General features: G+C 71.6%; 51 protein-coding genes and 1 pseudogene (2 of these 52 running past the window's edge). 22 read left to right on the forward strand and 30 right to left on the reverse strand.

The annotated features are described in order from the left end of the window. From obgE to LY13_RS04665, 4 genes are all read right to left on the reverse strand, one after another. Positions 1-1,180: the 5' portion of a GTPase ObgE gene (gene obgE / locus LY13_RS04650; RefSeq protein WP_253826905.1), read on the reverse strand. The gene continues 305 nt to the left of window position 1, outside the view; the window shows 1,180 of its 1,485 coding nt (coding positions 1-1,180); it begins with the start codon at positions 1,178-1,180; its stop codon lies off the left edge, out of view. Between the two features lie 190 nt (positions 1,181-1,370). Beyond that, positions 1,371-1,628 (reverse strand): 50S ribosomal protein L27, encoded by a 258-nt coding sequence (gene rpmA / locus LY13_RS04655; protein ID WP_253826906.1) that lies wholly within the window; start codon positions 1,626-1,628, stop codon positions 1,371-1,373. A 35-nt stretch (positions 1,629-1,663) separates the two neighbouring features. Continuing rightward, positions 1,664-1,978, reverse strand: coding sequence for a 50S ribosomal protein L21 (gene rplU / locus LY13_RS04660; protein WP_183656051.1), 315 nt, complete (start codon positions 1,976-1,978; stop codon positions 1,664-1,666). A 153-nt stretch (positions 1,979-2,131) separates the two neighbouring features. After that, positions 2,132-5,872, reverse strand: coding sequence for an Rne/Rng family ribonuclease (locus LY13_RS04665; protein WP_253826907.1), 3,741 nt, complete (start codon positions 5,870-5,872; stop codon positions 2,132-2,134). A 603-nt stretch (positions 5,873-6,475) separates the two neighbouring features. Between LY13_RS04665 and LY13_RS04670 the strand changes: the two genes are divergently transcribed. Next, positions 6,476-8,023, forward strand: a complete 1,548-nt coding sequence (locus tag LY13_RS04670) for a S8 family peptidase (RefSeq protein ID WP_253826908.1) — start codon at positions 6,476-6,478, stop codon at positions 8,021-8,023. A gap of 3 nt (positions 8,024-8,026) precedes the next feature. On the opposite strand, the gene bioB is transcribed toward LY13_RS04670, so the two are convergent. Continuing rightward, positions 8,027-9,094 (reverse strand): biotin synthase BioB, encoded by a 1,068-nt coding sequence (gene bioB / locus LY13_RS04675; RefSeq protein ID WP_253826909.1) that lies wholly within the window; start codon positions 9,092-9,094, stop codon positions 8,027-8,029. Positions 9,095-9,196: 102 nt separating this feature from the next. Between bioB and LY13_RS04680 the strand changes: the two genes are divergently transcribed. Continuing rightward, complete coding sequence (locus tag LY13_RS04680) at positions 9,197-9,757, forward strand: TetR/AcrR family transcriptional regulator C-terminal domain-containing protein (protein WP_253826910.1); 561 nt, start codon at positions 9,197-9,199, stop codon at positions 9,755-9,757. Positions 9,758-9,781: 24 nt separating this feature from the next. On the opposite strand, the gene LY13_RS04685 is transcribed toward LY13_RS04680, so the two are convergent. The 10 genes from LY13_RS04685 to LY13_RS04730 all read right to left on the reverse strand — a co-directional run bounded on the left by LY13_RS04685 (position 9,782) and on the right by LY13_RS04730 (position 19,293). Then, a complete protein-coding gene (locus LY13_RS04685; protein WP_253826911.1) occupies positions 9,782-10,639 on the reverse strand; it encodes an ABC transporter permease in 858 nt (285 codons plus the stop codon). 5 nt (positions 10,640-10,644) lie between these two features. Next, positions 10,645-11,478 carry an ABC transporter permease gene (locus LY13_RS04690; protein WP_253826912.1) on the reverse strand — a complete coding sequence of 278 codons (834 nt, stop codon included), beginning with the start codon at positions 11,476-11,478 and terminating at the stop codon, positions 10,645-10,647. A 1-nt stretch (position 11,479) separates the two neighbouring features. Next, positions 11,480-12,448 carry an ABC transporter ATP-binding protein gene (locus LY13_RS04695; RefSeq protein ID WP_253826913.1) on the reverse strand — a complete coding sequence of 323 codons (969 nt, stop codon included), beginning with the start codon at positions 12,446-12,448 and terminating at the stop codon, positions 11,480-11,482. 158 nt (positions 12,449-12,606) lie between these two features. Continuing rightward, positions 12,607-13,017: a nucleoside-diphosphate kinase gene (ndk, locus tag LY13_RS04700; protein WP_253826914.1), complete on the reverse strand. Its 411-nt coding sequence runs from the start codon at positions 13,015-13,017 to the stop codon at positions 12,607-12,609. A 94-nt stretch (positions 13,018-13,111) separates the two neighbouring features. Continuing rightward, the gene (locus LY13_RS04705; RefSeq protein WP_253826915.1) at positions 13,112-14,695 is read right to left on the reverse strand and encodes an alkaline phosphatase D family protein; all 1,584 of its coding nucleotides are present in this window, start codon (positions 14,693-14,695) and stop codon (positions 13,112-13,114) included. Positions 14,696-14,773: 78 nt separating this feature from the next. Further along, positions 14,774-15,214, reverse strand: a complete 441-nt coding sequence (locus LY13_RS04710) for a DUF4233 domain-containing protein (RefSeq protein WP_253826916.1) — start codon at positions 15,212-15,214, stop codon at positions 14,774-14,776. After that, positions 15,211-16,689, reverse strand: coding sequence for a bifunctional tetrahydrofolate synthase/dihydrofolate synthase (folC, locus tag LY13_RS04715; RefSeq protein WP_308216270.1), 1,479 nt, complete (start codon positions 16,687-16,689; stop codon positions 15,211-15,213). The genes LY13_RS04710 and folC overlap by 4 nt, the downstream gene beginning before the upstream one ends. Before the next feature lie 141 nt (positions 16,690-16,830). Beyond that, positions 16,831-17,673, reverse strand: coding sequence for a diaminopimelate epimerase (gene dapF / locus LY13_RS04720; protein WP_253826917.1), 843 nt, complete (start codon positions 17,671-17,673; stop codon positions 16,831-16,833). Between the two features lie 10 nt (positions 17,674-17,683). Continuing rightward, complete coding sequence (miaA, locus tag LY13_RS04725; protein WP_253826918.1) at positions 17,684-18,592, reverse strand: tRNA (adenosine(37)-N6)-dimethylallyltransferase MiaA; 909 nt, start codon at positions 18,590-18,592, stop codon at positions 17,684-17,686. Further along, entirely contained in the window at positions 18,589-19,293 is a 705-nt protein-coding gene (locus tag LY13_RS04730) for a class III extradiol ring-cleavage dioxygenase family protein (protein ID WP_253826919.1), read from the reverse strand. Before LY13_RS04730 ends, miaA begins: the two co-directional genes overlap by 4 nt. Before the next feature lie 212 nt (positions 19,294-19,505). On the opposite strand from LY13_RS04730, the gene LY13_RS04735 reads away from it, so the two are divergent. After that, positions 19,506-20,816 (forward strand): DUF349 domain-containing protein, encoded by a 1,311-nt coding sequence (locus tag LY13_RS04735; RefSeq protein ID WP_253826920.1) that lies wholly within the window; start codon positions 19,506-19,508, stop codon positions 20,814-20,816. 76 nt (positions 20,817-20,892) lie between these two features. On the opposite strand, the gene LY13_RS04740 is transcribed toward LY13_RS04735, so the two are convergent. Then, positions 20,893-21,366: an Rv2732c family membrane protein gene (locus LY13_RS04740; RefSeq protein ID WP_253826921.1), complete on the reverse strand. Its 474-nt coding sequence runs from the start codon at positions 21,364-21,366 to the stop codon at positions 20,893-20,895. Continuing rightward, positions 21,363-22,847 (reverse strand): tRNA (N6-isopentenyl adenosine(37)-C2)-methylthiotransferase MiaB, encoded by a 1,485-nt coding sequence (miaB, locus tag LY13_RS04745; RefSeq protein ID WP_253826922.1) that lies wholly within the window; start codon positions 22,845-22,847, stop codon positions 21,363-21,365. The genes LY13_RS04740 and miaB overlap by 4 nt, the downstream gene beginning before the upstream one ends. A gap of 267 nt (positions 22,848-23,114) precedes the next feature. On the opposite strand from miaB, the gene LY13_RS04750 reads away from it, so the two are divergent. The 4 genes from LY13_RS04750 (at position 23,115) to LY13_RS04765 (ending at position 26,419) form a co-directional block, all read left to right on the forward strand. Next, positions 23,115-23,843 carry an amino acid ABC transporter ATP-binding protein gene (locus LY13_RS04750; RefSeq protein WP_253827249.1) on the forward strand — a complete coding sequence of 243 codons (729 nt, stop codon included), beginning with the start codon at positions 23,115-23,117 and terminating at the stop codon, positions 23,841-23,843. Between the two features lie 92 nt (positions 23,844-23,935). Beyond that, on the forward strand, positions 23,936-24,793 hold the full coding sequence (locus tag LY13_RS04755) for a glutamate ABC transporter substrate-binding protein (protein ID WP_253826923.1): 858 nt from the start codon (positions 23,936-23,938) through the stop codon (positions 24,791-24,793). Positions 24,794-24,878: 85 nt separating this feature from the next. Further along, positions 24,879-25,547, forward strand: a complete 669-nt coding sequence (locus LY13_RS04760) for an amino acid ABC transporter permease (protein WP_253826924.1) — start codon at positions 24,879-24,881, stop codon at positions 25,545-25,547. After that, positions 25,544-26,419, forward strand: a complete 876-nt coding sequence (locus LY13_RS04765; RefSeq protein WP_253826925.1) for an amino acid ABC transporter permease — start codon at positions 25,544-25,546, stop codon at positions 26,417-26,419. The genes LY13_RS04760 and LY13_RS04765 overlap by 4 nt, the downstream gene beginning before the upstream one ends. Positions 26,420-26,652: 233 nt before the next feature. On the opposite strand, the gene LY13_RS04770 is transcribed toward LY13_RS04765, so the two are convergent. The 3 genes and pseudogenes from LY13_RS04770 to LY13_RS04780 form a co-directional block, all read right to left on the reverse strand. Continuing rightward, positions 26,653-27,225 (reverse strand): regulatory protein RecX, encoded by a 573-nt coding sequence (locus LY13_RS04770; RefSeq protein WP_253826926.1) that lies wholly within the window; start codon positions 27,223-27,225, stop codon positions 26,653-26,655. Positions 27,226-27,326: 101 nt separating this feature from the next. Further along, a pseudogene (recA, locus tag LY13_RS04775) lies at positions 27,327-28,382 on the reverse strand (recombinase RecA); the annotation flags it as partial. A 307-nt stretch (positions 28,383-28,689) separates the two neighbouring features. Further along, the gene (locus LY13_RS04780) at positions 28,690-28,884 is read right to left on the reverse strand and encodes a DUF3046 domain-containing protein (protein ID WP_253826928.1); all 195 of its coding nucleotides are present in this window, start codon (positions 28,882-28,884) and stop codon (positions 28,690-28,692) included. Between the two features lie 247 nt (positions 28,885-29,131). Here LY13_RS04780 and LY13_RS04785 point away from each other — a divergent pair, with 247 nt between their 5' ends. The 3 genes from LY13_RS04785 to LY13_RS04795 all read left to right on the forward strand — a co-directional run bounded on the left by LY13_RS04785 (position 29,132) and on the right by LY13_RS04795 (position 35,429). Continuing rightward, entirely contained in the window at positions 29,132-33,808 is a 4,677-nt protein-coding gene (locus LY13_RS04785) for an ATP-dependent helicase (protein WP_253826929.1), read from the forward strand. Positions 33,809-33,914: 106 nt separating this feature from the next. Continuing rightward, positions 33,915-34,415, forward strand: coding sequence for a peptide deformylase (def, locus tag LY13_RS04790; RefSeq protein ID WP_253826930.1), 501 nt, complete (start codon positions 33,915-33,917; stop codon positions 34,413-34,415). A gap of 243 nt (positions 34,416-34,658) precedes the next feature. Continuing rightward, the gene (locus LY13_RS04795; RefSeq protein ID WP_253826931.1) at positions 34,659-35,429 is read left to right on the forward strand and encodes a VldE C-terminal domain-containing protein; all 771 of its coding nucleotides are present in this window, start codon (positions 34,659-34,661) and stop codon (positions 35,427-35,429) included. Positions 35,430-35,500: 71 nt separating this feature from the next. On the opposite strand, the gene LY13_RS04800 is transcribed toward LY13_RS04795, so the two are convergent. From LY13_RS04800 to LY13_RS04815, 4 genes are all read right to left on the reverse strand, one after another. Beyond that, a complete protein-coding gene (locus tag LY13_RS04800) occupies positions 35,501-36,619 on the reverse strand; it encodes an ACT domain-containing protein (RefSeq protein WP_253826932.1) in 1,119 nt (372 codons plus the stop codon). Between the two features lie 291 nt (positions 36,620-36,910). Further along, positions 36,911-37,666, reverse strand: a complete 756-nt coding sequence (locus LY13_RS04805; RefSeq protein WP_253826933.1) for a VOC family protein — start codon at positions 37,664-37,666, stop codon at positions 36,911-36,913. A gap of 70 nt (positions 37,667-37,736) precedes the next feature. Further along, positions 37,737-38,531 carry a maleylpyruvate isomerase N-terminal domain-containing protein gene (locus LY13_RS04810; RefSeq protein WP_253826934.1) on the reverse strand — a complete coding sequence of 265 codons (795 nt, stop codon included), beginning with the start codon at positions 38,529-38,531 and terminating at the stop codon, positions 37,737-37,739. Further along, on the reverse strand, positions 38,507-39,031 hold the full coding sequence (locus tag LY13_RS04815; RefSeq protein WP_253826935.1) for an SAV_6107 family HEPN domain-containing protein: 525 nt from the start codon (positions 39,029-39,031) through the stop codon (positions 38,507-38,509). The genes LY13_RS04810 and LY13_RS04815 overlap by 25 nt, the downstream gene beginning before the upstream one ends. 217 nt (positions 39,032-39,248) lie before the next feature. Between LY13_RS04815 and LY13_RS04820 the strand changes: the two genes are divergently transcribed. The 3 genes from LY13_RS04820 (at position 39,249) to LY13_RS04830 (ending at position 41,686) form a co-directional block, all read left to right on the forward strand. Then, the gene (locus tag LY13_RS04820; protein ID WP_253826936.1) at positions 39,249-39,770 is read left to right on the forward strand and encodes a YbaK/EbsC family protein; all 522 of its coding nucleotides are present in this window, start codon (positions 39,249-39,251) and stop codon (positions 39,768-39,770) included. Then, positions 39,767-40,330: a GNAT family N-acetyltransferase gene (locus LY13_RS04825; RefSeq protein WP_253826937.1), complete on the forward strand. Its 564-nt coding sequence runs from the start codon at positions 39,767-39,769 to the stop codon at positions 40,328-40,330. The genes LY13_RS04820 and LY13_RS04825 overlap by 4 nt, the downstream gene beginning before the upstream one ends. Before the next feature lie 129 nt (positions 40,331-40,459). Then, entirely contained in the window at positions 40,460-41,686 is a 1,227-nt protein-coding gene (locus tag LY13_RS04830) for an MFS transporter (RefSeq protein ID WP_253826938.1), read from the forward strand. On the opposite strand, the gene LY13_RS04835 is transcribed toward LY13_RS04830, so the two are convergent. After that, on the reverse strand, positions 41,604-42,515 hold the full coding sequence (locus LY13_RS04835) for a DMT family transporter (protein ID WP_253826939.1): 912 nt from the start codon (positions 42,513-42,515) through the stop codon (positions 41,604-41,606). The genes LY13_RS04830 and LY13_RS04835 overlap by 83 nt on opposite strands. Before the next feature lie 505 nt (positions 42,516-43,020). Continuing rightward, entirely contained in the window at positions 43,021-43,428 is a 408-nt protein-coding gene (locus LY13_RS04840) for a hypothetical protein (protein ID WP_253826940.1), read from the reverse strand. Positions 43,429-43,592: 164 nt separating this feature from the next. Between LY13_RS04840 and LY13_RS04845 the strand changes: the two genes are divergently transcribed. Next, on the forward strand, positions 43,593-44,783 hold the full coding sequence (locus tag LY13_RS04845) for a helix-turn-helix domain-containing protein (protein WP_253826941.1): 1,191 nt from the start codon (positions 43,593-43,595) through the stop codon (positions 44,781-44,783). A 79-nt stretch (positions 44,784-44,862) separates the two neighbouring features. Here the strand turns inward: LY13_RS04845 and LY13_RS04850 are convergent, their stop codons facing one another. After that, positions 44,863-46,518: a DUF885 domain-containing protein gene (locus tag LY13_RS04850; protein WP_253826942.1), complete on the reverse strand. Its 1,656-nt coding sequence runs from the start codon at positions 46,516-46,518 to the stop codon at positions 44,863-44,865. Positions 46,519-46,677: 159 nt separating this feature from the next. Between LY13_RS04850 and LY13_RS04855 the strand changes: the two genes are divergently transcribed. From LY13_RS04855 to LY13_RS04870, 4 genes are all read left to right on the forward strand, one after another. Further along, a complete protein-coding gene (locus tag LY13_RS04855) occupies positions 46,678-47,763 on the forward strand; it encodes a polyprenyl synthetase family protein (protein WP_253826943.1) in 1,086 nt (361 codons plus the stop codon). Between the two features lie 85 nt (positions 47,764-47,848). Beyond that, on the forward strand, positions 47,849-49,363 hold the full coding sequence (crtI, locus tag LY13_RS04860; protein ID WP_253826945.1) for a phytoene desaturase family protein: 1,515 nt from the start codon (positions 47,849-47,851) through the stop codon (positions 49,361-49,363). Further along, positions 49,360-50,256, forward strand: a complete 897-nt coding sequence (locus LY13_RS04865) for a phytoene/squalene synthase family protein (protein ID WP_253826947.1) — start codon at positions 49,360-49,362, stop codon at positions 50,254-50,256. The genes crtI and LY13_RS04865 overlap by 4 nt, the downstream gene beginning before the upstream one ends. Continuing rightward, positions 50,253-51,032 carry an LLM class F420-dependent oxidoreductase gene (locus tag LY13_RS04870; RefSeq protein WP_253826950.1) on the forward strand — a complete coding sequence of 260 codons (780 nt, stop codon included), beginning with the start codon at positions 50,253-50,255 and terminating at the stop codon, positions 51,030-51,032. Before LY13_RS04865 ends, LY13_RS04870 begins: the two co-directional genes overlap by 4 nt. 99 nt (positions 51,033-51,131) lie before the next feature. Here LY13_RS04870 and LY13_RS04875 read toward each other — a convergent pair whose 3' ends face one another. After that, positions 51,132-51,926, reverse strand: coding sequence for a class I SAM-dependent methyltransferase (locus LY13_RS04875; RefSeq protein WP_253826951.1), 795 nt, complete (start codon positions 51,924-51,926; stop codon positions 51,132-51,134). Between the two features lie 88 nt (positions 51,927-52,014). Between LY13_RS04875 and LY13_RS04880 the strand changes: the two genes are divergently transcribed. Then, entirely contained in the window at positions 52,015-53,025 is a 1,011-nt protein-coding gene (locus LY13_RS04880; RefSeq protein ID WP_253826956.1) for a helix-turn-helix transcriptional regulator, read from the forward strand. Here the strand turns inward: LY13_RS04880 and LY13_RS04885 are convergent. Then, positions 52,980-54,173 (reverse strand): MFS transporter, encoded by a 1,194-nt coding sequence (locus LY13_RS04885; RefSeq protein ID WP_253826957.1) that lies wholly within the window; start codon positions 54,171-54,173, stop codon positions 52,980-52,982. The two genes, LY13_RS04880 and LY13_RS04885, sit on opposite strands and share 46 nt — an antisense overlap. A 23-nt stretch (positions 54,174-54,196) precedes the next feature. Here LY13_RS04885 and LY13_RS04890 point away from each other — a divergent pair, with 23 nt between their 5' ends. Continuing rightward, entirely contained in the window at positions 54,197-54,745 is a 549-nt protein-coding gene (locus LY13_RS04890; protein WP_253826959.1) for a CGNR zinc finger domain-containing protein, read from the forward strand. Positions 54,746-54,791: 46 nt separating this feature from the next. Here LY13_RS04890 and LY13_RS04895 read toward each other — a convergent pair whose 3' ends face one another. Then, positions 54,792-55,160, reverse strand: coding sequence for an Rv2175c family DNA-binding protein (locus LY13_RS04895; RefSeq protein ID WP_253826961.1), 369 nt, complete (start codon positions 55,158-55,160; stop codon positions 54,792-54,794). Between the two features lie 107 nt (positions 55,161-55,267). On the opposite strand from LY13_RS04895, the gene pknB reads away from it, so the two are divergent. Both pknB and LY13_RS04905 read left to right on the forward strand, forming a co-directional pair. Next, positions 55,268-57,283, forward strand: a complete 2,016-nt coding sequence (gene pknB / locus LY13_RS04900; protein ID WP_253826963.1) for a Stk1 family PASTA domain-containing Ser/Thr kinase — start codon at positions 55,268-55,270, stop codon at positions 57,281-57,283. Positions 57,284-57,472: 189 nt separating this feature from the next. Further along, positions 57,473-57,671, forward strand: partial view of a wax ester/triacylglycerol synthase family O-acyltransferase gene (locus tag LY13_RS04905; protein ID WP_253826964.1) — the 5' end (the start) only. The gene runs 1,121 nt beyond the window's last position; the window shows 199 of its 1,320 coding nt (coding positions 1-199); its start codon is at positions 57,473-57,475; its stop codon lies beyond the right edge, outside the window.

The following is a 57,671-nucleotide window of genomic DNA, read 5'->3' on the forward strand; positions in this document are numbered from 1 at the left end:
CGTCGTTGGCGAAGTTGGTCTGCTTGATCCAGCGTTCCGGCCTCGGGCCGCGCACGATGAACCCACCGGGCTCGGCGGGGTCGGCTTCGACGGTGAATCCGCTGTCGTCGACGGCCTGCGGTGCGAGGACGACCTTCGTCGGCTCCGCGGGAGGGCGCTCGGCGCGGGTGCGCTCGACGATCTCGCCGAGCGCGAAACTCAGCTCCCGCAGCCCCTGGCGCGACACCGTCGACACCTCGAACACGCGCAGCCCGCGTTCCTCGAGATCCGGGCGAACGAACTCCGCGAGCTCGGCCGCGTCGGGCACGTCCACCTTGTTCAGCACGACCAGCCGCGGCCGGTCGGCGAGACTGTCCCCCAGAGCGGGGGTGTAGCGCGCGAGCTCGTCCTCCAGCGCGTCGATGTCCGACACCGGATCACGACCGGCCTCGTACGTCGCACAGTCGATGACGTGCACGAACACGGCGCAGCGTTCGACGTGCCGCAGGAAGTCGAGGCCGAGACCCTTACCGCCGCTGGCGCCGGGGATCAGCCCGGGCACGTCGGCCATCGTGAACACCGTGTCGCCCGCGGTGACGACGCCGAGGTTCGGCACGAGGGTCGTGAACGGGTAGTCGGCGATCTTGGGTTTGGCCGCGGACAGCACCGAGATCAGCGACGACTTGCCCGCCGATGGGAACCCGAGGAGTCCGACGTCGGCCATCGACCGCAGTTCGAGCACCAGGTCGCGCGACTCGCCGTCCTCGCCGAGGAGGGCGAAGCCCGGCGCCTTGCGGGCCCGCGACGCCAGCGCGGCGTTGCCGAGACCGCCGCGGCCGCCCTTGGCGGCGACGAACGTCGTCCCGGCCCCCACGAGGTCGGCCAGCACCTCGCCGTCCTCGGTGAGCACGACCGTGCCCTCCGGGACGCGCAGTTCGAGTGTCTCTCCCGCGGCACCGTTGCGGTGGCTGCCCTGGCCCTGCTTGCCGTTGCCCGCGCGTGCGTGCGGCCGGAAGTGGAAGTCCAGCAGCGTGTGCACCCCCGGGTCGACGACGAGCAGCACGTCGCCACCCGTGCCGCCGTTACCCCCGTCGGGCCCGCCGAGCGGCTTGAACTTCTCCCGGTGCACGGAAGCACAGCCGTTCCCACCCGAGCCGGCGGTCAGGTGGATCACCGCCCGGTCGACGAATCGGGTTGTCATGGCTCTGCCTTTCGAAATACGGACACTGTCGAGGTACCTGCGGGCACTCCCAGTGTGCGGCGCTGCGAAGTGCGGCGCTGCGCTGTCGGGGTGCGGTGCCGCGACCGCGTACTACGCAAACGAGGGGCGGGACCGGAAATGTTCCGGCCCCGCCCCTCGTCGGAGTTCCTCGTGGTGCTGGACGGGCCGTTCAGCCCTCGCCCGGAACCACGTTGACCATCTTGCGGCCGCGCTTCTCGCCGAACTCGACCGAGCCAGGGGCCAGGGCGAACAGCGTGTCGTCACCGCCGCGGCCGACGTTGTCACCCGGGTGGAACTTGGTACCGCGCTGCCGGATCAGGATCTCGCCGGCCTTCACGACCTGGCCACCGAACCGCTTCACACCGAGGTACTTCGGGTTCGAATCCCGACCGTTCTTGGAGCTGGAAGCGCCCTTCTTGGTTGACATCTGAGCTCAGTCTCCTCTGGGAAAAGGCGAAAGCCTTACTTGCTGATTCCGGTGACCTCGACGCGGGTCAGCTTCTGCCGGTGACCCTGGCGCTTGTGGTAGCCGGTCTTGTTCTTGAACTTGTGGATCCGGATCTTCGGACCCTTGGTCTGCTCGACGACCTTGCCGGTGACCGAGACCTTCGCCAGCGCGTCGGCGTCCGACGTGACCTTGCCGCCGTCAACGTGAAGCACGGCGGGGAAGGTGTGCTCGGTGCCCGGCTCGCCCTCGAGCTTCTCGACCTCGACGACGTCACCAACGGCGACCTTGTACTGCTTGCCGCCGGTCTGGACGACTGCATACGCCGACACGGAAGTCTCCTGCATTGCTCGACTGTGGGTGGGGGCTCACGCGATGGGAACCGCCCGTGGCGATCCGGCCTTCGCGTGTAGCGGCCCGCTCCAACAGCAGGCCGCTGTCCAGCTTACGTGGCGCCCGGTGACGCTGGGACACCGGGGTCACGATCAGCTGCTCTCGTCATCGACGGGTGGCCCCGCGGGCCGGCCCGCCGACCGGCGCGGACGCCGGGTACTGCTCCGCACCGCGGAGACGGTCGCGACCGAGGTCGCGTCATGCTCCGCCGTGCCCGGGACACTCGCGTCGGAGGTCCCGTTGCTCTGGGTCCCCGGCTCGGCCGGGGAGGACGACGAGGTCATCGTACCCGTCATCACCGTCTGCACCTCGACACCACTCCCCGAGGTGTCCGCGGCCGGCCCGGTGGGCCTGCCCGCGGCGCGCCGGGCGGAGCGGCGACCACGACGTGCACCACCGGCGGTGTCGCCGACGCCCGCCGTGTCCCCGGCGGATTCGTGCGACGCGGTGTCACCGGTCGCCGTGGCCCCGGGACCGGTCCCAGGGCCACCCACGGAGGCGGTGGCCGCTCCCCGTGCGGTGGCCGTCGTCTCCTCGGCCGTCGCGTCCTCGGTGGCCGTCACTGTCGGCGCTGCGGGTTCCGGGGTGACGGGTTCCGAGGCCGCCCCGGTCTCGGAGGTCGCCCCGGTCTCGGAGGTCGTCGCGCCGTCGTGAGCGTCGGCAACGGACTCGGCCTGCACGGCCTCGGCCTGCGGGCGCTCGACATGCGCAGCATCGATGCCGTCGTCTGCCTGCACGGCCGCTCCCTGCGCAGGGGCGGCCACCGCGGACTCGGTCTGCGGCGCCGACCCGGCGTCGGCGGAGTCCGGCACCGTGGCCGCGGACTCGGCGGCCTCCGGCTCCTGCACCGGCTCCTTGGGCGCTCCCCGGTCACGGCGGCTCTTGCGGTCACGGCTGCGCTTGCCTGTCTTGCCCGACGTCTCCCTGCCGTTCGACTCCGTCGCAGTCGACGCATCCGTCGCGGCCGGGGCGTCGGCCGCGCCGGTGTCACCGGCGGCCACGGCCTGCTCGGCGGCGCCGGCCTCCGTGGAGTCCTCGTGCTTGGCCGTCTTCGACGCGTTGGCCACCGCCTGGACGGCCGTCACCACGGATTCCCGCTGCTCCGGCGTCCGGCCCTGGTCGTTCTGCTGCTTCGACTTCTCGGCCTGGTCCGACTGGTCGCCGCCCTTGCCACGGCCACGCTTGCGGCCGCCGCCGTTGCCACCACCGTTGCCGTGCTGGTGGCCGCCGGTGTTCGGCTCGGACGAGACGAGGACGCCGCGGCCCTTGCAGTGTTCGCACGTCGACGAGTACGCCTCGAGCAGCCCGGTGCCGACGCGCTTGCGCGTCATCTGCACCAGCCCGAGCGACGTCACCTCGGCGACCTGGTGCCGCGTGCGGTCACGGCCGAGGCACTCGGTGAGCCTGCGCAGCACGAGGTCCCGGTTCGACTCCAGCACCATGTCGATGAAGTCGATGACGATGATGCCGCCGATGTCGCGGAGGCGGAGCTGGCGGACGATCTCCTCCGCCGACTCCAGGTTGTTCCGCGTGACCGTCTCCTCGAGGTTTCCGCCCGACCCGGTGAACTTGCCGGTGTTGACGTCGATGACGGTCATCGCCTCGGTGCGGTCGATCACCAGGTAACCGCCGGAGGGCAGCCACACCTTGCGGTCGAGCGCCTTGGTGATCTGTTCGTCGATCCGGTGGTCGGCGAACACGTTGCCGTTGCCGACGTAGCGCTTGACGCGCTCCATGAGGTCCGGCGCCACGTGCTCGACGTAGGAGCTGATCGTCTCCCAGGCCGTCTGGCCCTGCACCTCGAGCTTGACGAAGTCCTCGGTGAACTGGTCCCGGACGACCTTGACCAGCAGATCCGGCTCTTCGTAGAGCAGCGTGGGAGCGCCGGACTTCTTGCCCGACGACGAGGAGGCCGAGTCGGACTTCTCCTTGATGACCTCCCACTGCGCCTGCAGCCTGCGGACGTCGCGGTCCAGCTCCTCCTCGCTGATGCCCTCGGAGGCGGTGCGGATGATCACGCCCGCGTCCTCAGGGACGATCCGCTTGAGGATGTCCTTGAGCCTGCGCCGTTCGGTCTCCGGCAGCTTGCGCGAGATACCCGTCGCGCCGCCCGAGGGCACGTACACCAGGAACCGGCCCGGCAGCGAGATCTGCGTGGTCAGCCGGGCACCCTTGTGCCCGACCGGATCCTTCGTGACCTGCACCAGGACCTGGTCACCACTGGAGAGCGCCTGTTCGATCTTGCGTGCCTTGCCTTCGAGACCGGCCGCGTCCCAGTCGACCTCGCCCGCGTACAGCACGGCGTTGCGACCACGGCCGATGTCGATGAACGCCGCCTCCATGGAGGGCAGCACGTTCTGCACCCGGCCCAGGTAGACGTTGCCGACGATCGAGCCACTGCCCTGCGAGGTGACGAAGTGCTCGACGAGCACACCGTCCTCGAGCACGCCGATCTGCGTCGAGTCGCCGTGCTCCCGCACGACCATCGTGCGCTCGACCGATTCGCGCCGGGCGAGGAACTCGGACTCGGACAGGATCGGGGCGCGGCGACGACCCGCCTCGCGGCCGTCCCGGCGGCGCTGGCGCTTGGCCTCGAGCCGCGTGGACCCGCGGACGCTGCGCACGCCGTCGCCGCCCTTGTCCTTGTCGCCCTTCTCGTTCTTGTCGCCCTTGTCGCTCTTGTCCTGCTTGCCGTCGCGGACGTGCACGACGGTGTTGGGCGGGTCGTCCTGCGACTGGCCGTCGCCGTCGTCTCCGCTGCCACTCTTGCGGCGACGACGGCGCCTGCGACGCTTGCTGCCCGACTCGGACTGGCCGGACTCGCCGTCGGCGTCGTCGGCACCGCTGTCGTTCTGTTCCTCGGAGCTCGAGGACTCCTCGCCCGCCTGCGCGTCGCTCGCCGACGACTCGCCGCCCGCCGAGTCGTCACGCTCACCCGAGCTGTCGCTCTGCTGGTCGTCGCCGTTCTCGTCGCCGCCCTTGCCACGGCCACGACCGCGGCGGCCCCGACGACGGCGACGCCGGCCACCGTCACCGGACTGGTCGTCACCCCCGTCGTCGGAGGCAGCGTCCTCGGAAGTCGAGGCGTCGGAGGACGAGGCGTCGCTGGTGTCCTGCTCGGCCGTGTCGGCGGCCGCGGCCTTCTCGCCCTTCGTCGAGGCGGGCTCGGCCTGCTCCGCGTCACCTGCGGTCTCGCCCGCCTGCGCCGTGTCGACCGTCGGCTCCGGCGGCAGGAAGACCGGGGACGGCGCCGCGAACAGCGGCGTGTGCGGGGCCGCGGCGATCTCGCCTCCGGCGGCCGTCGGAGCGGTGTCCTGCGCCGCCGTGTTCTCGGTGGCCGTGTCCTGGGTGGCCGTGTCCTGGGTGGCCGTGTCCTGGGTGGCCGTGTCCTGGGTGGCCGACGCGTTCGGGGTCGGCTCCTGCGTGGCGGCCTCCGGTGCCGCCTTCGCCGGCGCGGCCTCCTGCGCCTGCGCGCTGTCCGCCGCCGGGCCCTTCGTCTCAGCCTGCGGCGACGTGTCCTGCGGCGACGTGTCCTGCGCCGCCGTGGCCGCCTCGGAGGCCGGTGTCGCGGCCGTCTCGGCGTCGCCCTCCTCGGCGAGCACACCCGCCGTCTCGGCGACCTTCATCGCGACGTCGCGATGCACGCTGGACTGCGGGCTCCGGGCGGTTTCGCCGAGGTCGGCGAGCATCCCGAGCACTTCCCGGCTGCTGGAGCCGAGCAGTTTCGCCAGCGCGTGAACCCGCACCCGATTGGGCAGGTCCGCCAGTGCACGTGCGGTGGGTGTGGCGGCGGCCCCGCCGGTGTTCTCGGCGGGTGTGTCCGCGTTCGACATATGTCTCCTCCGCCCCCGGGCGCGCCTGGGTCCGTCCGGCCGAGGTGTCTCACCTCGCTGCCGGCACCGGGCCACAGGACGCGGCCGCACAGGGGCCGTTCCTTGTTTACCGCCGTGGTGGGCTCACCACCGGCGGGAATCCTGTTGTCACTGGTGCCACCCGGGCGCCGGATCTTCCGACGTGCCCGATGTGGCGGGTCCCGCGGTGACGCGGCCGCCCTGTTCGCGACCTCTCGGTGCCTCCCGAGCCGTCGACGTCGACACAGCGTTCCGGCGTCCGGCCCGGTGTCCACGTCGTCCCAGCCGCCAGGCACATGGCGCGTGCCCGCGGCGACGACTCGGATCCGGAACCGGCACGTCACCGGGCCACCGTCCCTGCGTGCGCCGTACTGATCCGGCGACGACGGCTCGATGGCCGCGTCCAGTATCCCACACGTCGGGGCGGGCACTGCGCGGCGCGGCCTCCCGGACGTCTCCGGCGCCGGTCACCCGGGTGGTGCGCGATACTTGGCATGCCCGGCCACCCTGGCTACGGTGCGTCATGGGGTAGTCGCAGATCACAGCCGCGGTTGCGATCGCCCCTCCGACATCGACGGAGGTCCAGTGCTCGGCCGGAGGAGCCTGCCGCTCGTGTGCGCCGCACTCGCCGTCGCCGCACAGCTGACGGTCACGACACCGGCTCACGCCACACACGGTGAGACCTGTCACACCGAATCCCGGGCGTGGCGGTACGTCGTGGTGTTCGACCCCGGCACGGCGAAGGCCGCGGCCCGAGACGTCGTCGATTCCGCCTGCGGAACCCTCACCGGCTACTTTCCCGAGATCGCGATCGCCGTCGCGACGTCGGCCGACCCCGGATTCGGCCACACTCTGGGACTCGACCGCGCGTTCAGTGCCGAGCGGGCCCGGCAGCTGCGCCGGGGCCCGGCCACGACGACGAGCGACCATGCGCCCCGCCACCGCGGTGCCGGAAGCGGACAGGAGACGGCGGGAGGGGGCGCCGCCGGCGGTGACCCCGCAGGCGCCACCGGAAACCCGGACCGGCGGCGAGGCACGGACGGGGACGGCACCCGCGCACCCGACCGGACCCGGGAACAGTGGAACCTGCGCATGGCCGACGCTCCCGACACCGGCACGGACCTCACCCGCTCGGCGCGGGCCGACCTGGCGGACATCACCGTGGGTGTCCTCGACTCCGGCATCGACGACACGCATCCGGACCTCGCTGGCGCCGTCGACCCGGCCACCTCGGCGGGCTGCGTACGCGGCGTCCCGGACCGGCGGCGATCGGCGTGGTCGGCGGGCGAGTCGGCGCACGGAACCCACGTCGCGGGAATCATCGGGGCGGCCGACGACGGTCACGGCGTCACCGGTACCGCGCCCGGCGTGCGGCTCGCCTCGCTGCGCGTCGTGGACGACGACGGCTACGTCACCCCGGAGGCCGCGGTGTGCGGGTACGTGTGGGCGGCGCGGCACGGCATGACGGTGGCCAACAGCAGTGTCACCGTCGCACCGTCGGGCGTGTCGTGCGCAGCGAACCGTGGCCGGCGGGTCGTGCACGAGGCCGTGTCCCGGGCGGTCGAGTTCGCCGAGCGGTCGGGAACGCTCACGGTCGCGGCGGCCACCAACGACGGCTTCGACCTCGACCCGCTTCCCCGCAGCGAGCTCAGCGGCGGGGCCGGCGCCGAGGACCTCACCCGGTCCTGCGTCGCCGTGCCCGCGGGGCTCAGGGAGACCGTCACGGTCGCCGCCGTCGACCACCACGGCGCCGCGACGGACTACAGCTCCCACGGCGAGGGCGTGATCGACCTCGCCGCGCCGGGCGGCACGGAGGGCCACTGCGTGTTGTCGACCGTCCCCGGTGGTCACGGTCGACTGTGCGGCACCTCGATGGCGGCACCGCACGTCGCCGGGGCGGCCGCGCTCCTGGCCGCCGCCCGCTCCGAGGATCCCTCCCCCGGAACGTTGCGGCGGATGCTGCGCGCGCAGGCCAGGCCGATCCCCTGTTCCGGCACCACCCGTGACGGCGGCGCCTGCGCCGGCCCGCGCGGGGACGAGGCGCACTACGGCAGCGGCATGGTCAACATCGGCGCCGCCTACACGGCCCACGCGGTGCACCGGCTGCTGGTCCGGCTCGAGGGTGCGCACTGATCCCTACGCGTTCGGCAGGACTCCGGTACCTGCGCCACGCCGGCGGATCGCGGGCCCGGCCTCCTCCGCGTGTGCGCGCTGGGCGAGCTCGTTCGCCGATCCCTGGACCACGAAACCGTTGTCGGTGATCATCCGCAGGTCGGCCTCCGCCCGCTCACCCTCGGACGTGAGGTAGTCGCCGAGGAAGATCGAGTTGGCGACCTGCAGGGCCACGGCCTGCAGGGAACGCAGGTGCATCTCGCGGCCACCGGCGATGCGGATATCCCGGTCGGGGCAGACCAGCCGGGCCATCGCCAGGATCTTCAGGCAACGCGCGGGCGTGAGCTGCCAGGTGCCCGCCATCGGGGTGCCCTCGAACGGCATCAGGAAGTTCACCGGGATCGAGTCCGACCCCAGCTCTTTCAGTGCGAACAGGGCCTCGACGAGTTGCTCGTCGGTCTCCCCGAGCCCGGCGATGAGACCCGAGCACGGCGACAACCCCGCACCCGCCGCCTTCCGCACGGTGTCCACGCGGTCCGCGTAGGTGTGGGTCTGGACGATGGCGTCGTGGTGACTCTCCGCGGTGTTGATGTTGTGGTTGTAGGCGTCGACACCCGCGTCCGCCAGTCGCTGCGCCTGCCCGTCCTGCAGCAGACCGAGACACGCGCACACTTCCACCTCCGGGTGGTGCCGCCTCAGCTCGTCGACGGTCTCCGCGACCCGATCGACGTCGCGCCGTGACGGCCCCCGACCCGAGGCGACCAGGCACACCCGGCTCGCACCGGCCCGGATTCCGGCGCCGGCCTGTTCGAGGGCCTCGTCGGTCGAGAGCCACGAGTACTTCAGGATCGGCGCGTCGGAACCGAGCGCCTGCGAGCAGTAGTTGCAGTTCTCCTGACACATCCCCGACTTCAGGTTGACCAGATAGTTGACCTTCACCGTGTTGCCGAAGTACCGGCGCCGCAGCCTGCCCACGGCCGCGACGACGTCCATCAGCTCGGAGTCCCCGGCACGCAGGACGGCCAGCGCGTCGTCGCCCCCGGCAGGGCTCCCCGCCAGGACTGCGGCCGCGAGGTTCCGGAAGTCGGTCATGCACCCTCCACACAACGAAACCGAACGGTGTTCAGCTGAACAGTGTTCAGGTTAGGGTGGTGCAGAATGTTCGGTCAACGGGAAGGTGCGAGAGGAGCAGGCATGCGGCATCGTCGGGCCGACGTCGTGGCGCGCGCGATCACCGTGCTCGACGAGTACGGCCTGGAGTCGTTGACGATGCGCAGACTGGCGACGGAGCTCGGGGTGCAGCCGAGCGCCCTGTACCACCACGTGCCCGACAAGCAGACGCTGCTGGCCGCCGTGGCCGACGAGATCCTGGCGAGGGGCAGGCGGCCGGAACGGGCCCACCGCTGGGACGACCGCGTGGTCGAGATCTGCGCCGAACTGCGCGATGCCATGCTCGCCTACCGCGACGGCGCGGAGGTCGTCGTCACCGCACACACCTTCGGACTCGGCGCGGACGGCCCCGCGGAACGCCTCCGCACGGCGCTGCGGGACGGCGGACTGCCCGACGAGCTGGTCGAGACGGGGGCACGCGCGTTGCTGCACCTGGTGTTCGGGCACGCCGCCGAGGAACAGACGGCGTTGCAGGCCGCGAGCGCGGGCGCGATCGACCGCGCACCCGGCGAGCAGCCGGGGCTCGACCGGTCGCTCGGTCTTCTGCTGGACGGCCTGCGCGCCCGCATCGCCGCCCCGGACTGACCGGGCTCCCGAAGAGGGGGACGGTCACCGCAGGAGCAGGCCCGCGAGCCGTTTCGCCGTGAAGTAGGCACCGACCGCGGCGAGCACGAGCAGGTACGCGACGTGGCCGAGCATGCTCACGTCCAGCACGCCGACGGCGAGACCCCGGGTCAGCTCGACCCCGTGGTAGAGCGGCAGGCACTGCACCGCGTACTGCAGCGGTTCCGGATACACCGACAGCGGGTAGAACGTCGTGGACAGCAGGAACATCGGCATCACGGCGAGCTGGACGAAGTCGAACTGCGCCGGCGATTTCAGGAACGTCGCGCACACCATCCCGATGGCGGCGAACGCGAACGACACCAGCAGCGCGACCGGCACGAGCAGCAGCGCCCACGGCGAGGTGGCGAGTCCGAACCCGGCCATCACGCCGAGGAACGCCACCGCGTACAGCCCGCCGCGCAGCACGGCCCAGCCGATCTCGCCGAGGGCGATGTCGAGCGGGCCGAGCGGCGTCGCGAGCATCGCGTCGTAGGTCTTGTTGTAGCGGAACTTGAAGAAGACGTTGAACGTCGAGTCGAACACGGCGCCGTTCATCGCGGAGGCGGCCAGCAGTGCCGGTGCGACGAACGCGACGTAGCTCATCGGCTCACCGCCGGGGCCGGTGACCTCCTCGACGAGTTTGCCGAAGCCGACCTGGAACGCCAGCAGGTACAACAGCGGTTCGACCACGCCGGAGACGAACACGAGCCAGGCCCGCGAGTACACCATCGCCGAGCGTTCGAGCAGCGCCCGCGCACGCCCGGTGTACAGCGGCGCGGGCAGCATCCGCAGCAGCAGACCGCGCCGTGCGGGTGCCGCTGCGGTGGCGTCAGGGGTCGTCGCCGAGGTCGTCGGGGCCATCCGCGTCACACCACCAGTCGCCGGTAGAAGTAGCGCCGCGCCAGCGCCGCGCTGACCCCGAGCAGTGCGCCGAGGAACGTCAGGTGCCCGAGCGCGGGCCACACGTCGAGTCCGCCGAGCGTCACGCCGCGTGCGAGTTCGGTGCCGTGCCACACCGGTGAGATCCAGGCGAGCCACCGCACCGCGGCGGGGATCTGCTCGATCGGGAAGAACGTGCCGGAGAACAGGATCATCGGCATGACGAGGAACCGGAAGATGGCGGCGAACCGTTCCCCTTCGTTGTACGTCGTCGCCGCGACGGCCATGATCGCCGCGCCGCACGCCACGGCCGCGAACACACCGATCGGGACGACGAGCAGCGCCCCGGCGTTCAACCAGGCGCCGAACAGCAGCGCCACGAGGGTGTACACCACGCACGCGATGCCCACTCGCAGTGCGATCCAGATGATCTGCCCGCCGAGCAGTTGTCCCGCCGTCACGGGCGTCGCCGTCACCGCGTAGTAGTCCTGTTGCCATTTGAAGCCGGACAGCACCGGATAGCTCGACTCGCCGATGGCGTTCTGCACCGCGCCCGCGACCAGCAGCGCGGGCGCCACGTAGTGCACGTACGCCAGCCCGCCCGTGGCAGGGCCCGCCTCGACCTGGGAGCCGAAGCCGAGGCCCATCGCCGCGAGGAACAGCACCGGCTGCAGGCCGGACGAGTACAGGCTCGACCGCCAGTACCGCCGGTACCACGTCCAGTGCGCCTCCACGCGCAGCCAGGCCGCGCGCCACGATCCGACCACCCGGCCGGTGGCGCGGGAACCGGTGGCGGCCCTCGTCTCTGCTCCGGCGGCCATGTCAGTCCACCAGTGTCCGGCCGGTCAGGCGCAGGAAGACGTCCTCGAGTGTGCTGCGGCGGACGAGGCTCGACACGGGGCGCACGTCGCGGCCGTGGACCTGTTCCAGCGCGCGTTCGCCGTCGCCGGTGTAGACCAGTACGCGGTCCGGCAGCTCTTCGACCCGTTCGCCGAATTCGGCGACGCGGTCCGCGACACCGCCCTGTTCGCCCGGCGGGAACCGCAGTTCCAGCACCTCCCGGGTCGAGTACCGCGCGATGAGTTCCGAGGGCGAGCCCTCGGCGACGATGCGGCCGTCGTCCATGACGACGAGGCGGTCGCACAGCTGCTCGACCTCGTCCATGTAGTGGCTGGTGATGATGAGGGTGACGCCACCGGCCTTGAGTCGGAACAGCCGGTCCCACAGCATGTGCCGCGCCTGCGGGTCGAGCCCGGTGGTCGGCTCGTCGAGCAGCAGCACGTCGGGGTCGTTCACGAGCGAGCGGGCGATCGTCAGCCGCCGCTTCATCCCGCCCGACAGTGCGTCCACCAGGTCGTCGGCCCGGTCCGAGAGCTGGGCGAACTCCATCAACTCGGTCGCCTTACGACGCACCTCGGCCCGCGACAGGCCGAAGTACCGGCCGTAGATCTGCAGGTTCTGCCGCACCGTCAGTTCGGTGTCGAGCGTGTCCTGCTGCGGCACCGACCCCAGGCGGGCGCGGATGCGCGGCCCGTCGAGGTCCGGGTCCATGCCCAGCACGCGCAGGTCGCCGTCGGACCGGGGCGAGGTCGACGCGATCATCCGCATCGTCGACGACTTGCCCGCGCCGTTCGGGCCGAGGAACCCGAACGCCTCGCCCGTTCGCACCTGTACGTCGACCCCGCGGACGGCTTCGACGTCACCGAAGCGCTTCACCAGCGCCTTGGCCTCCACCATCGGGGCCGTCACCGTCGGGGCCGCTGTTCTCGGGTCCGCCGTCTCACCGCTCATGTGGTCTCACCGCTCACCCGCCGAACATTGCCACAACCCACCGACAGGAAACGACGGATCCGGAGACAGCGGGGCACGAACGACGGTGGCGGCTTCCTCGCGGGAGGAAGCCGCCACCGTGTCTCGAATACTCGGCGTGCCTCAGCCACGCCGACAGCTCAGAGGCTGCCGAACCAGAGCTTCAGCTCGCGCTCGGCCGACTCGGGCGAGTCCGAGCCGTGCACCAGGTTGAACTGCACCTCGAGGGCGTAGTCGCCGCGGAGCGTGCCCGGCGTCGCCTTCTCGACGGGGTCGGTGCCGCCCGCCAGCTGGCGGAACGCCGCGATCGCGCGCGGCCCCTCGACGGTCATCGCCACGAGCGGACCCGAGGTGATGAAGTCGACGAGCTCGCCGAAGAACGGCTTGTCCTTGTGCTCGGCGTAGTGTTCCTCGGCCACGGAACGCTCGACGGTGCGCAGGTCCATCGCGGCGAGCGACAGTCCCTTGCGCTCGATGCGCGAGATGACCTCACCGACCAGGCCCCGCTTGACGCCATCGGGCTTGACCAGAACCAACGTGCGCTCAATCACGGGGTATTTCTCCTTCGACACAAAACGGCAGTGGAAAAAGCGTAGCGGCCTCTCCCCGCGCCTTTTCGCGAGGGCGGGAGGCCACCCGTCCGGCTCATTCCGGCTGCAGGGTCTTCGACCACAGGGAGGCGCCGGTGCCGTCGCGCAGGTCGACGGTCAGCGCGCCGCTCGGTCCGTCCACGTTGATCTCGCCGAAGTGCTGGAAGCCCTCCATCGGCGAGGCGTTCTGCCCGTCGGCGGGCGGCGAGTGGGTGAACACGGCTTCGGGGCCGAACGTCCCGTCGAGGTCGCTGGGGCCGAACGCGCCCGCGTGCAGCGGGCCGGAGACGAATTCCCAGAACGGGGCGAAGTCGGTGAAGCTCGCGCGCTGCGGGCTGTAATGGTGCGCGGCGGTGTAGTGCACGTCGGCGGTCAGCCACACGACGTTGCGGACCTGCCTTCGGGCGATCTCCGACAGCACCCACGCCAGTTCGGTCTCGCGGCCGCCCGGCGCACCGCCGACGCCGTTGGACACGCCTTCCATGTCACCGGAGTCGCCGTCGGCGACGACGAGGCCGATGGGCAGGTCCGCCTGCACGATCTTCCACGTCGCCTTGCTGCGGGCCAGTGCACGCACGAGCCACGCCGCCTGCCGCTCACCCAGCACGGAACCGTCGCGGTGGGCATCGCCGTCGTTGCGGTCCTTGTAGCTGCGCATGTCGAGCACGAACACCTCGACGTGGTCGCCGTAGGCGAAGTTGCGGTACACCCGCCCGTCCTCGGCGGCCTTGGGGTCGATCGGGTGCCACTCGTGGAACGCCTGGAACGCCCGTTGCGCCAGCACGTCGACGCGCTTCTCGGTGTACTCGGGCAGGTCCAGGATCTCGCCGGGGTACCAGTTGTTGACGACCTCGTGGTCGTCCCACTGCACGTAGCTCGCGGTGGTGGCGTAGAACTCGCGCACGCTGTCGGCGAGCAGGTTGTAGGCGAACTGGCCGCGGTACTCGTCCAGGGTTTCGGCGACCTTCGACTTGGCCTCGGTGACGAGGTTGCGGTAGACGCGGCCGTCGGGCAGCGTCACCGACTCCTCGAGCGGGCCGTCGGCGTAGACGGTGTCGCCGCTGTGCAGGAACAGATCCGGACTGCGCTCGGCCATCGCCGTGTAGGCGGGCATGCCGCCGATGTCGGCGTTGATGCCCCACCCCTGCCCCGCGACGTCGCCGGACCAGGTGATGCGGACGTCGGAGCGGCCCTTCGGGGCGGTGCGGAACCGGCCGGTGAGCGGTTCGGAGGCCACGCGGCCGTCGAGATCCTCGGCGGTGACGCGGTAGTGCACGTCGGCACCGGTGGGCAGGCCACGCACCCGCAGTTTGCCGGTACCGCCGGTCTCGGGGCTCAGCACGGGACCGCGCACGACGCGGCTGCGGCGGAACGACGGGTCGGCGGACACCTCGACCCGCATGCGTGACGGACGGTCGGCGCGCGTCCACACCATCGCCGAGTGCTTGTCGACGTCGCCGGACTGCACGCCGTGGGTGAGCACAGGACGACCGGAACGGGTGAGGCCGGCGGCCGTACCGCCGGTGAGTGTGGTGGCGGCGAGGACGCCCGCGCCGACGGCACCCGCCTTCAGCAGACTGCGGCGCTCGAAACCGTCGCTCGTCAGGGACACGTCGTGGTGGGGAGGAAGATCAGTCATGCCGCACTTCTACCGCGCGGGCGGGGCCACCGGATCAACGCGGCGTGGCCGGACGGTGAACGACTCCCGCGGCGGTGGCTACTCCGGCTGTTGCTGTTGGCCGGGCAGCGTTCCCCTGGCCATGCGCCGGGCGACGTCGCGGCGCAACCACAGCAGCCACAGCCACACCCCGAGAAAGATCAGCCCGATCACGGCGATCGACGGCAGGGCCACCACGAACGCCAACAGCACGACGTGCACGCCCAGGATCGCCCACACCGACCAGGGCTGCTTCAGCAACCCGCACAGCACGAGCAACGCGGCAACGACGGCCATGACGGTCCAGCCCTGGAAGCTCGTCACGCCGTCCCCGAGCGTGCCGACGACCGGCAGCGCCAGCGCCACGACGACGGCCTCGATGACCAGCGTGCCGGCCTGCACCCCGCGGAAACCTTTCATCGGGTCGGTCGCCGGCGCCGGAGCGTCGCCGCCCGGTCCCGCGCCCGCCGTGCCCGCGGAGGGGGTGCCGTCGTCGCTCATGCGGGCTCCTTGCCGAACAGGGTGCGGGCCTCCCCCGCGGTGACCACGGAGCCGGTGACCAGCACACCGCCGCCCGAGAGGGGTTCCTCGGGGTCGTCGGGCTGTTCGACGAGGCTGATGGCGGTCTCGATGGCGGTGTCGAGCGCGGGCTCGACCGTGACCCGCTCCTCGCCGAACACGGCCATGGCGAGTTCGGCCAGCTGTTCGGCCTGCATGGCCCGCGGCGAGGAGTTGACGGTGATGACGACCTCGTCGACGACCGGGTCGAGCGCCTCCAGGATGCCGCGGACGTCCTTGTCCTCGAGGACGCCGATGACGGCGACGAGCCTGCGGAACGCGAACTCCTCGTCGATCGTGGCGGCCAGCGCGGCGGCACCGTGCGGGTTGTGCGCCGCGTCGACGAGCACCGCGGGCGCGGCGCGGACACGTTCCAACCTGCCCGGCGTGACGATCTCGGCGAACGCCTCGCGCACCGACTCGCCGACGAGCTGCCGCTCCTTGCCCGCGCCGAAGAACGCCTCGACCGCTGCCAGTGCCAGCGCGGCGTTGTCGGCCTGGTGCTTGCCGTGCAGCGGCAGGAACACTTCCTCGTACACGCCGCCGAGACCCTGGATGGTGAGCATCTGCCCGCCGACGGCCTTGGTGCGCTCGAGCACGGTGAACTCGCTGCCCGCCCGCGCGACGGCGGCGTCGACCTGGACGGCGCGTTCCAGCAGTGGGCGTTCGGCGTCGTCCTCCTGCTCGGCGATCACGGCCACGGAGTCGGCCTTGATGATGCCCGCCTTCTCGCCCGCGATCGTCGCGCGGTCGTCGCCGAGGTACTCGGCGTGGTCGATGCCGACCGGTGTGATGGCCGCGACCTGACCGTCGGCGACGTTCGTGGCGTCCCAGGCGCCGCCCATCCCGGCCTCGAGCACGGCCACCTCGACGGGCGCATCGGCGAACGCGGCGAACGCCATACCGGTGAGCACTTCGAACTTGCTCATCGGCGGCGCGTCGGCACCGCCTGCCTGGTCGACCATCTGCACGAACGGGGCGACGTCCCGGTAGGTGTCGACGTAGCGTTCGGCGGAGATCGGCTGCCCGTCGATGCTGATCCGTTCGGTCACGAGCTGCAGGTGCGGGCTGGTGTACCGGCCGACGCGCAGGCCCATCCGCGTCATGAGCGCCTCGATCATGCGTGAGACCGAGCTCTTGCCGTTGGTGCCGGCGACGTGGATCACCGGGTACGTGCGGTGCGGGTCACCGAGCAGGTTCATCAGCGCGGAGATGCGCGTCAGCGACGGCTCGAGCTTCGTCTCCGGCCACCGCTCGTTCAGCTCGGCCTCGACGATCTGCAGCTCGCGCCGGGACTGCTGCTCGATGGCGGCCTCGTCCTCGTCACTGGGCGGCTCGGGATCGTCCGGCAACGGACCGGCGATGAAGTTGTCGCCCTCGGTGAGTTCGGGCGGAAACTCCTGCTCGTCGTCCGACACGCACACACTCCCTGCTGGTACTGCAACCGCTGCTGGTACTACAACTGACGACTCCGAGTCTACGTCCCCGCGCGTCCTGCACTCGGACCCGCGTGTCCTGCATTCAGCACCGCGTGTGCTGCACTCGGACCCGGAGCGAGATCAGGCCAGGGAGGCCCACCAGCCCGCGTCGAGTTCGCCGCGGGCGACGAACTCGGCAGGCCCGGTCAGCGTCGAACCCTCGGGGTCGACCGTCACGGTCACCCTCCCACCCGGGATGTCCACTGTGGATGTTCCGGTGTCGGTACCCGAGAGGTGCAGGGCAGCCGCGACGGCGGCCACGGTGCCGGTGCCGCAGGCGCGGGTCTCCCCCACGCCCCGTTCGTACACGCGCATCCGCAGCGCGCCGGGCTCGACCGTGTTGACGAACTCGAGGTTGACGCCACCGGGGAAGAACTCGCGGTCGAACCGAGGCTGCTCGCGCAGGTCCAGGCCCGCCACGTCGTCGTCCAGTGTGGACACCAGGTGCGGGTTGCCGACGTCGACGGCGACGCCGGACAGCTCACGCCCGTCGACCACGGCGACCGAGGCGCCGGTGATCCGCGCCGGGCCCATCGCCACGGTCACCGACAGGTCCGGGTGCACCTGCACCGGCCGGTCACCCGCGCGGGTGCCGACGGCGAACTCGCGGCGCGTCTCCAGTCCGGATTCGACGAGGTAGCGCGCGAACACGCGCACCCCGTTGCCGCACATCTCCGCCACCGAACCGTCGGCGTTGCGGTAATCCATGAACCACTCGGCGGCCGAGTCCTCGGTGCCCGCGACGTCCCCGGACAGGGCCGACGAGCGCACGACCCGCAGCACACCGTCGGCGCCGAGCCCGCGCTGCCGGTCGCACAGCGCGGCGATCCGCTCCGGCGTCAACTCCACCCCGCCGGCCGCGTCGGGCAGGATCACGAAGTCGTTCTGCGTGCCGTGCCCTTTGAGGAACTCGATTCCACCCATGCCGTCCAGATTACGGCGTCACCAGGCGCCGGACGCGGTCACCCAGCTCCGGGTCGGCACCGTCGAACCAGTGGATGCGGGTGTCGCGGCGGAACCACTTGCGCTGTTTGCGCACGAACCGTCGCGTCGCCTGCGCCGTCTCGTCCGCGGCCTGCGTGAAGTCGTCGGTTCCGGTCTCGAGCGCCGCGAGCACCTGCTGGTACCCGAGTGCCCGCGACGCGGTCCTGCCCTCCCGCAGCCCCTGCCGTTCCAGCGCGCGCACCTCGTCGACGAGCCCGTCGGCGAACATCTGCTCCACGCGCAGGTCCACGCGCACGTCGAGTTCGGCGACGTCGCGGTCGACACCGACCAGCACGGTGCCGTACCGCGGCTCGCCCGGCGTCGGCAGGTTCGCCGAGAACGGCTCGCCGGTGATCTCGATGACCTCCAGTGCACGCACGATGCGCCGCACGTTCCCCGGAAGGATCGCCGCGGCCGCGTCGGGGTCGCGTGCCGCCAGCCGCTCGTGCAACGCCTGCGCGCCGAGCCGCTGCGCCTCGTCCTCCAACGAGGCCCGCACCTCGGGGTCGGTGCCGGGGAAGCGCAGGTCGTCGACCACCGCCTGCACGTACAGGCCCGATCCGCCCACCAGCACCGGCGGCCGACCCTCGGCGAGCAGCCGCTCCACCTCGCCGCGCGCGTCACGTTGGTAGGCCGCGACCGACGCGGTCTCCGTCACGTCCAGCACGTCGAGCAGGCGGTGCGGCACTCCGCGGCGTTCCTCCACGGTCGCCTTCGCCGTGCCGATGTCCATCCCGCGGTACAGCTGCATCGCGTCGGCGTTGACGACCTCGCCGCCCAGGGACAGGGCCAGTTCCACGCCGAGCGCCGTCTTCCCCGTGGCCGTCGGGCCGACGACCGCGACCGGCCTGACGCTCATGCACCCTCCCAGTGGGCGACGTGGTAGCCCACGCCACGGGGAGCCTCCGAGTAGAGCAACTCACCGCGCCACGCGCCGCCACGGGCGAAGCCGGCGAGCACCTGCCAGGGGGCGCGGCCCGCCACCCGGAGTTCGGCGGCCAGTGCGGGGTCGATGTCGAGCAGGGCCTGCGTGTCGGCGCGGGCCAGCGCGGTGGCGACGGCCGCGTCGAAGCCCTCGGCCCGCGGGTCCTCCTCACCGGGTGGCGCGGTGTCGCGACGGGCCGAGCCGTCGCCGACCACCAGCAGACCGACCGGCTCGCCGTCGTCGAACGCGGCCAGCTTCTCACCGAGCGTCACACAGTCGGCGGGGCTCGCGTCGCCGGCGATCAGCTCCGTGCGCACCGACTCCGCACCCGCTCGCACGCGCAGCCACGCGGCGACGAGCGCGGGAAGGGGCAGGTCCTCGGGCTGCCCCGCGGCGTGCGCGCCGAGCGGCACGACCACCTCGGCGCCGAACGCGCGGAACGTACCCGCCCGGTCGGCGTCGACCGTCACGGGCGCGCTCCCGGCGTCACCCGCACCCACCGCGACCCAGCGCGACGGCAGGCGGGACGCCGCGTCGACGGCGGCGGGGCGCACCTCGTCGGCGAGCCGCGTACCCGGGACGAGCTCGGGCACCAGAAGCGGCGCAGCGGGAACCACGACGGCACACGAGATCACGCGTCCAGAGGTTACCGGCCACCCCTTCCGCGGGACGTGGTGAGGCATTCTTCCGGCAACGGAGTACCGAGAACCGCGCTGACCTGTTTGAATGCGGACAACACGACCCACCGGATCGCGCGCGATCCCAGGAAGCGACACCGACAGCACCACCCGGCCCCGCCCGCGGCGGGGCGCCCGCACCCACGGGCCTAGGTGAGAAGGAGCCGGCCATGGCCGAGCAGGACACCCCGGAGAACACGACGCACGTCCCGGCACCCAGCGAGGTGCCGCACACGCAGGCCGCATCCACGGTTCCCGCAGCGGAGCCGCATCCCGAACGCTGGGGCCGCATCGACGACGAGGGCGCGGTGTTCGTCCGCACCTCGGAGGGTGAGCGGCGGGTCGGCGTGTGGCAGGCGGGCACCGCCGAGGAAGGCCTGGTCCACTTCGCGCGGCGGTTCGACGACCTGCGCACCGAGGTGGAACTGCTCGAGACCCGCCTCTCCTCCGGCGCCGGCGACCCGAAGCAGGCACTGAGCAGCGCGACCCAGCTCAAGGACGGGCTTCCCGACGCGGCGGTCGTCGGAGACGTCGACGCGCTGGCCGCGAAGCTGGACGCCGTGATCGCCCACGCCGAGCACGCGGTCTCACAGGTCAAGGAGAAGCGGGAGCAGGCACGCGCCGAGGCCGTCGCCAGGAAGCAGGAGCTCGCCGCGGAGGCGGAACAGATCGCCGCCGAGTCGACCCAGTGGAAGTGGGCGGGCGACCGGCTCAAGGCGATCCTCGACGAGTGGAAGACGATCAAGGGCATCGACCGCAAGACCGACGACGAGCTGTGGAAACGGTTCTCGAAGGCACGCGAGGCGTTCAACCGCAGGCGGGGTTCACACTTCGCCGAGCTGGACAAGCAGCGCGCCACGGCGAAGCGGCGGAAGGAAGAGCTCATCGCCGAGGCCGAGTCGATGACCGAGTCGACCGACTGGGGCCCGACGGCCGCGCGGTACAAGCAGCTCATGGCGGACTGGAAGGCAGCGGGCCGGGCGCCGAAGGACTCGGACGACGCGTTGTGGCAGCGGTTCCGTGCCGCGCAGGACGCCTTCTTCTCGCGCAGGGCGGCGGCGTTCTCCGAGCGGGACGCCGAGTTCGCCGAGAACGCCTCCCGCAAGGAGGAGCTGCTGGCCGAGGCGGAGAAGATCGACCCGTCGGCGAATCTGGAGGCGGCTCGCTCTCAGCTGCGCCGCATCCAGGAGCAGTGGGACGAGATCGGCAAGGTGCCGCGGGAGCGCATCCGCGAGCTCGACGGCAGGCTCAAGGCGGTGCAGGATCGCGTGCGCGGCGCCGAGGAGGCGAAGTGGCGCCGGACCGACCCCGAGGCGCAGGCGCGCGTCGACCAGTTCCGGGAGAAGGTCGCGCAGTTCGAGGACCAGGCCGCCAAGGCCCGAAGCGCGGGCGACGAGAAGCGGGCAACGAAGGCCGAGCAGCAGGCGGCGCAGTGGCGCGAGTGGCTGTCGGCCGCGGAGGCCGCGATCGCCGACCGCTGAGCCGATCCGTGTCCGGTGACACGTCCCGTGTCAGGCGGGGCGCGTCACCGGCCGCGCCGGGCGGGTGGATGTCCGATCAGGTACGCGACCAGGCGAGGCGCGTCCACTGCACGGCCAGGACGACCACACAGATCCACATGAGGATCATGCCCAGGCCCGGGCCGGTGCCGGGGTGGCCGCTCACGGGTGACGACTGCTGCGACCAGATCGCCAGCAGCCCGTCCACCGACGACACCCAGCAGCCGACGGTGCAGACCCAGCTGAGCCCCCAGCGGCGGGTGACGAGCGCCGCGGCGGAACCGAGCACGCCGAACAGCGCGCTGGTCGATGCGAACAGCAGCGGGATCGCGCCGCCGTCGCCCGCGAACATGCGCCAGCCGGGTTCGCCGCCCGCCCACGGCAGCAGCAGCGCGATGAGCGCCACGAACACGACGACGGCGATCGCGAACCCGGACCGGCCGGGCTCGATGGTCTTCGCCGCCTTCGACACCGTGGCGTCGACGTCGGCTCCCAGCTCTTCGATCGCCTGGTCACGTTCCTCGTCGGTCACAGTCCGCATCCCGTCGCCGTGGTGGCCGCGACCGGTTCGGCGGGTGCGCCGAAGCTCGGCAGGCCGAGGCTGACGCCGTCGGTCTTGGGCCGCTGTCCCGCCTCTGCGTTGTCGCCCGCGCGGGTTCTGCGGTGGCTGAGCAGGTCGCCGTCGGCCACGAGGTGGTGCGGCGCGGCGTAGGTGACCGTGGTCTCGACGATGTCGCCGGGGCGCACGGCCGTGTCGATCTCGGGGCCGGTGGGCGTGAAGTGCACGAGCCTGCCGTCGCGGGCACGCCCGCTCATGCGCTGTGTCTCCGCGTCCTTGCGGCCTTCGCCGGTGGCGACGAGCAGTTCGACGCGCCTGCCGACCTGCTTGCGGTTCTCCTCCCAGGAGATCTCGTCCTGCAGGGCGACGAGGCGTTCGTAGCGCTCCTGGACGACCTCCTTGGGCAGCTGACCCTCGAGCTCGGCCGCCGGCGTGCCGGGCCGCTTCGAGTACTGGAACGTGAACGCGCTCGAGAAACGGGCCCGGCGCACCACCTCGAGTGTCTGCTCGAAGTCCTCCTCGGTCTCCCCGGGGAAGCCGACGATGATGTCGGTGGTGATCGCGGCGTCGGGCATCGCGGCGCGCACCTTGTCCAGGATGGACAGGAACCGTTCCGAGCGGTACGAGCGGCGCATCGCCTTGAGGATCCGGTCCGAGCCGGATTGCAGCGGCATGTGCAGCTGGTGGCAGACGTTGGGCGTCTCGGCCATCGCGTCGATCACGTCGTCGGTGAACGCGGCCGGGTGCGGCGAGGTGAACCGCACGCGCTCCAGCCCCTCGACCGAACCGCACGAGCGCAGCAGCTTGCCGAAGGCGTGCCGGTCGCCGAATTCGACCCCGTAGGAGTTGACGTTCTGGCCGAGCAGCGTCACCTCGAGCACGCCCTCGGCGACGAGCGCCTCGACCTCGGCCAGGATCTCGCCCGGTCTGCGGTCGCGTTCCTTGCCGCGCAGCGACGGCACGATGCAGAACGTGCACGTGTTGTTACAGCCGACGGAGATCGACACCCAGCCCGAGTAGGCCGAGTCGCGCCGGGCGGGCAGCGTGGACGGGAACGTCTCGAGTGCTTCGAGGATCTCGACCTCGGCCTCGGCGTTGTGGCGGGCGCGCTCGAGCAGCGTGGGCAGCGACCCGATGTTGTGGGTGCCGAACACGACGTCGACCCAGGGGGCGCGCTTGACGATGTCGCCGCGGTCCTTCTGGGCGAGACACCCGCCGACCGCGATCTGCATGCCGGGGTTCTCGTTCTTGCGGGCGCGCAGGTGACCGAGGTTGCCGTACAGTTTGTTGTCGGCGTTCTCCCGCACGGCACACGTGTTGAGCACGACGACATCGGCGGCGTCGCCCTCGGCCGCTGCGACGTACCCCGCGTCCTCCAGTTGTCCCGCGAGACGCTCGGAGTCGTGGACGTTCATCTGGCAGCCGAAAGTGCGGATGGAGTACGAGCGGGTCACGCCTTCCAGGGTAAACAGCCCCTCGACTCAGCGCCGAGGGCCCGGTGGCTTAGGCTCTCCGCCCAGCGACTCCGGTCACGCGCAGTAGGCAAAGCCGGGTGAAAGATTGCGATTTGACTTAAATGGCGCACCGGGATTGGCCCCATGGTGTTCAATTCCGGGGTTGCCGGACATGCTCGTCGAACCGGCAGCTCACCGTTATGGAGGCAAGATTTGAGTACCGAGGCGTCCGGCTCCGGCGACGCGGCCACGGCCACCACCCCGCCGATGATCAAGGCGGAGTCCGTGGACAAGTACTTCGGCGACCTGCACGTGCTGAAGGACATCGACCTCGAGGTCCCGCGTGGGCAGGTCGTGGTCGTGCTGGGGCCGTCCGGGTCGGGTAAATCGACCCTCTGCCGCGCCATCAACCGTCTCGAGCCGATCGACTCGGGTTCGATCGAGGTCGACGGCGAACCGCTGCCCGCCGAGGGCAAAGCCCTCGCCGCGCTGCGTGCCGACGTCGGCATGGTGTTTCAGCAGTTCAACCTGTTCGCACACAAATCGATCGTCGAGAACGTCACGCTCGGCCCGGTCAAGGTCCGCAAGGTGTCGCAGAGCGAGGCGCGCACCACCGCGATGGAACTGCTCGAACGCGTGGGCATCGCCGACCAGGCCGACAAGTACCCGGCACAGCTCTCCGGCGGTCAGCAACAGCGTGCGGCGATCGCCCGCGCACTGGCGATGAAGCCGAAGGTCATGTTGTTCGACGAGCCGACCTCCGCGCTGGACCCCGAGATGGTGCAGGAGGTGCTCGACACGATGACCTCGCTCGCCGACGAGGGCATGACGATGGTCGTCGTCACGCACGAGATGGGCTTCGCCCGGCGGGCGGCCCACCGCGTGATCTTCATGGCCGACGGCGAGGTCGTCGAGGATTCGACCCCCGAGGACTTCTTCTCCAACCCGAAGTCCGACAGGGCGAAGGACTTCCTCGGCAAGATCCTCACCCACTGATCACCTGCACGTCCCGACCCCGAGGCACCGCCGAGCGGGTCCTGTCCGGAACCCCGCCACAAGCGGGGCGAACCACATGGAAGGAACACGACATGCGTTTCAGCCGAGTACTGCGTACCGGCGCCCTGGTGGCGGCGGTCGGCCTGACGCTCGCGGCCTGCGGTCAGCCCAACAGTGAGGAGGACGCGAACAAGTCGCTCGTCCAGCGTGCCGAGGACAACGGTGCCCTCACCGTCGGCATCAAGATCGACCAGCCCGGGCTCGGCCTGAAGAAGCCCGACGGCTCGTACGAGGGCTTCGACGTCGACGTCGCGAAGTACGTCGCCAAGGAGCTGGGTGTCGAGGAGGGCGACATCGAGTTCACCGAAACCCCGTCCGCTCAGCGCGAGAACATGATCCAGAACGGCGACGTCGACATGATCGTCGCCAGTTACTCGATCACTCCCGAGCGGGACGAGGCGGTCGACTTCGCGGGCCCGTACTTCCTGGCCCACCAGGACCTGCTCGTCCGGAAGGGCGACAACTCGATCCAGAGTGCCGAGGACCTCAACAAGAACAAGAAGCTCTGCTCGGTCCGCGGCTCGACCTCGGCGCAGAACGTCAAGAACGATTTCGCGCCGAACGCGCAGCTGCAGGAGTACGGCGGCTACTCCGAGTGCCTCACCGGCCTGGAGAACAAGGCCATCGACGCGATGACCACCGACGACACCATCCTCGCGGGCTACGCGGCCCAGCAGCCCGGCAAGTTCCAGCTGGCGGGCGCCGAGCTGAGCAACGAGAACTACGGCATCGGCCTGCGTGAGGGCGACTCCGAGGGCAAGCAGGCGCTCGACGAGGCGATCCAGAAGATGATCGACTCCGGTGAGTGGAAGAAGGCCGCCGAGAAGCACTTCGGGCCTGCCGGTTACGAGGTCCCGGAGGCGCCGACCGTCGGTGAAGTGGTCGAGTAACTGACCTGAGACAGCAACCGGATCGAGCTCGGGCCCGCCTCAACCGGGTCGGCCCGGGCTCGTTCGGTGTCCGGAGGAGCACCACGTGTTCGATTTCCTGACCGAGTACGACGTACTCGGCGCCTTCTGGGTCACCGTGCAGCTCACCGTGTACTCGGCGATCGGTTCGCTGATCTGGGGGACGATCCTCGCCGGGATGCGGGTCAGCCCTGTCCCCATCATGCGGGCGTTCGGCACGGCGTACGTCAACATCGTGCGGAACATCCCGCTGACCCTGGTCATCATCGCGATGTCCCTCGGTCTGTACCAGACGCTGAACATCGCGCTGGGCGGCGGCACCATCACGACGACCAACTTCCGGCTGGCCGTTCTCGGTTTCGTGCTGTACACGTCGACGTTCGTGTGCGAGTCGCTGCGCTCGGGCATCAACACCGTCCCGGTCGGACAGGCCGAGGCGGCGCGGGCGCTGGGCCTCAATTTCGGCCAGGTCCTGCGCATGATCGTGCTGCCGCAGGCGTTCCGGTCCGTGATCGGCCCGTTGACCAGCGTGCTGATCGCCCTCACCAAGAACACGACGGTGGCCAGCACCATCGGAGTCGCCGAGGCCTCGCTTCTCATGAGTGAGATGACCGAGAACGAGAGCGACGTCATCGGGCTGGTGTTCATGGTCTTCGCGATGGGCTTCGTGATCCTGACCCTGCCCGCCGGACTTCTGCTGGGCCGGCTCGCCAAGAAAGCGGCGGTGAAACGATGAGCGCTCCCTCCGTCCTCTACGACGTACCGGGACCGAAGGCCAAGGCACGCAACGCCGTCTACACGGTGCTGTTCCTCGCCGCCCTCGCCGGCGTCGCTTGGTGGATCATTGCGACGCTGGCCGAGAAGGACCAGCTCACGTGGGAGAAATGGGGGCCGTTCTTCACCGACGGACAGGTGTGGACGACCTTCATCTTCCCGGGACTGCTGAACACTCTGCTCGCCGCAGGGCTGGCGATCGTGATCGCCCTGCCCCTCGGCTCGCTGTTCGGCATCCTCCGGCTGTCGGATCACGTGTGGGTCCGCGTGCCGGCAGGGACCGTGGTGGAGTTCTTCCGCGCCGTCCCCGTGCTGATCCTCATGGTCTTCGCCGACCAGTTCTACTCCGAGTACACCGACATCGACTCGGACTACCGGCCGCTGGTGGCCGTGGTCACGGCGCTGGTGCTGTACAACGGAGCCGTGCTCGCCGAGGTGGTGCGTGCGGGCATCCAGTCGCTGCCAGCGGGCCAGACCGAGGCGGCCAAGGCGATCGGCATGCGCAAGACGCAGACCATGACGAACGTGTTGTTGCCGCAAGCGGTCACCTCGATGCTGCCCGCGATCGTCAGCCAGCTCGTCGTGATCCTGAAGGACACCGCGCTGGGTGGTGCGGCGCTGGGCTTCGCGGATCTGTTCAACCAGATCCGGCCGATCGCGAACAACTACTTCGCGAACACGATCGCCACCATGACGATCGTCGCGCTGATCTACATCGTGCTGAACAATGTGCTCACGTTCGGCGCGGGCTGGCTGGAAAAGTGGTCTCGGCAGCGCAAGACGAGCACGGGCGCCGTGGTGAAGCCGGTCGACGACAACGGCCGCAACGTGTAGCCGGTCCGACCGGTTCGGGTTCCGACGAAGAAGGGTCGGCCGCCTCGTCGATGGCGAGGCGGCCGACCCTTTCTCATACGCCTCGAGTTCTCGTTCGCCTCGAGTCGCCGCCGAAACAAGGCACCGATCGCGAGGCCGATGGCGGAGCAGCCGATGGCGAGGCAGCCGACGGCGATGTACCGGACCGCCTGTGCTCGGGGCGGTCCGACGGGGCAGGCGTTGGCCCGCCGCGGTCAGTCCGGGGTGGCGTCGTCGAGCGGGGTCGATTCGGCTCCGGCGTTGCGGAGTTCCTCGCGGACGACGCCGTAGGACAGCCCCTGCGGGTAGCCCTTGCGCGCGAGCATGCCCAGCAGCCGGCGCGTGGCCTTCTGCTCGTCGACACCCGTCATCGTTCGCAGCTTCTTGCGGACGAGTTCCCGCGCGCGTTCCTCCTCGGCGTTCGCGTCGATCTCCCCCGTCGCCTCGGCAGCCACCTCGCTGTCGACGCCTTTCCTGCGGAGCTCGGCGACCAGCGCCCGCTTGGCCAGGCCCTGGTAGGTGTGGCGCGAACGCACCCAGGTCTCGGCGAACGCCGCGTCGTCGATCAGTCCGGCGTCGTCGAGCTTGCGCAGCAGCTCGTCGCAGACCTCGCCGTCGAAGCCCTTCCGCACCAGCGCCGACCGCAGTTCCTGCTTGGTGCGAGGCCGGGCGGCCAGCAGGTCGAAGCAGACCTCCTTGGCCTTCCGCCTCGCTTCCTCCGGCGGCAGCTCGGGCACGGGGGCACGAGCGCGCGAACGCCCCGCACCCTCCGCATCCGGTTCGTTCATCGACACGTCCCTCAGAACTCGACGGGCGCGGGCTCGGCCGCAACGGCATCCCCACCGGCCTTGGTGCCCGCCTTGGCATTCGCCTTGCCGCCGGCCTTGCCGTCCGCCTTGGCATCGGTCTGGGTGTCGGCCGGGGCATCGGCCTTCGCGCCGACCCCGAGCTTCTCCAGAAGCTTCTTCTCGATCTCGTTGGCGATATCCGGGTTGTCCTTGAGGAACTTGCGCGAGTTCTCCTTACCCTGGCCGAGCTGGTCGCCCTCGTACGTGTACCAGGCACCGGACTTGCGCAGGATGCCCTGGTCCACGCCCATGTCGATGAGCGATCCCTCACGGGAGACACCGAAGCCGTAGAGGATGTCGAACTCGGCCTGCTTGAACGGCGGGGCGACCTTGTTCTTCACGACCTTCACGCGGGTGCGGTTGCCGACCGGTTCCCCGCCGTCCTTGAGCGTCTCGATCCGGCGCACGTCGAGCCGGACCGACGCGTAGAACTTCAGCGCCTTACCACCCGTGGTGGTCTCCGGCGAGCCGAACATCACGCCGACCTTCTCGCGCAGCTGGTTGATGAAGATCGCGCTGGTGCCGGAGTTGTGCAGCGCACCGGAGATCTTCCGCAGCGCCTGGCTCATCAGCCGCGCCTGCAGGCCGACGTGGGAGTCACCCATCTCGCCCTCGATCTCGGCGCGCGGCACGAGCGCGGCGACGGAGTCGATGACCACGATGTCGAGCGCACCCGACCGGATCAGCATGTCGGCGATCTCCAGCGCCTGCTCACCGGTGTCGGGCTGCGACACCAGCAGCGCGTCGGTGTCGACACCGAGGACCTTGGCGTACTCCGGGTCGAGCGCGTGCTCCGCGTCGATGAACGCGGCGATGCCGCCGCTCTTCTGCGCGTTCGCCACGGCGTGCAGCGCCACGGTGGTCTTACCGGACGACTCGGGGCCGTACACCTCGATGACCCGGCCCCGCGGCAGACCGCCGATGCCGAGCGCGATGTCGAGCGCGATGGCCCCGGTCGGGATTACCTCGACCGGCGGACGGGTGTCCTCGCCCAGTCGCATCACCGAGCCCTTGCCGAACTGCTTGTCGATCTGGGCCAGCGCCAGGTCGAGCGCCTTGCCCTTGTCCGGTGCACCCTTGTCCGATGCTGCTGCCATGGAACCCACCTCATTGGCCTTCGCGGTTGCTGTATCCGACGTTGCTGTGTGTCCGACGTTGCCGGGTCCGACATTGCCGGGACCGACGTTGCCGTGTCCGGGTCGTGCTCGCGGCGGCACCGGGTCGGTGCACGCATGCCGGGGTCACGTGTGCCGGTCGCCGGGGGCCGACACTACGGGCGGGGTCCGACAGTCGGCGCGAGTCACGCTGAATCTGTGGACAGCCAACCCCGATGTGGACAACATCCTAGAGAACATCTGTTCGAGATCGGAAGCGACACCCCGATGCGGTAAGATCTTTCGCCCCTCACCGGCGCTCGGCGGGGACCTCGAACTCCGTGCAGACCTGCTTCCAGATCTCCTTCGCGGGCACGCCCGCCTCGAGCGCCTGCTCGACGGTCCGGCCGTCGAGACCACTCAGCACGTGGTCCTTGGCCAGCATCTCCGCCCTGGTGGCGCCGAACTCGTCGGCCATCAGCCGACGAAACACCGTGATCCGCATCGAGGCCAGCGTAGTCGCGGGCCGGCGTCGTATCGTGGGCGCCATGCCACCTGACTCCGGCCTGGGCTCCACCGCACTCACGCTGGCCGCCATCGCCACGGTGACGGCCACACTCGTCGTACTGCTCGTACAGGCCCGGCGTAACCGGCGGAAATGACCGCCGCAGGAGGTGCGGGCCCACGGGCCGGACTCCCGGCCGCACCCGGCCCGCACCCGGAATGTCGGTGACCCGCCGCATCATGGAGACGTGACCACCCGCGCACTCGACCTCTTCTCCCCCGCGACCAGGGACTGGTTCGCGGGGGCCTTCGCCGCGCCCACCTCCGCGCAGGAAGGCGCGTGGCGGGCCGCACACGCGGGTGAACACTCGCTGGTCATCGCACCCACAGGGTCGGGCAAGACGCTCGCCGCCTTCCTCTGGGCCCTCGACCGACTGGCCACCACGCCACCGCCCGAGGAGACCCGGCACCGGTGCCGGGTCCTGTACGTCTCCCCGCTCAAGGCCCTCGCCGTCGATGTCCAGCGCAACCTGCGCTCCCCGCTCACCGGCATCGCGCAGGCCTCGCAACGCCTCGACCTGCCCGCACCCGACATCACCGTCGGCATGCGCACCGGCGACACCACGCCCGCCGAACGCCGGTCCTTCCAACGCACCCCGCCCGACGTGCTGGTGACCACGCCGGAATCCCTGTTCCTGCTGCTCACGTCGTCGTCGCGGGAGTCGCTGCGGGGCGTGGAGACGGTGATCGTCGACGAGGTGCACGCCGTCACCGGCGGCAAACGCGGTGCACACCTGGCGCTGTCGCTGGAACGCCTGGACGACCTGCTGCCGACACCGGCGCAGCGCATCGGACTCTCGGCCACCGTCCGCCCCGTCGACGAGGTGAGCTCGCTGCTCGCGGGCGGCAGGCCGGTCACGGTCGTCCAGCCCGACGCGGCGAAGACCGTCGAGGTGCGCGTCGAGGTCCCGGTCGAGGACATGGCCGAACTCGACGGCCCGGCCCCGGCCGCCGAACCCGGCTCCCTCGAGGACGAGGTGCCGGCCGCGGCCCCACCGAAACCGTCGATCTGGCCGTCGGTCGAAGGGCGCGTGCTGGACCTGGTGCGCGCCCACCGGTCGACCATCGTGTTCGCCAACTCCCGGCGGCTGGCCGAACGGCTCACCGCCCGGCTCAACGAACTCGCCGCCGAACGCACCGAACTCGAACCCGGCGACGAATTCCCCGCCGAGGCCATCGGCGAATCCGGGCTCACCACCGGAGCCGAACCGACCGTGGCGAAAGCCCACCACGGCTCCATGTCCCGCCAGCAGCGCACGCGCGTGGAGGAGGAACTCAAGACCGGCAGACTGCCCTGCGTCGTGGCGACCTCGTCGCTCGAACTCGGCATCGACATGGGCGCGGTCGACCTCGTGGTGCAGATCGAGGCGCCGCCCACGGTCGCCTCCGGCCTCCAGCGCGTCGGCCGCGCAGGACACCACGTCGGCGCGGTCTCCAGCGGCGTGATGTTCCCCAAGTTCCGCGGCGACCTCGTCTCCTGCGCCGTCACCGCCGAGCGCATGGCATCCGGCGCGATCGAAGCGACCCGCTACCCGCGCAACCCGCTCGACGTACTCGCCCAGCAGATCGTGGCGATGGTGGCGCTCGAACCGCGCACCGTCGACGACGTGGCCGCCACCGTGCGCCGCGCGGCACCGTTCACCGCACTGCCGGACGACGCCCTGCACGCCGTGCTCGACATGCTCGCCGGGCGCTACCCCAGCGAGGAGTTCGGCGAGCTGCGCGCCCGCATCACCTGGGACCGCGTCACCGGCGAACTGCACGGCAGACCCGGCGCGCAGCGACTGGCCGTCACCTCGGGCGGCACCATCCCCGACCGCGGGCTCTTCACCGTGACCACGCCCGGCGAAGGCGGCGCCTCCACGGACGGCCCGGGCAGTAACTCCGTGCCCTCGGCGGGAAAACGTACCTCGGGCAGTGGCCCCGTGCCCTCGGCGGGAAAACGTACCTCGGGCAGTCGCGTCGGCGAACTCGACGAGGAAATGGTCTACGAGTCCCGCGTGGGCGACACCGTCCTGCTGGGCACGTCGTCGTGGCGGATCACCGACATCACCCACGACCGCGTCATCGTCGTCCCCGCCCCCGGCGTGCCCGCACGGATGCCGTTCTGGAAAGGCGACGCCCCGGGCAGACCGCTCGAACTCGGCAGAGCCCTCGGCGCGTTCCTCCGCGAGGTGTCCGGAGCCCGCGAGGAGACAGCCCTGCGCCGCGCGGCCGACGCGGGCCTCGACGACCGTGCGGCCTCCAACCTGCTCACCTACCTGCGCGAACAACGCGAAGCCACGCGCCACGTCCCCAACGACCGGACCCTGTTGCTCGAACGGTTCCGCGACGAGCTCGGCGACTGGCGCGTCGTCGTGCATTCCCCGTTCGGTGCGCAGGTCAACGCACCCTGGGCGCTGGCGATCACGGCGCGGCTGCGCGAAACGCGGGGCGTCGACGTCCAAGCGGCGCACTCCGACGACGGCATCGTGCTGCGCCTGCCCGACGCGCTCGACGCCGACGGCCAGGAGGTCACCCTGACCGGCGAGGACGTGCTGCTCGACCCGGACGAGGTCGACTCACTCATCGTCACCGAGGTCGGCGGATCGGCGCTGTTCGCCGCACGGTTCCGCGAGTGCGCGGCGCGGTCGCTGCTGCTGCCGCGGCGCAACCCCGGCAGGCGCAGCCCGCTGTGGCAACAACGCCAACGCGCCGCCCAGCTGCTCAGCGTGGCGGCCAAGTACGAGCGCTTCCCCGTCGTCCTGGAAGCGATGCGGGAATGCCTGCAGGACGTCTACGACGTGGACGGCCTGCGCGAGCTGATGGCCGACGTGCGCAGCCGCACGGTGAAACTCGTCGAGGTGGAGACGCCGTCGGCATCGCCGTTCGCGCGCAGTCTGCTGTTCGGCTACGTCGGCATGTTTCTCTACGAGACGGACGCCCCGCTGGCCGAACGCAGGGCGGCGGCGCTGTCGCTCGACTCCACGTTGCTGGCGGAACTGCTCGGCACCGAAGCGGTCAGGGAACTGCTCGACCCGGAGGCCGTCGCGAACGTCGAACGCGGACTCCAACGCCTCGACGAGGACCGCCACGCCCGCGGCCCCGAGGACACCGCGGACCTGTTGCGTTTCCTCGGCGACATGACGGCCGACGAGGCCGCGGAGCGCGGAGTGCGCCCCGAGTGGCTGACCGAGCTGGTCGACAGCCGCCGCGCGATCGTGGTGCGCATCGCAGGCGAGGACCGATACCTCGCGATCGAGGACGCGGGGCGGGTGCGGGACGCACTGGGAGCGGCGCTGCCCGTCGGTGTCCCCGAGACGTTCACCGAACCCGTCGACGACCCGCTCGGCGACCTCGTCACCCGCTACGCACGCACCCACGGGCCGTTCGCGGCCGGGCAACTCGCCGCACGGTTCGGCATCGGCACGGCCGTCGCCACGGGCGTCCTCGACCGGTTCACCGCCGACGGCAGGCTCGTCCGCGGTGAACTCAGCCCGCAACCCCTCGAACCCGGCGGAGTCGAGTACTGCGACGCGGCGGTGCTGCGGCGGCTCCGGCGCGCGTCGTTGGCGAAGCTGCGGGCCGAGGTCGAACCCGTCGAACCGGCGGCACTCGGCCGGTTCCTGCCCACCTGGCACGGCATCGGTGCACGGCTGCGTTCGGCTCCGACGGCCGACGACGTGCTGTCGGTGGTCGAGCAGCTGGCCGGGGCGCCGCTGCCCGCGAGCGCACTCGAATCGCTGATCCTGCCGAGCCGACTGCCCGGTTATCACCCGGCGCTGCTCGACGAGCTGACCACCGCGGGCGAGGTGGTCTGGGCGGGCTGCGGCGCGCTGTCCGGCGGGGACGGCTGGGTCGCACTCGCGCCGGCCGACGTGGCCGACCTGCTGCTACCCGAAGCGGACCACGACGTCGGCGAGACCGGCCCGGTCCACCGAGCCGTGCTGGCGGCGGTCGAACACGGCGCGCTGTTCTTCCGGCAGCTCGTCGACCGGGTGACGCCGCTGCTCGACAGCCCACCCGACGACGCCACGGTCGTGGCCGCGCTCTGGGATCTCACCTGGGCGGGTCTCATCACGGGTGACACGCTCGCGCCGCTGCGGGCACAGGTCTCCGGGGGCGGTGCGGCGCACAAGGCGCGGCGGTCCGCACCGCGGGGCCGCTACGCACGTATGCGGGCGAGCAGACCTGCGATGCCGTCGCGGACCGGGCCGCCGACCGTCGCGGGCCGGTGGGGCCCGACACCGCCGCGGGAGACCGACCCGACCCGGCGGGCGCACGCGCGCACCGAGTCGTTCCTCGAGCGCCACGGCGTGCTGACCAAGGGCGCCCTCGACACCGAACGCGTCACGGGCGGCTTCTCCGGCATCTACAAGGTGCTGCGCGGCATGGAGGACTCGGGGCAGGTCGTCCGCGGCTACGTCGTCGACGGGCTGGGCGCCGCACAGTTCGCCGCGCGCGGGGCGGTCGACCGGCTGCGCGCGGCGAGCGACACCTCGGGGACACGGGATGCCCAGGGTGCGGTCGTACTCGCGGCGAGCGACCCCGCCCAGCCCTACGGTGCGGCGCTGCCGTGGCCGCAGCCGCTCGGCAGCACGAAACACCGGCCCGCCCGTAAGGCCGGTGCCCTGGTGGTGCTGGTCGACGGTGTTCCCGCGTTGTACGTCGAACGCGGCGGCCGGTCGCTGCTGTCGTTCACCGAACACACCGAGCCGCTGCGGCAGGCTGCCGAGGCGCTCTCGACCGCGGTCCGCGAGGGCTGGCTGGGCAAACTGCAGGTGCAGCGCGCCGACGGCGAACAGGCTCTGACGTCGCAGCTCGCGGACGTGCTGCGCGAGGCCGGCTTCCGCGCTACCCCGAAGGGCCTGCGGCTACGGGCCTGACCGGCGGCGGGCGCGGTCGCCGAGAGCGGCGGCCCTAAGCTGGCCCCGACCCCGCGGCGCGGCCTGCGCCGCATCCGACCACGAGCTCGGCGGAGGACGACTGGCGATGGCCGTGCGCGAACTGCGGTATTTCGGTGACCCGGTGCTGAAGACCGTGGCCGATCCGGTGACCCGGTTCGACGACGCGGTGAAACGGCTGGTCGACGATCTGCTGGACACGGTGGACATGCCCGGTCGTGCCGGGCTGGCCGCACCGCAGATCGGGGTCGGACTGCGCGCATTCAGCTACCGCCTCGACGGCACGGTCGGCTACGTACTGAATCCCGAGATCGTCGAACTGGCCGAGACCACCCACGACATCGACGAGGGCTGCCTCTCCGTACCGGAACTGCGGTACCCGGTGCGGCGCGCCACCTACGCCGTCGTGCGTGGTGTGGACCTGCGCGAACAACCGGTCACGGTGGAGGGCGACGGAGTGACGGCGCAGTGTCTGCAACACGAGGTGGACCACCTCGACGGCATGCTCTACCTGGACCGGTTGGAGGCCGACCGGCGTCGCACCGCGCTGCGGGACATGCGTTCCCGCGACTGGTTCCGCCTCCGCTGAACCAGTCCGGAATCCGCCGGCCACACCCTCACCCGGGTCAAGCCGACACGCCCGGAGTCTCGGTCTCCCGCCCGGTGGTGCGCACCACCGGAGACCTTCCTTCACCTTTCTGACCAGCGATGATCGGAAAGGTTGTCTCGACCTGCTGTGCGCATTGCCACTCGCACGTGACGCGCCCGTTGCCGGTTCGTAACCTGTCCCCACCCCGATAGCCCACCCCGAGCAACCCCGAGGCAGGTCCCCATGGCAGGCCGACACCGCGCGGCCAATCCGCGCGCCCGGAAATCCCGAAGACCCACCCCCGGCGACATCCCGACGCCGCACCCCCGCGGAACCGAGCGATCCCGACGCTCGTGGCCGCTCCCCGTCGGACTGGGCCTGGCCGCCGCCGCTCTGCTGGGCGGCACCGTGTCGATCACGGAAGGTCTCGCCGGCTCCGACACCGACCCCGCGAACGCCGCACTCGCCATGAGTGCGCCCACCACGTCCTCGACCACATCGACGACCACGACGTCGAGGAGGTCGACCGACAAGCCCATCCCGAGCAGCACCACGGCGAAACCGACCCCCGAGCCGACACCGAAGCCGTCCACGACGACGCCGACGACGACGCGCAAGCCGTCCCCTCCGCCCCCGCCGCCGACGCCGGAGCCCGAGCCGTGCTCGACGGAACTGGAGGGCACGCAGCCGCACGTGGCGCAGGTCGGAAACCACGTGCTGACGAAGTTCGACGTCGACTCGGTCGGTGGCGTCGCCAGCCGGTCCGGGGCGAGCGACCACCCGAGCGGCCTCGCACTGGATTTCATGACGACCGGCGCCACCGGCGACCAGATCGCCGAGTACATCCTCGCCAACCAGTCCGAGTTCGGCGTGACATACGTGATCTGGGAGCAGCGGTACAACGACGGCAGCGGCTGGTCGTACATGGAGGACCGCGGCAGCGACACCGCGAACCACTACGACCACGTGCACGTGTCGTTCGAGGACTACGCGGACGTGGACGTCACCTGCTGATCCGCCACTCCGGGCGTCGACGACACCGGCCCCCTCATGACGCCGCGGTGGGCCCCGAGCCGACCGCGGCGTCAGAGTGCGATGCGGAGCGGGCCGTCCTGATCCCGGCCTGCCGGTGAGAGCCCGGCCCGCTCGGCCACACGCGCGATCTCGGCGTGAGGGGACACCTCCGGCGTCGTGGCGCCGTGCGGCGCGGGTGGTGTTCTGATCTCCCGGTACCCGTCGGACGCGGCGAGGGCGGCGATCCGCCGCAGCAGGGCGGTGCCGACGCCGTTGCATTGCCACCCGTCCTCGACGAGCAGCGTGAACTCGGCGGGCCGGCCGCGGGTGGTGATCAGCTGCCCGAGAGCGACGATCTCGCGTCCGCACACCGCCACCACACTCCTGCCGTGCGGCGGTCCGAGCAGCCCTCGGATCATGCGGCGCGGCACGGAACCCGGTTCGGTGCCGTAGCGGTGGCGCAGCGTGTCGGCCGAACAGTTCTCGTGCAGGAGCGCGACCGCGTCGGTGTCGGCGAGTGTGCCCTCGCGCAGGACGAGCGCCGCACCGTCGTCGCAGGTCGCCACCGCGGGACCGGCGAGGTTCGTGCGAACGGCCGCGAGCAACGCGAGCAGGGCTTCCGCCCTGGCGAGCTCCTGGCCGAGGAACGGTGCCCAGCGCCTGCGCGCGACGAGCGCGCGGCCGTCGCCCACCGGCAGGACCGCGCGGTGCCCGGACTCGTCACGTCCGGGGGCGGCCTCGTCGACGGGAACGACCGTGACGACGTCGGCGGGGAGGAGGTCGCGGACCGCGTCGGCGAGCTCGTCAGGGGCGTCGACGGCGCGGGTGGCGGCTACCAGGCTCGCGGTCGGTGCGTCGACGAGTTCCCGCACCTCCGCGTCGGTGACGGCGAGGCACGCGCAGTCCTCGTGGCCGAGCGCGGTGACGAGGTCGTCGCGGAGGAGGCCGGCACCGGGCCGGACGACGAGCTCGTCCAGCACGCCGCCGGGCACCGGCAGAACGTTGACCGCCAGGATGTTGCAGCCCAGGTCCGCCAACCTGATGGCGACCCTGGCCAGAGTGCCCGGACGGTCGTCCATACGGATCCGCAGGCGCCAGGTGACCGCCGCCGGATCCTCCCCGGCCGCGCCGGCTGGGGAGGCCCGGACCGTCTCCTGCCGCGCGGGCAGGGGTTTCCGACTCGTGTTCATGTCGGCCACACTTCCGCAGCGGTGTTGCCGGTCGGCGGCGCCGGTGTTTCACCTCTGTCAGCACACGGCCGGGCGGGCAACGCTCCGGAAACGCCCCGCCACCCGGCCGTGTGACAGCGACAGCCACCGCGCGGCAGAGACCCGTGTGGCAGTGACCGCGTGGCGGCGACACGTGAGGACGCCACGCACCACGGCGCCGCACGTCACCGAGATCGCGTGTCTTCGGCTCCGCCTGCGCGGCCAGGACGTCGGACGGCCGTACGCCGGCACCGGCGACACCGCCAGGTGGGGTCAGCGGCCGGGGACGAGGTCGATCACGGTGCCGTCCGGGTCGACGAGCCGCCCGGCACCGCGGCGGGTCGCACCGAGCAGGCGCAGCCGGTCCGCCTCGGCGGCGAACTCCCCCGGAGCCGCGGGCGACGACGCGGTTCCGGCCGCGGAGTTCCCGTCGCTCGCCGGGACGGCCAGTTCGAGCCGGCAACGCGGAGTCACCGGCGGACACGGATCGGCCGACAACAGTTCCAGCCACGGACCGCGGCCGTCGGCGGCGCGCAGGCTCACGAACTCCGGCTCGGTCCGCACGATCGGCCACCGGGTGGCACCGGACCAGAACTCGGCCAGCCGGTGCGGGTCCGGTGAGTCGATCACCACGGCGGCGAGGGCCCCGGTGGCGGCGTACTCGGGACGCGGTTCGAGGACGCAGAACTCGTTTCCCGCGGGGTCGGCCAGCACCTGCCACGGCACCGGGACCGCACCCGCGTACTGCCCGATGTCGACACGGGCCGCGCCGAGCCGGATCGCTCTGTCCACAATGGCGTTCTGCGTCCCCGGACCGGGGGTGTCGTCGTCGCCGGAGGCGAGGTCGAGGTGAATCCGGTTCTTGGTCGTTTTCCCCGCCGTGGCACCGACGAGGTGGATCGTCGGACCGTCCGGGAGCCGGACTCTCCACCCGCCGCCGTCGTCTCCGGCGAGGTCGCCGACGAGCAACGTGGCCCAGAACTCCGCAACCACCCGCGGCTGTTCGGCTTCGAACACCACTCCGGGCATACCGTTCACCGTGCACCTCCGTCCCGGTGGCACCCGCAGCACAGGCCGGCGCCGGGTGGTCGCAACATCATCATCGCGTCGCCAGCCGCATGAGCGCCAGCAATTGCCCGGCCGCGTCCTCGTCACCGGCCACGTCGACCGCTCCGGGCCGATTCCGGCCCCACAGCCACAGGTAGACCGCCTCGGGCCCGCCCGACACCACGGCCGCGGCGTCACGCGCCTCCGACTCGCGGCAGCGGCGCACGGCCGTCTCGTCCGGCCCCGCGGACACGAGCCAACCGCGCCCACCCGTGCACACACCGACCTCTCCCGCACGCGTTCCCCGGAGTCCGAGCCGGGGCAGCCGGTGGCCGAACCACAGCATGAGCGCCTCGTCGACCCCGTCGCGCGCCACATCGGCGGCGACCCCGGACCAGGTCATTCCTCCGGCACCTTCGACGTCGACCCGGTGGACCGTGGTGTCGTGCGCCATGCGCCTGCACCAGAAGCCGTAGGTGCGGTCCTCGGGCCACCAGGTCGCCGCGGGCCTGTCCGGACCGTGGAAGTCGAGGATCTCGCGCAGGTCCGCGTACCCCTGCCGGACGTAGCTCTCCTCGCTCTGCCCCGGAGCCGGGACACGCTGCCATTCCCGTGGTCGCTGGCCGTCGATCAGCCACGCCTGGGCCACGCGGTAGATGCTGCCGACGTGCCGCACCGTGTCCGCGACCGTCCACCCCGGACACGTCGGCACCGGCGTCTCCGGTGCGAGACCTCGCGACGCCTCGATCAGCAGTGTGACCTCGGCGCCGAACGCCTCGGCGAGCCGCCGGTGATCGACCACCGGGCCGCCACCCGCCACCGTCACCGTCTCCGCGACCGCGGCCACGGCACCGTGGCGTCGCACTGCGTCGCAGCCCCGTGTCCACCCGGCCCGGACTGCCCGCGCACGAGCACGTCGGCGATCGCGAGGAATTCGCCCGCCCGCTGCACCAGCTCGTTCGCCGACTCCTCGTCCGCACCACGGGACACGCCCGACTGGAGCGCGGCGTGCCGCGCCGAGAACGCTGCGAAGTAGGCGGCCCAGCCTGCCAGTTCCGGAGCAGCCGTCTCCAGCAGTGACCACGTGCTCTCCGGCTTGGCGCGGCCCCGGTGCGGCCTGCCCCGCGCCGTCAGCACCGCCGCCGCGGCCCGCAATGCGGACAGGTACGCACCCGTGAACCGCTCCACCAGATCGGACTCCCGTCGCGCCTCCTGGACGCCGCGGCGGGCCTGAGCCAGCAGCGGAGCGGTCGCAGGCGCGGCGGGTGGTGCCTGCGCAAACGGCAGCGCGGGCTGCGCGGCCTGCTTCCGCACCGACGGATCCTGCGGCGTCATGGCAACCGACACGGCCGCCCCCTTCCCAGTTCTGCCGCTCGTGCACTCCCCGCTCGAGCGGCGTCCGGCACGGGATGCTTCCCCCATCCACGTGCCGGACGCCCGGGGATCCCCGATGCCGAACATCTGTTCGACACCTTCACGGTAGCGCGCCATCGGCTTCCCGACAAGCGCCGCCCACGAGCGATCTGCGTCGCACCCCGGACCGCCGACGTGATCTCATGAAGTCATGAGCACCCTCGACCATCCGTCGGTCGCGAAGGTCGCGGCCGCGCTCTCCGAGGCCGACCAGGGCGCCGCTGCGCAGGGAATCCGTCTTCTCCCGGACGACGCCCGCACGGCCGAGCTGGCAGCCGCGGCGCTGGGCATCGAGGTCGGCGCGATCGCCAACAGCCTGGTGTTCCGCGCCACGCTGCCCGACGGCACCGACCGCGCGCTGCTCGCGCTGACCTCCGGGGCGCACCGGGCGAACACGACGACGCTCGCCGAGCTCGCCGGCGCCGAGAAGGTCGGCAGGGCCGATCCGGAGTTCGTCAAGGCCGCGACGGGACAGACGATCGGCGGCGTCGCCCCGGTCGGCCACCCCCAGCGCATCCTCACGTTCGTCGACACGGCCCTGGCCGCCCACGACGTCGTGTGGGCCGCGGCGGGGCATCCGAAGTCGGTCTACCCCACCACGTTCGACGGACTGCTCGCGGCGACCGGCGGCACCGCGGCGGACGTCGCGGCCGAACCGGGACAGCACCGATGACGGCGATGCCGAGCGCGCAGCGCTACGTCCGGCTCTCCGGCGAGGAGTTCCGGATGCGGCTGCGGGAGGCGCTCGACATCTACGTCGCCGCGATGAACTACCCGCCGGGTACGGCCGAGCAGCGCGCCCCGATGTGGCTCACCCACGTGCTCCGCGAGGGCTGGCGCGCGGTCGCCGCCCTCGACGACGACGATCGCCTCGTCGGCATCGCCTACGGCTACCGCGGCATGCCCGGTCAGTGGTGGCACGAACAGGTGCGCCGCGGCGTCACCGACCGCGAGGGCGAGCAGACCGCCCACGCGTGGCTGGACGACTACTTCGAGCTCACCGAGATCCACGTGCGCCCCGGCGGTCAGGGGCGCGGAACCGGCGAGGATCTGCTGCGCATGCTGCTCGACGGCGTCCCGGACGGGCGCGTCCTGCTGTCCACCCCGGAAGGCGACAGCCGCGCCTGGAAGCTCTACCGCCGGGTCGGATTCGGCGACGTCCTGCGGCAGTACCGCTTCGCGGGCGACCCGCGACCGTTCGCGGTGCTGGGCCGCACCCTCCCGCTGGACTGAACCGGCGCAGGCACCGGCCCCACCCGGGTTCGCGGAGTGGGCACCGCGAACCCGGGGCGGCGTCACCGCCGTTCGCGACACCCGGCGAGCAGTTGACCTTCACGCCACACGAAGCCCGACGCTGCGCGGGTGACCCGCACTGATTCGGCTACGGGCCGTTCCTCCGGAATCCCTCCACGCTATTTCGGCTGGCTCGGCGCCGACCTGGTGTCGAAGCTCGCCGACGCCGTCGTCATCTTCGCCGTGGGATGGACGGCGACCGCGTACGGTGCCGGCATCGCTGCTGTCGCACTGTCGGCGATCACGCTGCCCCGCACGGTCCTCACCGTGGTGGGAGGCGCCGTCAGCGATCGCTGGTCACCACGAGCAACGATGCTCTGCTCGTGTGCGGTACTGATCCCGCTGTACTCGGCCGCTGCCGCGATCACGGGTTTCGGCGGGACGCCGCTCTGGTTCCTGATCGCCCTCGGAACGGTCATGGGCTCCGTCGGTGCGTTCTACCTTCCGGCAGCCGATTCGATGCCCCGCCGGCTCGTCGATTCCGCGTCGTTGCCCCGTGCGCTCGCCGTGAGGCAGACCGGGAGTCAACTGATTCAGCTGGTGGGCGCTCCGATCAGTGGCGCGCTGCTCGGGTGGACCGGAATGGCCGGAACGGCTGTGCTGGCCGCACTCGCCTTCACCGTCGTCGCCGTCGCGCTACTGCTGATCGGCGCGCCGGCGAAGGACGTGCCTGCACCGTCGGACGGCAACGTGTTGTCCGACATGCGCGCCGGAATCCGACTGGTCGGCCGCCATCCGGTTCTCCGTCCGGGCCTGATCGTGCTGGGAGTGACGGCTGCGGCGGCCCTGCCGGTCCCGACGCTGCTCGTGCCGCTTCTGGCCCGACAGGCCGGTCTTGCCGCCGACGTCACCGGTCTGTTCGTCGGGTGCCAGGCGGTGGGATCGATCCTCGTCGCAGTACTGGTCGCACGGCTCGGCACGACCCGCCTTCCCGGTCTCGCAGCGCTGATCGGCGTGGCCGTCGCGGGTTTCGGCGTTGCGACGATCGCCGTCGCGCCAGGTGTGGTGTCACTGGCAGGCGGGGCGATGCTGGCGGGTCTCGGCCTGGGGCTCTTCGTCTCGCATCTCGCGCCACTGCTCATCAGTCGGAGTCCAGCGGGCTATGTCGGAAGGGTCCAGGCGGGCATGCTCGTGGTGCAGAGCGGTTCGCTGCTGCTCGCGAACAACGTCCTCGGCCTGCTCGCAGCCGCCGTCGGCCCGCCCGTAGCGACGCTCACGTGCGCGGCGTTGTTACTGGCCACAGCCATGATCGCGTACCGCTCGCGGTCGTTCCGGTACAGCACCATCGCGGGCTGAACACCCTCCAGCACGGTCCCAGGCTGACTGCCTGTGCGCCCCGGGGACTGCGATGGCAGTCAACGTGACCACAGTCCCCGAGGCACCGCTCGGCCGAGGAGTAGGCCGCGTACGCCAACGCCGTCGGCACGGCGCCCAGGTAACAGGCGAGGGCGAGCACGTCCCAGTGCAGCGGGATCGACAACCCCGACCACACGGCCGCGGGCAGCAGCAACACACCGCCGAGCAGACAGCCGAACCCGGTCGTCCGCACCGGATCGAGCCCGGCCACCCGGGACCGCGTGGCAAGCGTCAACGTTGCGAACCCGGCGCCGGACACCAGCGCCGCGACGAGCCCGGCCACGAACCGGCCGCGATCCGCGGCCGCCTCCGGCGACCACGTCAGCAACACCAGTCGCGTGACGGCACCGGTGACGCAGAGCGAGGTGACGACGTCCGGCAGCCGTCGCTGCCGCACCGCGGAGGCGCCGGCGACGAACACCGGCACACTACCGATCGTCGCCATCGTGGCGATGCCGACCGAGGTGGCCGCCACCGATGCGAAGTAGCACGCCTGGAACAACGCCAGGAGCGCACCGGTGACCACCACGCGGCGCGCCACGGCCGACGTGCGCGGCACACCCCGCAACCGGCCCAGCGCACCGAGCGCCGCGACGGTGAAGAGACCGCCCAGCACGAGACGGCACGCCGCCACCGACAGCGACGACAGACCGGTCGTGGCGGCGAGGACCGAACCGGCGATCCCGCCGGTGCCCCACAGCACCCCGGCCGCCAGCAGATTCACAGTGCCCGCACGAGGACGCGCGGACGTGGAAACGACAACAGACATGAACACGCTCCAGCGTCGGAACAGAGAAGGGGAACTCTTCGACGCGGGGCGCTTCGGCCTCGGGAACCGTCGGAGGCGGCGAGGTCGCTACACCGCGGTGTCGCTACGTCACGGTGTCTCTACGCCGCGGTGTCTCTGCGCCGCAAGGCTTCGTCATGACACGGCAACCTCGCTCCGACGGGAAACGGCACACGTTGGCCGCGCGGGCAGCCCTCGATCAGGGCCTTCCCGCGCGGCGTGCCTGCACGCCTACGCCCCGCGAACGGGGCGGGGCGGCGGAGTGATCGGGAACAGCCGGTGCATGCCGCGATCCTAATGAGCGCCCGGGCTCCGGGACACCGGATTCCCGCCCGTGCCGCCCTACCGTGCCGACACGCCATGTCGGTCCCTGGCACGCCGTGGCTGTTCACCGAGGTAGCACGTCACACTGCCTTCCCCGCGTCGAGCGTGTTCGTCGTGGCAGCAACGCGTTCACGACGGCGCGTGAGCGCGATTCACAGTCCGGTCAGCCGATCGGCGGCGGTTGATCCGGCTCGACCAACGCATACGCGCACCATCGGCAGTCGAAACGCACGTATGTCTCGGCACGCCGCGGGGCGATGTACTGGGCGCCGCACAACAACGTAACCATTTCGCCCCGCTGTAGCTCGACATCGGTGCGGGCAAGGTGCCGCACGCCGCCACTGACGATTTTGACGCCGGGCACGCCATCGAAGCATGGCCATTCCGGGTCGACGACATGCCCGGTCTCCACGACAACACTTCGGCACGTGAGCCGGGACAACGCGCTCGGGCGGGCGCCGTGCTCGTCGTCCGGCGCGCTCGACTCGCCGCCGTGCTCGTCGGACCCGTCAATGGGCACCGTCCAGCCGCGCTCGGTGATCCAGTACACCCGCCCGGATGCGGCCAGCATGAGCCCCCCCGGTAGCCGTCGTGTTCGGGCGTGTCGTCGTCCGGCATTTCACGTGCGTTCCCCATGCGCACGGACGTTAAAGACGATCAACAACGGCAAGTACTCACGAAGTACTCACGCTACGATGAGCCTGGACGCAGCCCCACGGAGCCGGGAGCCGACGCATGGACGATGCCCAACCCGCCGGGGTCGGTCCGCGCGTCGCCCGTGCCCGCCGTCTGGCCGGTCTCACGCAACGCCGGCTCGCCGACCGCGCGCACGTCGGACTCGGCACCATTCGCCACGTCGAGCAAGGGCGCATCCCCGCATCGGCGTCGTTCGTGGCATCCGTCGCTCGCGCCTTGGGGGTCACCCCGGCACACCTGTACGACACCCACGCAGAAGACGTCGTCGAGCAACCGAGCACGCTCGCCGCCGTCGTGACCGAACTGCGCATGGCGCTCGATGCCTACGACGACCCCCGCCCGGAAGGGCGCCCGCTCACGCTCGGCGCGATCGCGACCCGGCTCGACACGCTCGCCGGGAACTTGCGTGCGGACCGGATCACCGACATCGCATCGGCCCTGCCGCCGTTGCTGCACCACTTGTACCCGCTGGCCGACGAGCCCGGCGCCAACGGCGACGCAGCCCGAGCCGCACTCCACGACGCCTACCGACTCACCGGCAGCGTCGCCGGACAACTCCGGCAAGCCGATGTGGCAGCGCTGGCGTCCGAACGCCACATCGCACTGGCCCCGCGCACCGGCGACCCGCTCCGCGTCGCCGTCTCGGCATGGCACCGGGGCGCCCGGTACCTGCAACACGGCGACTTCCGCGCCGGGCTGCGCATGCTCGACCGCGCCCGCGACCACATCGACGACAGCCCCGCCGGACACGCCATGGCCATCCAGCTCAACCTACGATCGGCCATGCTCGCAGCCCGCGCCGGAGACGTCCGCGAGGGCGACGAGTGGGTCGGGGAAGCCCGCGCCATCGTCGGCGAGCACCAGCCGCCCCAGCGGCCGTACTACAACATCGACGCATCCGCGCTGAACGTCACCGTCCACTGGTGCGCGCTACCGGTCGAGCAATACGACGGCGCTGAAGCGGCCCGCCGGGGCGAGAGCGTCCGCGTCAGCGACCGCGCACGCCCCGAGCGGGTCGGGCACCATCACATCGACCAGGCTCGCGCCTGGACGCTGCACGGCGACCGTGAACGGGCTCTCAAGCACCTGCAGCACGCTCGCCGCGTGTCACCCCGGCGCACCCGCCAACACCCCGGCGTCCGGGAAACCGTCATCGCACTGGCCGAACGCGAACGCCGCCGCGACGACACACTCGCGGGCTTCGCCCGCTGGGCGGGAATCCGCGTCTGACGCCCGGTCGGTCCCGGACGGATTCGGGACAGTCCGAGCACGGACACGCACGTCCGGATGCAGGACCTCCCCCGCCAGGTCAGCCGACGAGGAGTTCGCGGAGGGTGCCCAGGCCCATCCCGCCCATGCGGAGTGCGCGGCGGTGGAAGGCGGCCAGGTCGAACGCGTCGCCCTCACGGCGCCGGGCCTCCTCCCGCGCTTCCAGCCACAGCTTCTCGCCGAGCTTGTAGGACGGCGCCTGGCCGGGCCAGCCGAGGTAGCGGTCGATCTCGTCGCGCACGTGGTCGGCGTCGGTGATCGTGCGGGTGAGCATGAACTCCAGGCCCAGGTCCGGGGTCCACCGCTCGCCCTCGTGGAACCCGGTCCCCGCGGGGATCTCCAACTCGAGGTGCATGCCGATGTCGACGATCACACGTGCGGCGCGGAACAGGTGCGCGTCGAGCATGCCGAGCAGGTTGCCGTCGTCGGACAGGTAGCCGAGGTCGCGCATGAGCCGCTCGGCGTACAGCGCCCAGCCTTCGGCGTGACCCGAGGTGAAGGCCATGAGCCGCTGGTAGCGGTTCAGCGACTGCTCGGCCACCGACGAGGCGATCTGCAGGTGGTGACCGGGGACGCCCTCGTGGTAGACGGTCGTGACCTCACGCCACGTGGAGAAGTCCTCCTTGTCCGGCGGCACCGACCACCACATCGTGCCGGGACGGGAGAAGTCCTCGCTCGGCCCGTTGTAGTACGCGCCGACGCCGCCGCCGGGCGGGGCGATGCGGCAGTCCAGCGCCATCAGTTCGTCGGGGATGTCGAAGTGCGTGCCGCGCAGCGACCGCAGCGCCTCGTCGGACAGGTTCTGCATCCACTCGCGCAACGCCCGCTGCCCGGTGACGCGGTACTTCGGGTCGGCGTCGAGCGCCGCGGCGGCCTCGGCCAGCGTGGCGCCCGGCTTGATCCGCTCGGCGACCTCCTTGGCCTCCCGTTCGACGCGCGAGAACTCCTCCCAGCCCCACTCGTAGGCCTCCCGCAGGTCCAGGTCGGCGCCGACGAAGTTGCGTGACGACAGCCGGTAGACGTCCTCGCCCACGGCATCCTTCTCGCGTGCCTCCGGGGCCAGCTCGGCGCGGAGGAACCCGGCGAACTCGGCGTAGGCCTCCTGGGCCGCCTGCGCCGCGTGGTCGAGCTCGCCGCGCAGCGAGTCGGGCACGTCGGCGTCGGCGACGAGGGTCCGGAAGTACCCGTCACCACTCATCCCGGCCCACGTCTCGGCCTGCTCGGCGACCTTGCTCACCTGGCGGATGGCGGGCACGCGCCCGGCGTCGGCGGAGGCGAGCAGGGACGCGCGCACGCCGTCGAGCGCGTCGGGCACCCCCGCCATGCGCTTGGCGACCGTCTCCCACTGCTCCGGTGTCTCCTGCGGCATCAGGTCGAACACCTGGCGGATGTCCTGCACGGGACTCGCGATGACGTTCAGGTCGGCCAGGTCCAGACCCGCCTCGTGGGTGTCGACGCCGACCCGGCCCCGTTCGGTGAACACGGCCTTCGCCACGCGTTCCGCCTCGTCGGCGGGTTCGGCGGCCTCCATGTCGCGCAGCGCACGGCGGGTCAGCGCCGCACGGTTCGCGTGCCCCTCGGGCGAGTAGTCGGTCAGCTGGTCGTCGAACCCGACGATCCCCATCGCGGTCGCACCGATCGGGTCGGCGGCCGCGTAGTCGTCGACGTACTGGTTGGCAATGTCGTGCACGCTCATAGCCCGGCACGCTACCCGCACGCCCGCGCGCGTCGCGCGGCGTTTCGGGCCGATTCTCCTGGCGCGCGCCACCTGCCCGGTGCCCGGTTCGTCGTTCCGCGCGCCACAGTCGGCGATCGCACCGCACGGTCCGCCGGCGGCGCCTGGAACGATGGGGCCATGACCCAGCCCGACTTCGACGCCGACCTGCCCGCGGCCATCGGCGAGGCGCTGACCGAGTTCCTCCGCGACGCGAGCGAGTCGATCGGGCGGACCGAACCCGCGTTCACCGGCGCCACCGACGCGTTGCGGGCGTTCGTGCTCGGCGGCGGGAAGCGGCTGCGCCCGACGTTCTCCTGGTGGGCCTGGCGCGGGGCAGGCGGCGCGGCCTCCGGCGACGACGCGGTGGGCGTGCTCCGCGCCGTGTCGAGCCTCGAACTGATCCAGGCGTGCGCACTGATCCACGACGACGTGCTGGACTCGTCCGATTCCCGTCGCGGGTCGCCGACGGTGCACGTGGCGTTCGCGGGCGAGCACGCCCGGGGCGGCTGGCTCGGCTCGGCCGAGCAGTACGGGCTGGCCGCGGCGGTGCTGATCGGCGACCTGGCGCTCGCGTGGGCCGACGACATGTTCGCCGACGCTCCCCTGCCCGCCGACGTGCTGCACCGGGCCCGGCCCGCGTGGCGGGCGATGCGCTCGGAGGTCCTCGCGGGCCAGTACCTCGACGTGCGCACCCAGGCGACGGGCGACGCGTCGGTGGACGCGGCGCTGCGCATCGACCTGCTCAAGACGGCCGCCTACACGGTGCAGCGGCCGTTGCACCTCGGCGCGGCGCTGGCGGGCGCGGGCGACGACGTGATCGACCCGCTGCTGTCGTTCGGCGGCGACCTCGGCGTGGCGTTCCAGCTGCGTGACGACCTGCTCGGCGTGTTCGGCGACCCCGAGGTCACCGGCAAACCCGCAGGCGACGACCTGCGTGAGGGCAAGCGGACACTGCTGGTCGCGCTCGGCCTGCAGCACGCGGGCGCGGGGTCCGCGGCGGCGGGCGTCATCGACTCGGCACTCGGCGACGCCCACCTGACCGACACCGCCGTCGAACGGGTGCGCGAGGTGCTGACCGAGGTCGGTGCCGTCGCCGAGGTGGAACGTCGCATCGAGACACTCACCGACTCGGCGCTGACCGCGCTCGACACCGCGGGCCTGGCCGACCCCGCACCGAAGCGGCTCACGGACCTGGCCGTCAAGGCGACCCAGCGCTCCCACTGATGCGACGCACAACCATGACGAACCGCTCGACGACATGCAGGCCGGATGCGCTTCGGCCTGCGCACGTGACGGCGGCGAGGCACTGATGCGGACGGTGTCCGGGGCCACCGACCGGGTGGTCGTGGTCGGTGCGGGCCTGTCCGGCCTGTCGGCGGCGTTGCACCTGACCGGTGCGGGCAGGCGCGTCACGGTGCTGGACAGCGCGCCACAGCCCGGCGGCCGCGTGGCCACCGAGGAGATCGGCGGGCACGCGTTCGACACGGGTGCCACGGTGCTGACGATGCCGGAGCTGCTCGACGAGGCGTTCGCGGCCGTCGGCGAGAAGACGGCCGACCGGCTGACCCTCACGCGGCTCGACCCGGCGTACCGGGCACACTTCGCCGACGGTTCGTCGCTGAACCTGTACACCGAGCCCGAGGCGATGGAGGCCGAGCTGCGCGCCGTCGTCGGGCCGCGGGAGGTCGACGGGTATCGCAGGCTGCGCCGGTGGATGACCGAGCTGTACACGGCCGAGGCGGAACACTTCATCGGCGGCAACTTCGACAGCCCGCTGGACCTGTTGCGCGCCGAGGCGCGGCCCGCGCTCGCCCGGCTCGTCGCGCTCGGTGGGTTCGGCAGGCTGTGGCCGAAGGTCGCCGGGTTCGTGACCGACGACCGGGTGCGGAGGCTGTTCTCGTTCCAGGCGCTGTACGCGGGGCTCGAACCGCGGTGGGCGCTCGGGGCGTACGGCGCCATCCCGTTCATGGACACCGTGGGCGGCGTGTCGTATCCGGAAGGTGGGATGGGCGCCATCGCCACCGCGATGGCCGACGCGGCCGACCAGGCCGGTGCCACCGTCCGTACCGGCACCCACGTGGCGTGGCTCGAACGCGTCGGCGACCGGGTGCGCGCGGTCCGCACCGGCGACGGCGAACGCATCGCATGCGACACCGTCGTGCTCGCGACCGAGCCGACCACAGCCCACCAGCTGCTCGGCATCCGGCCGCGCAGGCTCGTCCGGCCGCGGTACTCGCCGTCGGCGGTCGTCCTGCACGGCGAGACCTCGCGCACCTGGGACGCGCTGGACCACCACACGATCTTCTTCGGCGCCGCCTGGCACGACACGTTCCGCGAGATCGTCCGCGACGGCAGGCCGATGGCCGATCCGTCGCTGCTGGTCACCCGTCCCACGGCGACCGACCCTGCGCTCGCCGCCGACGGCAGGCAGCTCGTGTCCGTGCTCGCGCCCGCGCCGAATCTGCACACGGGGCCGCTGGACTGGCCGCGCCTGGCCCCGGCCTACCGCGACGAGCTGCTGCGCACGTTGCAGGCCCGTGGCCTCGACGGGTTCGCCGACGAGTTCCACCTCCATCGCATGGACACCCCGCACGACTGGGCCGCCCGCGGCATGGCGGCGGGGACGCCGTTCTCGCTCGCGCACACGGCGGCCCAGACCGGGCCGTTCCGGCCGGGCAACCTCGTACGCGGCGCGGCCAACGTCGTGCTGGCGGGATCCAGTACCCGGCCCGGCGTGGGCATCCCACCGGTGCTGATCTCCGGGCGGCTCGCCGCCGAGCGCATCACGGGCCGCGCGACGTCGGAGCGGGCCGGACGACCGTGAGTACCGCACGCCCCGCCGTCACGGGCCGGTCCCTGCCGCCCGCGTTCCGTGTCTGCAGACGGATCGCAGCGCGGCACGGCCGCACCTACTTCCTCGCCACGTTGCTGCTGCCCGCCCACGCCAGGCCGGCCACGTACGCGCTGTACGCCTTCGCGCGGCAGGTGGACGACGCCGTCGACCTGCCCGGCGGCGATCCGCACCGGGCCCTCGACGACGCCACGCGACTGCTCGACGACGTCTACGCGGGCCGCGACGTCACCGGGCCCGTCGCGACGGCACTGGCCGACACGGTCCGGCGTTACCGCCTCCGGCGCGCCTGGTTCGACGCGTTCCTGCACTCGATGCGGATGGACCTGCACATCACCGAGTACCCGACGTTCGACGCGCTCGGCGAGTACGTCCACGGCTCGGCGCGTGTCATCGGACTGCAGATGCTGCCGGTGCTGGGTACGGCCGCCCCGCGGGAGGAAGCCGAGCCGTACGCCGCCGCGCTGGGCGAGGCGTTCCAGCTGACGAACTTCCTGCGCGACGTGGGCGAGGATCTGCGCCGCGGCCGCGTGTACCTGCCCACCGAGGAACTCGCCGCGTTCGATGTGGACCGTCCCCTGTTGGAGTGGTCCGCCGCGACCGGCCGCACCGACGCCCGCATCCGCCGCGCATTGCGCTGGTTCGTGGCCCACAACCACGCCGTCTATCGGCGCGCCCTGCCCGGTGTCGCGTTGCTACGGCACGAGTCGAGGCCGTGCGTGAGAACGGCACTGACTCTCTACCGCGGAATTCTCGACGAGATCTCGCGAGCCGATTACGACATCGTGAACAGGAGAGTGGTCGTGGGGAAAGCCCGCCGCAGCGGCGTTGCCGCACGGGCGTTGGCGACTAGGCTGGTGACATGACCTCCAGGAACGTCCGAATTGGACTGCAGCTGCAGCCACAGCACGCCGACTACGACACGATGCGCCGGACCGCCGCCGCGGCGGAGGAACTCGGCGCGGACATCCTGTTCAACTGGGACCACTTCTTCCCCCTCACCGGCGACGCGGACGGCAAGCACTTCGAGTGCTGGACGATGCTCGGCGCCTGGGCGGAACAGACGTCGGAGATCGAGATCGGCGCGCTCGTCACGTGCAACAGCTACCGCAACCCGGAACTGCTCGCGGACATGGCCCGCACCGTCGACCACATCTCCGGCGGCCGGCTGATCCTCGGCATCGGCGCGGGCTGGTTCCAGAAGGACTACGACGAGTACGGCTACGAGTTCGGCACCGCGGGCAGCCGCATCGCCGAGCTGGGCGAGGCACTGCCTCGGATCGAGAGCAGGCTCGGCAAGCTCAACCCGGCCCCGACCCGCGACATCCCGATGCTGATCGGCGGTGGCGGTGAGAAGAAGACGCTCCGCCTGGTGGCCCGGCACGCGGACGTCTGGCACGGCTTCGGCGACGTCGAGACGGCCAAGCACAAGCTGTCGGTGCTCGACGGCCACTGCGCCGACATCGGCCGCGACCCGTCGACGATCGAACGTTCCGTCGGCGTCCAGGGCGCCCCCGAGGACTCGGGTGACCAGCTGCTGGACCTGGGCATCACCATGTTCACCGTCAGTGCCGGCGGGCCGGACTACGACCTGTCGACCCTCAAGAAGTGGCTGGCCTGGCGCGACGCGCAGAACGGCTGACCTCTCCACTCGCGTGTTCCGCACCCGGCCACGCGTGTTCTGCGTTCGGGCTCGCGTGTTCTGCGCCCGGCATTCCTCCGACCACCTCTCGACGACGCGTTACGGCGCGGCGGGGTCCTCGCGGGTGGCCTGCACGATGCTGACGCGCCCGAACGAGCGGTCGACGTGGGCGACCTCTCCGGCGTCGGCGAACCCGGCGCCGGAGAGCAGGTCGACCAGGGCGTTGCCGTAATTGCGCGCCGTTCGTGGCTCTTCCTCGGCCGTCGCGCGCAGCAGCCGTGTCAGCCGCCGCACGGCCTGCACCGGGCTGCGGCCGTGCCCGTGGCCGTGCCCGTGGTCGTGCCCGTGGTCGTGTGCGTGGCCGTGTTCGTGCCCGGCGTCCTGCGGGCCGGGTGACGGACCGCCGAAGTCGACGATCGTCACGGTGCCGCCCGGCCGCAGCACGCGGAAGGCCTCGCGGGCGAACGCCGTGCGGTCCTCGTCGGCGAGGTGGTGCAGCGCCAACGCCGAGACGACGTGGTCGAACGAACCGTCGCCGGAGGGCAGCCGGTCGGCGTAGCCCTGGGCGAGGGTGAGCGACGCCCGCCGCCTGCGGGCCTTGCGGGCCGCCCGGCGCAGGGCACCGGCGTCGGGGTCGAGTCCGGTGACCGCCGCCGTCGGTGTGGCCTCGAGCAGCGTCAGCGCGAGGTTTCCGGTGCCGCATCCGACGTCGAGCACCGCCTGACCGGGTGCGACGCCCGCGGCGTCGACGCCGCGCCGGTGCAGCTCGCCGACGCCCAGCGCCCGCGAGAAGAGGTCGTAGATCGGCATCAGCCAGGTCTTGCCCATTCCCGGCAGGAACGGGCGGCCGTGTTCGTCGGTGGTGCGTTCGTCGACGATGCGTACGTCGGTCATGGCGGCGCTCCCCGTGTCGGCGTGTGTGGTGTACCGATCCCAGGGTTGGACATTTCGCGGCCACGAGGCAGGACATACCTTGGTGGGCATGGCACATTCGTCGGGCGATGCGGAATCCGCCGCGGCCTCCACCACGTCGACGGCCGACGCCGCGGGCCGACAGGTGGGCGGCACCCGACGGCTGCGGACCGTGCGCCCGGACGGCACGCCCGTCTACCGCCACGAGCAGCCGCCGAGCATGCCCGCCGTCACGGTGACCCGGCTCGGATCCCCACCCCCGTGCGACCCCGCCGACGGCGATCCGGGCTCTCACGACACGGCCGCCCCTCCGGAGCACCGGCACGCCCACGACTTCCTCGTGCTGACGTACGTCGAGCGGGACGTCGGCGCGATCGAGGTCGACGGCGTCGTCCGGCCGCTGCGGACCGGCGAGGTGCTCGCCCTGGCACCGGGGCGGGCCGTGACCCCGGTCGCGGGATCCGCGCCCGCGGACGGCAGTGCGTGGTCGGTCTCGTTCACGCCGGACGCCGTGCCCGCACTGGCGTCGGTGTCCCCACTGACGTGGAGCGGACATCCGCTGCTCGCCCTGTTCACACCGGACGCACCGACCGCTCTCGTCCCCGAACGCGACCGCGACCGCTGGTCACGGCACCTGGCGGAGCTCGCCGCCGAGTTGGCCGCCCCGGAATGTCTCGGCGCGCGCGAAGCGGTCACCAGCCTGCTCACGCAGGTACTGATCGACGCGGCCCGCCTGGCCCCGCCGCAGCCCGACACGCGGGACGCGCTCGTGGAGCGGGTGTTCGACCGCATCGAGCAGACGTTCCGGGAGCCGGTGTCGGCGGCCGACGTCGCGTCCGCACTCGGGTACACGCCGGGACATCTGACCACGCTGATGCGTGAACGCACCGGCAGACCGCTGCTGGAGTGGATCACCGAGCGAAGGCTGACGGAGGTGCGCCGGATGCTCCGGGAGACCGACCTGCCGCTCGGGGTGGTGGCGGCACGGACCGGCCTGCGCGACGCGTCGTACCTCGTGCGCCGCTTCCGCCAGCGCTACGGCATCACCCCGCAGCGCTGGCGCGAGTCCCAGACCGGGTAAAGCCCGGCGGCCAGGAGCTGCGTCCCCGCCGCGACGAGGAGACACACCGTCAACGACCAGGCCAGCAACGCACCGGCGAGCGCGGTTCCCGCGGCGATCCCACCGATCTTCAGGCTCGCACCGAGCATGAACACGCGGGCGCGCACCTCCGCGTCCGCCTCGCGGTGCCGTACGGCGAACAACGCGGCCAGCTGCGGTCCCTCACCGATCCCGCACACGGCCGCGGCCGCGATCGCGAAACCGGGGCCGGGTGCGACCGCCAGGAGGACACCGCCGCCGAGCACGAAGGTGCTCACCAGGAGCGTCGAATCGGGCCGCGGCTGCCGTTTCAGGCGCGCCAGCACGGCGTTGGCGAGCAGTCCGGTCGCAGCGAGGACTGCCAGCAGCAGCGCGCCGCGGTCCGCGTCGCCGAACCACCGCATCCCCAGCACAGGACAGCACACGACGAACATGCCGACCCCGACGTACGACACGACCGACACGGTGGTCGCGCGCGACAGGGACGTGCTCCCCGCGATCGCGCGCAGCCCGGCGACGACCTCCGTGCGCACGCGGGAACCCGGCATCGACCCGCGCCCGCGACCGGCACTGGCGGACGGCAGCCCCAGGGCCGCAGGCACGCCGACGGCCACGACCGCCACCGACACCACGACGCCCGCCTGTCCGCCGACGAGGCCCGCCACCGCTGGGCCGGCGAGGCTCGCGACGCTGAAGGTCATCGCGTCGAGCCTGCTCGCGCGGTCGAGGCCGGATCCGGCGACGGCGGGCAGCTGCGACGACCAGCCACCCGCGACCACGGGGCTGAGCAGTCCGGCAGGCACCGCTGCGGCCACGGCGACGGGTGCGGACACGTGGCCGAGGCACAGGACCACGAGGCCGAGCCCCGCGGCGTAGCCCGCGAGAGCCCCGGCCAGCACGGGGCCGGGTCTGCCGGTGCGGTCCAGCAGTACGCCGATCACGGGACCGCCCACTGCCGCGGCCGCCGTCAACGCCGTCAGTACGGCCGGGCCCTGTGTGATCGAACCGGTCACGGCGACGGCCGCCAGCAGCAGCGCGGGACCGGACATCTCGTCGCCGGTGCGCGCCGCGAGCGCCCCGGCGAGGTACCCGGGCAGGCCACATCGAGGCCACGAGTAACGCCCTGACACATACGAGACGTTACACTGTGATCGTGCCAGGACGCGACGACCGACCACTCGGCAGTTCCGCACGCGCGGCCGCGACGCGGGCCGCCGATCTGGTGAACGTGCTTCTGACCGGCGAACCCGACGTGGAAGCGGTGCGCGCGGTTCTCGTGTCGCACGGCGAACAGGAACCGCTCGACCTCACCGCGGCGGACCTTCCCCGCCTACGCGAGGCCGCACAGCGGTTGCGCACGGTGTTCGCGGCGACCACGGTCACGGCGGCGGCCGACGCTCTCAACGAGCTGCTCGTCCGTCACGCCCGTCCGCCGCGGCTGACCACTCACGAGGGAGCGCACCCGTGGCACGTGCACGTGGACTCCCACGACGACGCGCCGTGGGACGAGTGGCTGATCGCCTCGTCCTGCCTGGCACTGGCGAACCTGCTCGCGGACCGGCAACACGCGCCGGGAGGACTGTGCGCCTCGGCGAGTTGCCGCAGGGCGTTCGCCGAACTCGGCGGCGGGAGTCCGCGGCGCTACTGCTCCACGCGGTGTGCGACCCGCGAACGTGTCGCGGCGCACCGCAGGCGCGAGTGAGGGCCGCGCGGCGCCGTCGTCCGCGCGGCCGGAGTGGAATCGCCCGTCAGAACGCCATCGCCTGGGCGCGGCGCTTGACCTCGGTGCCGTGACTGGTGCGCAGGGCGTTGATCGGTGTCGTACCGGGCAGCGACTCGTCTTCGGCGAACAGCCAGCGCAGCATCTCCGTACGGGTGAAACCGGCGTCCGACAGCACGGTGATCGTGCCGGCGAGGCCCTTGATCACGGCCCCGTCCCGCAGGAAATCGCCGGGAATCATCAGGTCGCCGTCCCGGCGGACGGCGATGAGGTGACCGTCCCGGAGCATCTGCCGAACCTTGTTCTGCGCCACGTTCAGCGTCTCCGCGACCTCGGCCACGGGTACGACCGCGACGTCGGCATCGAGCACATCGTCAGCCAGAGGGATTGCACTCACGTGCTCCACCCTGCCACACGCCACGCCGCGGAGGTGTCGTGCCAGGCTAATGGCGTAGCGGGGACACCGGACACCACCGGCATCGCCCGGCCGTAGGATCCCACGGTGTGACACGGACGGACGAAAATCTCGCCGGAGCGCTGCTCGACCGGCGGTACCGCCTGGACGGGCTACTCGCCCGCGGCGGCATGTCGTCGGTCTACCGGGGGCTCGACACCCGACTCGACCGGCCCGTGGCCATCAAGATCATGGACTCGCGATTCGCCGACGACCGCAGCTTCGTCGAACGGTTCGAACGCGAGGCCCGATCGGCGGCGAAACTGCACCATCCGCACGTGGTCGCCGTCCACGACCAGGGGTTCGACGACACGCCGGGCGGTGAGCAGCGGCGCGCGTTCCTCGTCATGGAGCTCGTCGACGGCGGCACGCTGCGCGACCTGCTCGACGAACGCGGCGCCCTCACCCTGCCGCAGGTGCTGACGATCGCCGAGGACGTGCTCTCCGCGCTCGGCGCCGCCCACGCCGCGGGACTGGTGCACCGGGACGTCAAACCCGAGAACGTGCTCATCGGCCGGGGCGGCCAAGCGGGCAGCGGCGTGGTGAAGGTCGGCGACTTCGGCCTGGTCCGCGCGGTCTCCGCCACGGCCAACACGACGGGCAGCGTCATCCTCGGCACCGTCGCGTACCTGTCTCCCGAGCAGGTCACCAGCGGCTCGGCGGGCGAGCGCGGCGACGTCTACTCGGTGGGCATCCTGCTGTACGAGATGCTCACGGGGCACGTGCCCTACACCGCGGACACGCCGATCTCCGTGGCCTACCGCCACGTCAACGACGACGTCCCCGCACCGAGCGCGTCCCGCAGCGACCTGCCGCCCGCGCTCGACGAGCTCGTGCTCCGCGCGACCCGCAGGGACGCCGAGGCCCGTCCCGCCGACGCGACGTCGTTCCTGGAACAGCTCCGCGAGATCCGTGGTCAGCTGGGCATCCAGCGCACCGCGGTGCCCGTCCCTGCGCAGCGGCACCCCCAGCATCCGTCGTCGCCGTCGGCACAGGCCGCGCCCGAATCGGACGCCGAGCGCACCGTCCCCGCGATGCAGGCGGTGACCGCTCCGACGGCAGGCGGGCCGACCGGAACCCAGGCCCTTCCCCGGTCCGCGGCTGCCACGTCCCCCGCGGCCCCCGACGCTCCCGGGGAGGAGGAACCCGCGACGCCGCGGCGAAGCGGTGGGTGGCTCGCGCTCTGGCTCGTGGCGGCACTGCTGCTGGTGGCCGGCGTCGGAGCCGGAGGCTGGTGGCTGCTGTCGGGCCGCTACGTCGGCGTGCCCGACATCTCCGGCATGGACCGGCAGCAGGCCGCACAGGCTCTCCGCGACGCGGAGCTGACGCCGACGTTCGAGGAGGAGCGGCACAACACGGTGCCGAGCGGCACGAGCATCCGCACCGACCCACCCGCGGGTGCGCAGGCCCTGCAGGGCGACCAGGTGACGGTGATGATGTCGCTCGGCAAGCCGGTGGTGCCGGACATTCAGCAAGGCATCTCCGTGGAACAGGCGCAGCAGGCGATCAAACAGGCCCAGCTGACGCCGACCCGCGACGAGAGCACCGACCAGTACAGCACCGACGTCCAGCAGGGCGCGGTCATCTCGGTGTCACCGCAGCCCGGCACCCAGGTCAACATCGGCACGAACGTCGCCATCGTCGTCTCGAAGGGCCCGGAGCCGCTGCCCGTTCCCTCGGTGGCCGGCATGCCCCGCGACCAGGCGTTCACGACGCTGCAGGAGGCCGGTTTCGAACCGTACGACGCGGGCGAGGAGTTCTCCGCCGACGTGGCGGGCGGGCACGTCGTGCGCACCGAGCCCGCGAACGGCGAGACGGTCGACCAGGGCAGCCGCATCGGCGTGTACGTGTCCAACGCGGTCGACGTGCCGGACGTGAAGGGCAGGCCGCTGCGGGATGCGCGGCAACTGCTGTCCGACGCGGGGCTGAGGATCGCGGGCGATTCCGGCGGTGACGACGACGGCGGCCTCGGCGGCGGCCGGTTCGTGGTGGTCGTCGGCCAGAATCCCGAACCGGGCACGCGGGTCGAGCAGGGTTCCGAGGTGGCCCTCTCGACGCTGCCGTGACCGGCGATAGTGTGACGTCGCACCCACACCCCTCAAGTCGCGCGGTGGGATGCGCCGACAACGTCGGCGGGGACCACGACCAGCCCTGCCGGACGTTTCCGGGTCGGTAACACCACGACCACGTCGGCGTCACGCGCGGCTGGTGCACTGAGACCCAGCCGCATGCACACCATCTTCCGGGAGACTCCTATGGCACCGGAACGGCTCAGCGCACTCGACACGGCCTTCCTCTGCCTGGAAGGCGACGCGACGCCGATGCACATGGGCGCGGTCGCGACGTTCCGCCCCAGGCGGGAGTGGGACGCCGACCACGTCGCGGGGCTGCTCGCCGAACGCGCCGCCCGCATGCCCCGGCTCCGCCGCCGGGTGCGGACCGGCCTCCTCCCGT

It is taken from the genome of Prauserella aidingensis, from assembly GCF_024171865.1.
Classification (GTDB): domain Bacteria; phylum Actinomycetota; class Actinomycetes; order Mycobacteriales; family Pseudonocardiaceae; genus Prauserella; species Prauserella aidingensis.

Bases quoted from the DNA above. Each gene is read 5' to 3' on its own strand.
- rpmA (WP_253826906.1), bottom strand. From the start codon at position 1,628: ATGTCAACCAAGAAGGGCGCTTCCAGCTCCAAGAACGGTCGGGATTCG.
- LY13_RS04665 (WP_253826907.1), bottom strand. From the start codon at position 5,872: ATGTCGAACGCGGACACACCCGCCGAGAACACCGGCGGGGCCGCCGCC.
- bioB (WP_253826909.1), bottom strand. From the start codon at position 9,094: ATGACCGACTTCCGGAACCTCGCGGCCGCAGTCCTGGCGGGGAGCCCT.
- LY13_RS04680 (WP_253826910.1), top strand. From the start codon at position 9,197: ATGCGGCATCGTCGGGCCGACGTCGTGGCGCGCGCGATCACCGTGCTC.
- LY13_RS04685 (WP_253826911.1), bottom strand. From the start codon at position 10,639: ATGGCCCCGACGACCTCGGCGACGACCCCTGACGCCACCGCAGCGGCA.
- LY13_RS04690 (WP_253826912.1), bottom strand. From the start codon at position 11,478: ATGGCCGCCGGAGCAGAGACGAGGGCCGCCACCGGTTCCCGCGCCACC.
- LY13_RS04695 (WP_253826913.1), bottom strand. From the start codon at position 12,448: ATGAGCGGTGAGACGGCGGACCCGAGAACAGCGGCCCCGACGGTGACG.
- LY13_RS04705 (WP_253826915.1), bottom strand. From the start codon at position 14,695: ATGACTGATCTTCCTCCCCACCACGACGTGTCCCTGACGAGCGACGGT.
- LY13_RS04710 (WP_253826916.1), bottom strand. From the start codon at position 15,214: ATGAGCGACGACGGCACCCCCTCCGCGGGCACGGCGGGCGCGGGACCG.
- dapF (WP_253826917.1), bottom strand. From the start codon at position 17,673: ATGGGTGGAATCGAGTTCCTCAAAGGGCACGGCACGCAGAACGACTTC.
- miaA (WP_253826918.1), bottom strand. From the start codon at position 18,592: ATGAGCGTCAGGCCGGTCGCGGTCGTCGGCCCGACGGCCACGGGGAAG.
- LY13_RS04735 (WP_253826920.1), top strand. From the start codon at position 19,506: ATGGCCGAGCAGGACACCCCGGAGAACACGACGCACGTCCCGGCACCC.
- LY13_RS04750 (WP_253827249.1), top strand. From the start codon at position 23,115: ATGATCAAGGCGGAGTCCGTGGACAAGTACTTCGGCGACCTGCACGTG.
- LY13_RS04755 (WP_253826923.1), top strand. From the start codon at position 23,936: ATGCGTTTCAGCCGAGTACTGCGTACCGGCGCCCTGGTGGCGGCGGTC.
- LY13_RS04765 (WP_253826925.1), top strand. From the start codon at position 25,544: ATGAGCGCTCCCTCCGTCCTCTACGACGTACCGGGACCGAAGGCCAAG.
- LY13_RS04770 (WP_253826926.1), bottom strand. From the start codon at position 27,225: ATGAACGAACCGGATGCGGAGGGTGCGGGGCGTTCGCGCGCTCGTGCC.
- LY13_RS04780 (WP_253826928.1), bottom strand. From the start codon at position 28,884: ATGCGGATCACGGTGTTTCGTCGGCTGATGGCCGACGAGTTCGGCGCC.
- def (WP_253826930.1), top strand. From the start codon at position 33,915: ATGGCCGTGCGCGAACTGCGGTATTTCGGTGACCCGGTGCTGAAGACC.
- LY13_RS04795 (WP_253826931.1), top strand. From the start codon at position 34,659: ATGGCAGGCCGACACCGCGCGGCCAATCCGCGCGCCCGGAAATCCCGA.
- LY13_RS04800 (WP_253826932.1), bottom strand. From the start codon at position 36,619: ATGAACACGAGTCGGAAACCCCTGCCCGCGCGGCAGGAGACGGTCCGG.
- LY13_RS04805 (WP_253826933.1), bottom strand. From the start codon at position 37,666: ATGCCCGGAGTGGTGTTCGAAGCCGAACAGCCGCGGGTGGTTGCGGAG.
- LY13_RS04820 (WP_253826936.1), top strand. From the start codon at position 39,249: ATGAGCACCCTCGACCATCCGTCGGTCGCGAAGGTCGCGGCCGCGCTC.
- LY13_RS04825 (WP_253826937.1), top strand. From the start codon at position 39,767: ATGACGGCGATGCCGAGCGCGCAGCGCTACGTCCGGCTCTCCGGCGAG.
- LY13_RS04835 (WP_253826939.1), bottom strand. From the start codon at position 42,515: ATGTCTGTTGTCGTTTCCACGTCCGCGCGTCCTCGTGCGGGCACTGTG.
- LY13_RS04840 (WP_253826940.1), bottom strand. From the start codon at position 43,428: ATGCTGGCCGCATCCGGGCGGGTGTACTGGATCACCGAGCGCGGCTGG.
- LY13_RS04845 (WP_253826941.1), top strand. From the start codon at position 43,593: ATGGACGATGCCCAACCCGCCGGGGTCGGTCCGCGCGTCGCCCGTGCC.
- LY13_RS04850 (WP_253826942.1), bottom strand. From the start codon at position 46,518: ATGAGCGTGCACGACATTGCCAACCAGTACGTCGACGACTACGCGGCC.
- LY13_RS04855 (WP_253826943.1), top strand. From the start codon at position 46,678: ATGACCCAGCCCGACTTCGACGCCGACCTGCCCGCGGCCATCGGCGAG.
- crtI (WP_253826945.1), top strand. From the start codon at position 47,849: ATGCGGACGGTGTCCGGGGCCACCGACCGGGTGGTCGTGGTCGGTGCG.
- LY13_RS04870 (WP_253826950.1), top strand. From the start codon at position 50,253: ATGACCTCCAGGAACGTCCGAATTGGACTGCAGCTGCAGCCACAGCAC.
- LY13_RS04875 (WP_253826951.1), bottom strand. From the start codon at position 51,926: ATGACCGACGTACGCATCGTCGACGAACGCACCACCGACGAACACGGC.
- LY13_RS04880 (WP_253826956.1), top strand. From the start codon at position 52,015: ATGGCACATTCGTCGGGCGATGCGGAATCCGCCGCGGCCTCCACCACG.